The sequence below is a fragment of the Sphingomonas sp. CCH9-E2 genome (assembly GCF_001557215.1).
Lineage (GTDB): Bacteria > Pseudomonadota > Alphaproteobacteria > Sphingomonadales > Sphingomonadaceae > Sphingomonas.
This window is the reverse complement of sequence record NZ_LSJM01000454.1, coordinates 1-57,671: the sequence shown is the minus strand read 5'-3', so window position 1 is coordinate 57,671 and position 57,671 is coordinate 1. Positions and strand designations below refer to the sequence as shown.

Here is a 57,671-nt window from a genome sequence, read left to right as displayed (position 1 = left end):
AGCTGGAGATCGCGCAAGCGCTCAGAGAAGCGATCGGCGAAGCCGGAACCGACGAGGCGCTCGCGGAGGCGGTGCATACCGCGTTGGCCAAGAGCAATTTGCTGCAATGGCGCGTCTATTGGCCGATGTCGCCCAATGGCGATGCGAACCGCGAGCGGCTCTGGCCTGCGTTGCGGGCGCTGGTCACCGCCGCGCTGGACACACCGGCCGGCCATCCCGAAGCGCTCGCCGCTTTCGTTGCCGCCTGGATCGATGCGGTTCCAAAGGGCAAGGCCGACCCCGCGCGCCAGATTGCCGAGTTCCTGTTCGTCCATTTGGCGCCCGATGACGGCATCTACATTCGTCACTCGGTGCGCGAGGATTTCTGGAAGGAAGCACTGGGCGGCCGGTTTCCGGATCACGCGTCGGTGGCCGACACCTATCGCGACGAACTGCGCTTTATGCAGGCGGTACGGCGCGCGTTTGCGGCGAGCGGCCTTGCGCCACGCGACATGATCGATGTGCAGGGCGCGCTGTGGGTCGCGCATGCCTATAGCGAGCAGGACGCCACGTCCTTGGACCGCAAGGCGATCGAAGCCGCGATGGATGCCTATGACAGCTATCGTCAGTCGGGCGAGCATGGGGCGATATTCGACGCGTTCGGCGATCCGCGCGACTATTGGGTCCGCTCCACGCGCGCGCGGCCCGATCGCGTCTATCCGACCAAGCCGATCGTCGGCTTCCTGCGCGGCAAGACCAAGCTGAACGGCGGCTGGGGCCAGAAAGACGACGCCGCGGCGCTCTTGCACAACGCCGGCTATATTGTTGTAAATAGCAAGGACGCGCCGGTCGCACCGCCGGAGCGCTATGACCACTTGATCCGCAATGCCGACCGCATCCGGCTATGCGCTCGCAACTACTACATCGATCCCGCACGCGAGCGAGGGGCAACCGAAGCCTCGATCCGCGCGGGCGACCTGAGCCGCGACATGGGGTTGCACGATGCGTTCCCCGCCATCTGCAGCGCGCTTGGCAGCACCAAATTTCAGCAATGTGCCGACGTTCCGCCGCCGACACACACGACCCCCAATCCGAGCGGTTCCACCGTTTTCACCTATCAGCTCGCCGCGCAGGAAGGGCCCCGATCGATGCCGTCCGAACCCATGGCCGAGGCCTCCGCCACGACCAATCTGATCCTGTATGGCCCGCCGGGAACCGGCAAGACCTACGCCACGGCGTGGGAAGCCGTACGGCTCTGTCTCGGGGCCCAGGCGGCCGAACCCTTGCGCCATGACCGCGACGCCCTGATGGCCGAGTATCGCCGCCTCGCCGGTGACGGGCGGATCGAATTCGTCACCTTCCACCAGTCCTTTTCGTACGAAGATTTCGTCGAGGGCCTGCGGCCGACGACCCGCAGCGAACTGGAAGGCGATCAGGAGCAGGAAGCCACGGCATCGGGTGGTTTCAGCCTCAAACCGCACGCGGGGGTCTTCAAGCTCATCAGCGAACGCGCGCGACTCGATGCCGGCAATGCGCCGACGCAACGGCTCGACCGGTCGAGGTCGATCTACAAGGTCGCGCTGGGACAGCGCGGCAGCCAGGAGGAGCGGATTCGCGAAGGGCTCGACGGCGGGTTGATCCATCTCGGCTGGGGCGGCGACATCGATTGGTCCGACGAGCGCTTCGACGATTTCCAGGAGATCCGGAAGGAGTGGAACGAGAAGAAGGATCCGGAGGCGAGCGGCAAGGACCCCAATATCGAAATGACCTTTGCCTTCCGGTCCGGCCTTCAGCTCGGCGATTATGTCGTCATTTCCGATGGGAGGGACAGCTTCCGCGCCTTCGGCCAGGTGACCGGTGAATACCGATTCGATGCCGATGCCGCTTTTCATCCCCACCGCCGCAGCGTCCAATGGATCTGGCGCGACGACAAGGGAGCGCCGCGTGACGCCTTTTACCCTCGGAACTTTCGGCGCCAGTCGGCCTATCGGCTCGATCCCGACGAAATCAACTGGGATGCCCTGGAAAGCACCGTGATCGGGCCGAACGCCGAACGGCCTGTCGCGGGGGCGCGCCCGCACGTGCTCGTCATCGACGAGATCAACCGGGCCAACATCTCGCGGGTGTTCGGCGAACTGATCACGTTGCTCGAGGTGGACAAGCGCCTGGGCTGCGAGAACGAGGTCAGGGTCCGGCTGCCCTATTCCGGGGCCAGCTTCGGCGTGCCGTCCAACCTGCACATCGTCGCCACCATGAACACCGCCGATCGGTCGATCGCGCTGCTCGACACCGCGTTGCGCCGCCGCTTCACCTTCCGAGAGCTGATGCCGAGCACCGACGCGCTGTGCCAGGCGCTAGCGGCAAGCGATATCGATGCCCGGAATGTCGGCGGTATCGACTTGTGCAAGCTGATGGACACGATCAACGAGCGGATCGAGTATCTGTTCGATCGCGATCACCAGATCGGCCACGCCTATTTTTCCGGATGTCGCAGTCGCGCGGATGTGGAAGACGTCATGCGCCACAAGGTCATTCCGCTTCTCGCCGAGTATTTCTACGAGGACTGGTCGAAGGTCGCGGCGGTGCTTGGTGACGACGGCGCCGGGGAATCGCATTTCCTCGAGGCCAGAAGGCTTCGGGCGCCGGCGGGGTTCGCCGAGGACCAGCTCGGCGCCGACAAGCTGCGCTGGAGCTTGAAGGCGCAGTTCGATTTCTCGGAATTCGCAGCCTGATGCCATCCTATACGGTGCGCGAATGGGACAGGCTCGCTTATGGCGAGGCGGCGGACCAGATTCTGCAGCGGCATGCCGACCGGCTGGCGAGCCTGGCCGGCAGCGGCGTGCTCGACCATGGCCGGCACGCCTTGCGCGCGCGCGGCGTCGTCGGAATCCTCGCGGCGCCCGAATGCAGCCTGGAAATCCTGCCCAAGATCGACCTCGCACCGGGGCAAACACCCGACCAGCAAAATGCAGCGATCCGCAAACGCCTGGTCCACATGCTCGCCGTCGCGCTCGATCTCAGGATCGATCTCGGCGGGGTTACCGAGCTGGCATGGCAACGTGAAACGCTGCTCGAGATCCTGATCCGCATCTTTTGCGACAAGCTGACCGCCGTGCTGCGCAAGGGCATGCCGCGCCGCTATGTCGGACAGGAGGAAGATCTGCCGACCTTGCGCGGCAGGCTCGATGTCACCCGCCAGTTCACCCGCCATGCGGTCAATCCGTCGCGGCTGGCCTGCCATTTCGATTTTCTGTCCGCGGATATCGCGCTCAACCGGATCATCAAGGCGGCGATTTCCCATGTCTCGCGTATCTCCCGGCGCCCCGCCAACCAGCAGCGGCTGCGCGATCTCGCCTTCGTCTATGCGGATATCGCCGAAGTGCCGGTGCCGGCGCTGCGATGGGATGACGTTGTCATCGACCGCACCAGTCGCGCCTGGCGAGAACTGTTCGTCCTCGCCCGGCAATTCCTGCGAGGACGCTATCAAACGACGACGGGCGGGACGGGGCTGGGCACGGCCATGCTCTTCGACATGAACACGCTGTTTGAGGAATATGTCGGGCGGATGGTGGTAAGCGCGCTCGCCGGCAGTGACTTCACCGTGTCGCTGCAAGGCGGACGGCTGTTCTGCCTCGCCGATGTCGACACGGGGCGCGGGCTGTTCCAGACCAAGCCCGACATCCTGATCCGTCGCGCGGGCGCGGTGGTCCATGTCATCGACACCAAGTGGAAACGGATCGCGTCGCGGATCGACGATCCCAAACTGGGCGTCTCGCAAGCCGATGTGTATCAGATGATGGCCTATGCGCAGCTCTACGATGCTCCGCGGCTGACGTTGCTCTGTCCGCACCATGCCGGCGCGGGCGGGGCCGAGGCCGTTCATGCCCGACACCGGATATCCGGCCATACCAATCTGCTCGAAACAGCGACGATCGACGTGGCGAACGGTGTCGGGACGCTGACCCGGCTTCGCCGTCTGCTGATCGAGGAGGCGATCGCATAGAGGGATTGAGGTCGTTCCCCAAGGCTATAGCATTGCGGTCATGGCCTATCGCTACCCCTCCGGCACGCCGCTGCATCACGAAACGCTCAAGGACAAACAGCGCGCGCTGCGCGACGGCTTCCCGCCGTCGCTCAGCCTTCGGGTCCATCGCGCGCTGTCCTGGCTGCGGCGTGCCGAAGCCGAGCAGAGCGACGAGGATGTGCGCTTCATCTTGCTTTGGATCGGGTTCAACGCGGCCTATTCGGGCGATGTCGAAGCGTCGCGTGCGATCGGCGCTCCCGCGGGGGCCGAGGGCGAGCGGGGCTTGTTCCAAGCCTTCTTTGCGACCCTTGTCGGCTATGATGGCAAGCACCGGATTTACGACATGGTCTGGCAGCGCTTCCCGCAGGAAATCCGCATGCTGCTAGCGAACCGCTATGTTTTCCATCCCTTCTGGCAGCACCACAACGGGGTCCAGGGCCACGCCGATTGGGCAGAGCGGCTCGAACGTTCGCGCGCGGCAATCGGTCATGCCTTGCGCGACCATGACACCGCGAAGATTCTCGCGATCCTGTTCGACCGGCTTTATGTGCTTCGCAATCAGCTGGTGCACGGCGGCTCGACCTGGAACAGCGAGGTCAATCGTGCCCAAGTGCGCGATGGCGCGGCATTGCTCGGCTGCCTACTGCCGATCTTCATCGATCTGATGATGGACAATCCCGGCCACGAATGGCCGAAACCAACCTATCCGGTGGTGGAGTAGGAGGTGGCGGACAGCTGGTCCGGAGCCGAAATCGATCGCGTAGTCGCCGATTATTTCGCGATGCTGACCGACGAACTGGCCGGCCGCCCGTTCAACAAGGCAGCGCGCAATCGCGCCCTCCAGGAGGCGATCGGCCGCAGCAAAGGCTCGATCGAGTTCAAGCACCAAAACATCAGCGCGGTCATGCTCGGCCTCGGCCAGCCGTGGATCGACGGCTACAAGCCGGCGGCCAATTTCCAGCATGCGCTGGTGGACGGGGTGCTGCGCTGGCTGGAAGCACGCCCCGACTGGCTCGCCCCGGATACGGGCGCGCGAGCCGGGCCGGGGACGACGCAGGCGCCGTCGACGCTGCGCATCGGTCCGCCGCCCGCGTTGCGCAACGCGCCTCCCCCCGTCGATCCAGCGTTCATGGCGGCGATGGGGCGAAAATTCGACGTCGCCGAGCGCGACGCCCGAAACCGTGCGCTCGGCAAGGCGGGCGAAGAATGCGTGCTCCACCACGAACGCCAGCAATTATGCGCGGCGGGCCGCGACGATCTCGCGGACAAGGTCCGGTGGACCGCCGTACAGGATGGCGACGGCTTCGGCTTCGATATCCTAAGCTTTGAAGCCGAGGGCCGCGAGAAGTTGATCGAGGTCAAGACCACCAATGGGTGGGAACGCACGCCCTTTTACATATCGCGCAACGAGCTTGCGGTTGCGGAGGCGCGGCCGGCGGAATGGTGCCTCATGCGCCTCTGGAACTTTGCCCGCGCGCCCAGCGCGTTCACGCTGCACCCGCCGCTCAGCGAACACGCGCAACTGACCGCGAGCAGCTTTATCGCGGAACTGCACTGACGGCGCTGCGCCTGGCGCGCTTGCCTTGCGATCGTCCCTTTGGGCGCGGCGAGATGCAGGCCGCGCCTCAGGGCAAGGCCGGAAAGTCGGATCGGCTATAGCCAGCGACCAGCGCGCGCAGCCCTGCCGGCTCGATCACTTCGACCTTGTCGCCCCATTGATACAGGTGCCAGGCCATCTCCAGCCAGCCAGCCGCCTTGAACCGGACGATCAGGCTGCCGTCCTCCTGATGCTCGATCGTCTGATGGGGATGGAACTGGAATTCGCCGGCGCGGGTGGCGGCTTCGGGGAGGAAACGCCACACGACCTCGCCATATTGCGCGGGGTCCTGGAAAGCGCCGAAGGCCTGTGCTGCATGGTCGCTCAACGAAAAGCCGGGCTGGATCGCGAAGCTCTCGTCCAGGCATTCGGCGCGATGGATGCGGTCCAGCCGAAAATGGCGCAGATTGACGCCCCGCTCGGGCTGGCGGGCAACGAGATAGCTGCGCAGGCCGAGCAGCAGACCATGGGGTTCCACCACGCGCGCCTCGCCGGGCGTGTCGCCGTAGAATATCCGCATCCGGAACGGCCCGCGCAGCGCCTCGATCAGAACATCGGTCACCTCGGGGTTCATCGCGACCTTGGGGCCGGGTCTGGCGACCTGGCCGAGCGCCGACAGGACCGCCTCCGCATCGGCTTCCGACCGGAGCGCGTCGCGCGGTGACAGACGCGTGATCAGCCCGTCCCTGATATCTTCGAGCGCGCGAGCATGGCGTAATCGGTTTTCCTCGCGCGCGGCGCGCGCGGCGATCTCGAGCGCCTCGATCGTCGTTTCCTGGCGCGGCTGGAGATGTCCCGGGGCCGGGCTGTCGATCCGCCAACGCCGGCGGCGGTCCCCGTCGTCCACGACGATCACGTTAGCGAAATTATCTTCCATCGCGCTCGTCATGCGCTGCGCGGTTCGGTGGGAGACGCCGAATTCCTGCGAGATTTCCTCAAGGCTAATCCCCAGCCGCCGCGATGCTGCCAGTTGCGCGAGGCGCAGAAGATCATTGGCCTTGGCGAAAGTCATGCTGCATCCATGCCAAAGATTGACACCCTCGCATGCTACGGATCAGGGTAGTGCCTGTCGAGGTGATTCCCTCGCGGGGGCGCAACGGGAATCCAGGGGGATATGTGAAGGCGATCGGCGACAATATCTTGTTTTCAGCGACCGACCTGATGCGGTTTATCGGCTGCGCGCACGCGACTGCGCTCGATCTCGCCTATCTACGCGGCGCGCCGTTGCAGCCGCGCGAGGATAGCCAGGATGCGGTGTTGCTGCAGCGGCAGGGTGACGCCCATGAAGCCGGGCATCTCCAGCAACTCAAAGATGCCGGGCATGGCGTGATCGAAATCGCGCGCGGCGACCTCGGGCAGAATGTCGAGGAGACCCGGGCGGCCCTGGCGCAGGGCCCGAACATCGTCTTCCAGGGCGCCTTTTTGTCCGGCCGCTGGGGAGGCTGGTCCGACTTCCTGGAGCGGGTCGAGCGCCCCTCCCGGCTCGGTCCGTTCAGCTATGAGGTGACCGACACCAAGCTCAAGCGCAAGGCCCACCCCAAGCACGTGCTGCAGCTCGTGCTCTATTCGGACCTTCTCGCCGAAATCCAGGGCGTGATGCCCGAACATGCCCATGTGCAACTGGGCGACGGCACGCGCGCGACGCTGCGCCTCGCCGACTATGCCCATTTTGCACGCGGTGCGCGGGCAAAGCTCGAAGCCTTCGCCGCCGCCCCCGAAGCGACGCGGCCCATTCCCTGCGCCGATTGTTCGCTATGCCGCTGGGCCGATCATTGCGGCGCTGCTCTCGCCGACCAGGACAGCCTATTCCAGGTCGCCAATATCGCGCGCGGCCAGGTCAAGAAGCTGGAAGCGTCGGGCATCGCGACGATGGTCGCGCTCGCGCAGCATGAAGGGCCAGTGCGCGGGCTGGCGGGCACGACGATGGAAAAACTCGCGTGTCAGGCGCGTTTGCAGCACGCCCGCAAGACCGGCGACCCTGCTTTCGAATTGCGGCCTGCCGAGCCGGGCAAGGGATTCGATCTGCTGCCGCAGCCGCAGGCGGGCGACCTGTTCTACGATATCGAGGGCGACCCCCATTATGAGGAGGGTCTCGAATATCTGCACGGCGTCTGGTCGGCCGAAACCTTCCATGCGTTCTGGGCGCATGACCATGCCGCCGAAGCGCGGGCGCTCGAACGGCTGCTTGCCTTCTTCCGCGACCGACTGGCGGCTTACCCCGACGCGCGGATCTATCATTACGCGCCCTATGAGATCACCGCGCTCCGGCGTCTCACCACCCGGTACGGCATCGGCGAAGCTTTTCTCGATCGGCTGATGCGCGAGCGCCGATTCGTCGACCTTTACGCGGTTGTACGCGGCGCGCTGATCGCTTCGGAACCGAGCTATTCGATCAAGGCGTTCGAAGCCTTTTACGGCATCAAGCGCGAGGGCGAGGTCAAGACGGCGGGCGGATCGGTCGTCGCGTACGAAAAATGGCGCGAAACCGGTGACCCGCAGATCCTCGACGAGATCGAGGCGTATAATCGGATCGACTGCGAATCGACGCAGCAGCTGCGCGATTGGCTGGTCAGCATTCGTCCCGACCGGCCATGGCCGAAGCTTGCGCACGAGGCCGCCGAGCAGGAGATCGCCGAGGGCGCGGAAACGCTCGCGCTGCGCGACAGGCTGGCAACATCCGAACTCCCGGCGGATCGGCAGGAGCTGCTGTTCAACCTGGGACTGTTCCACAAGCGCGAAGCGAAACCTGCCCAATGGGCGGTTTTCGACAGCGCCGCGCGTGACGGGGACGAACTGGTCGACGATCTCGATGCGCTGGCCGGGCTCGAGGCGATCTCCGCGATTGCCCCGGTCAAGCGGTCGGTGGTCCGGACCTATCGCTTCCCGCCCCAGGAAACGAAATTGCGCGCTGGCGGAAAAGCTACCGTCCCCAGCGCGGACGGACCGCCGGCGACCGTCACGATCGAAGCGCTCGACCGTGCCGAAGGCGAGATTACACTGAAGGTGGGAGTGGCCCGGGCCGAGCTGCTCGCCGACTGCCTGACCCTGCACCCCGACTGGCCGCTCGACACCACGGTGCTGACGGCAGCGGTCGCCGACGTGATCGAGGACCAATGCGCCGCGCGGCGCTACACTGCCGTCGACGATCTGTTGTCGGGTGCCGCGCCGCGCCTCAAGGGCATTAGCGGCGATATCCTCGGCGCTCGCGACGCGGTTGCCGGCGCGATCGCGGCGGCGCAGGCGATGGACCGCACCGTGCTGCCGATCCAGGGACCGCCGGGCACGGGCAAGACCCATGTCACGGCGCGGGTGATACTCTCGCTGGTCAGCGCGGGCTATCGAGTCGGCGTTGCCTCGAACAGCCACGAGGCCATCCGCAATGTCCTCTTCGGCTGCCTGCGTGCAGCCGAAGAGGCGGATGCCAGCCAGCCGGTCATGCTCGCCCACAAGGTTTCGGGCGGCGACGACGGCTATCCCGACGATTGCGCCGTGCACCGCGCCACGAGCAATGACGACCTGGCTCTCGCCGCCGCCCATGTTGTCGGGGGCACTGCATTCTATTTCGCGCGCGACGAGAATGTGCAGCGCTTCGACTGGCTGTTCGTCGATGAGGCCGGGCAGGTGGGTCTCGCCAATATGGTCGCGATGGGGCGGGCGGCGCGCAACATCGTGCTGGTGGGCGATCCTCGTCAGTTGCCACAGGTGATCCAGGGCGCACACCCCGCGCCGGCCAATCTGTCCTGCCTTGAATGGATGCTCGGCGAGCACGCCACCATTCCCGCCGATCGCGGCATCTTCCTCGCTGAAACGCGGCGAATGCACCCCGCGGTTTGCCAGTTCATCTCCGACCAAGTCTATGAAGGTCGGCTCGCGAGCCACCCCGACACCGAACGCCAGTCGGTGACCGGAACCGCGTGGCCGGCGGCGGGTGCCTATTGGGTTCCGGTCGTTCACGACGGCAATGCGCAAATCGCGCTCGAGGAATGCGCCGCGATCCGGGCGGCGATCGCCGACTTGCTGGCGGGGAGCTGGACCGACAGGGCCGGCATGACGCGGCCGGTCGAACACGGCGATATCATCGTCGTCGCGCCCTATAACGCCCAGGTCAACGCGCTGCGGGCGGCGCTGCCCGCCACGATCCGCGTCGGCACGGTCGACAAGTTCCAGGGGCAGGAAGCACCGATCTGTCTCGTTTCGATGACCGCGTCCTCGGCCGACGAGACCGCGCGCGGGATGGAATTTCTCTTTTCGCTCAATCGTATCAACGTCGCGGTTTCGCGCGCCAAAGCGCTCGCGCTGGTTTTCGGCAGCGACCGATTGCGCGACGCAAGCTGCAGGACGATCGAGCAGATGCGGCTCGTCAACACGCTCTGCGCCTTGCCGCGGCTTCCTGTTGCCTCCGGAATGGGACTTTAGATCCGATGCGCTTCCTTCACACCGCCGATTGGCAGCTCGGCAAGCCTTTCGGCCGGTTCGACGCCGACGTGCGCACCGCGCTCAGCGAGGCGCGCTTCGACGTGATCGATCGGATCGGGGAAGCCGCCGCGACCCGGCAGATCGGCCATGTGATCGTCGCGGGAGATATTTTCGACACCGAAGGCCCCGAAGACCGGGTCATCGTGCAGGCGGTCTCGCGCATGCAGCGCTATCCGTGCCGCTGGTGGCTGCTGCCCGGCAATCACGATTATGCGCGCAATGGTGGGCTGTGGGACCGTGTCCGCGCCAAGGCGCCAGGCAACATCGTGCTGCTCACCGAACCGGTCGCGCAAGAGATGGAAGCCGGGGTCTGGCTGCTGCCGGCACCGCTCCTGCATCGGCATCACATCGACGATCCGACCGAACTGTTCGACACCATGGAGACGCCCGGCGCAAAGCTGCGGATCGGGCTTGCCCATGGCTCGATCCGCGATTTCACCGCACGCGGTGAGACGAAGAACCAGATCGCGCCTGACCGCGCCACGCGCTCGACGCTCGACTATCTCGCGCTGGGGGACTGGCACGGAACGCTCGAGGTTGGTCCGCGCACCTGGTATGCCGGAACCCCCGAAACCGACCGGTTCCAGCGCGACGAGCCGGGCCATGTGCTCGTGGTCGACGTCGCGCCGGGGAGCGGCCCGGCGATCGAACCCGTCCGCACCGGTCGTTTCCAATGGCTGTCGCGCGATTGGACGCTGCAGGATGCGGCCGCCTTTGCGGCCGAGTGCGACGCGCTGCTCGGTGCGATCGATCCCGCGGCGACGCTGCTGCGCCTTTCGCTCGCGGGCATCACCAGCCTTGGCGACCGCATCGAGATCCTGGCCCAGGTTGACGACGATCTGCGGCACCGCCTGCGCTTTCTCGACCTGCGCGCGGATGATCTGGTCGGCCGGCCGGGCGAGCAGGAACTCGCCGAACTCAATGTCGAGGGCTTGCTCGGCGTCGCCGCCCAAAAGCTCGAAGAACGGATCGAAGCGGGCGGCGCCGAGGCGTTGCTCGCGCGGCGGGCCTTGGAACGCCTGTTTGTCGAATATCATCGGGGGGGCCAAGCATGAGCCTGCGCCTGCGGCGGATCAGCCTCAACAATTTCCGCAAATTCCGCGAGCCCCGGACAATCGATGGCCTGGGAGATGGGCTCAATATCGTCATCGAGCCCAACGAAAGCGGCAAGTCCACGATCCTGGAGGCATTGCGCGCGGCGCTTTTTGTCCGTCACGCCACCAAGAACCAGCTTGCCCAGAGCTTTGCGCCGTATGGCGAGGCGGTCGCGCCGGAGGTCGAGGTCAGCTTTGATGTCGGGCTCGACAGCTGGAAAGTCGCCAAGCGCTTCCTCAAGAGCCCGCAGGTCGAAGTTTCCGGGCCGCAAGGCCGTGCCCAGGGTGAGGAGGCCGAAAATCGGCTGCAGGCGCTTCTGGGATTCGTCAAGGACAGCAGTCAGCGCGGCGACCCCGCCACGTATGGCGCGCTCGGGCTGCTATGGGTTCCTCAGGCGCAGGCGCTCGAGGTGTCGGCGCCCGGTACGATCGTGCGCGACAGCATCCAATCGTCGCTCGAAGCCGAAGTCGGAACCATTGTCGGCGGCGCAGCCTTTGAGCGGGTCCGAAAGCGCATCGACGAACGATATGAGGTTTATTGGACGCCTACTGGCAAGCCTCAGTCGAGGGGCCGTTGGCAGGCGGCGCGCGAGCGCGACGAGCGGGCCCGGCAAGCGGCCTCGGACGCGGCTGCGCGGCTCGACGCACTGGAAAGGAATTTCGGCGATTTCGAAGATACTCGAGCCCGGCTCAAGGTGCTGGAGCGCGAACTCGCCGACGAAACCGATGCCGCGCAGCGCGCCGATCTCGTCGAGGCGCTGGAAGTAGCCAAGGCGGCGGCGCAAATCCTCGACACGCGCAAGGCGGAGCACGAGAATGTCTCGGTCGCGCTCGGCCGGCTCGAGGACATGGAGCAGCAACATGCGTCGGCGACCCAGGCGCTCGCCGACGCTGGCGAGAGCCTGGCCGCGATTGTCGCCGATCGGGCAAGGATCGGCGAGGCGCTGGCCGACGGGCGCATCAGTGTCGCCAACGCGAAAGCGGCGCTCGACAAGGCGCGCGACGACCGCACGGCGGCCCGCCAGGCGCTTGCCGCAGGTGAGGAGCGGCTGGCGCAGCGTAACCGCCGCGCCGCGATCGCGAGCGCCCGACAGCGCCACACCGAATTGCTCGATCTCGAACAGCAGTTGGCCGAGGCGCGCGATAGGGCGGCCGGGCTCATTCCGGCCGACGTGCTGGTGCAGCTCGATGCCAATGATCGCGCGATCGCGGAGGCGCAGGCCGCAGTCAATGCCGGCGCCACATCGATCGAGCTCGTCGGGGACGTGCCCGATGTCACGATCGACGGCACGCCGCTAACGCCGGGCGCGGCGCGGGTTTTGACCGGCGAGACGCGGATTGGACTGAACGGGGGCGCCCTCGTGATCCGCCCGCCGGAGACTGCGGCGAGCGCCGAGGCGCGCCTTGCCGAACTGCGCGAGCGGCAGGTGCGCGCGCTGAGCGAATGGGACGTTCCCGACCTCGCCGCAGCGCGGCTGCGCAACGACGCCGCGCGCGACGCACAGACGACCGTGCAGCTGACCGAGAGCAAGATCGCCGGCCTCACGCCGGCCGACCCGCTGCTGGAGCTTGCCGCCGGCCCGGATGCGCTCAAGCTGTTCGTGACAAGTCTTTCCGATGAAGCCCTCGCTGTTGATGACGATGACATCTCGATCGACCTGCTGACGCGCAACCGGGACGAAGCGGAAACGGCGGTGGTGCGCGCCGAGGCCCTGCACGACCATGCCGTGCAGGACCTGCGCGATCTCGAAGAGACGGACCAGCCGCTTTCCGCCCAACAGGCCGGCGCCGAGCGCGACCAGGCGCATGCCTCTGACCGGCTCGCTCAGATCGAAGGCAAGCCGGAGTTTGCGGGGCTTGCCGACGCCATCGTCAAGGCCCGGGAGGCGGTCGCCCAGTCTGCCGTCAAGCTGGCCGAGGCCGAGCGCAACGCGACCGCGCATGACGTGCAGGCGATCACCCGGAAAATCGAGACGATCGATGGCCGCGCCAGCGCCGGCCAGAAACGGCACGCCGAGCTCGAGCGCGACATTGCGCGTCTCGAGGCGATCATCGAAAGCGAGGGCGGCAAAGGCCTGGCGAGCCTGGCCGCCGCGGCAGAGGAAGAGGCCGAGGCCGCCGCACGGGCGCTGGTGCTGCTCGACGAGGAAGCCGCTACCGTCAAACTGCTCAAGGAGGTGCTCGAAGACGCGCGCGCCGAAGCGTCGCGGACATTTCTTGGCCCCGTGGCGAAACGCGCCCGCGTCCATGTCGCACGGCTGTTTCCCGGCGCCGATCTCAGCTTCGACGAGGAGCTGGCGCTGTCTGCCGTCACCCGGAGCGGCACCAGCGAGGCCTGCGGCACGCTGTCGAAGGGAACGCAGGAGCAGCTCGCGGTGCTTACACGCCTCGCCTTTGCCGATATGCTGCTGGAGCAGGGCGCGCCGGTGTCGCTGATATTGGACGACCCGCTGGTCTATTCCGACGACGGCCGCCTCGACCTGATGACCGAGATTCTCGAGGAAGCATCGCAGCGGATGCAGGTGATCCTTCTCACCTGCCGTGACCGGGCATTTCGGCATCTGCCGGCCACGCGGGTGCAGCTTTGAGCAGCTTCAAACGAAAACAAGGCGGCGCAATCGCGGCAGCCGGCATCCTCGTGGGCGCGGCGACACTGGGCTCGGCCATAGAGATCGGTTCGACCTTGGCCGCCAACCATCCCGTCGTCGCGCCGCCGCCTCAATATGCGAACATCGCGACAAGCAGCGCCTTGCCGTAGTTCCCGAAACTGCGCTAGCGCGTATATCGAACCTCCGCTGGGGCTAGCGCTATCCCGCCTCCACGGCATGAGCTTCGAAGGCGACGCCCAGTCGCTTTCGTACCGCTCCGAAGATGGCAGCGAGATTGTCCATGCTCGGGTTGCCCTTCTCCGACAGCATCCGGTGAAGGCTCTTGCTCGGGCGGTTGGTCTCCGTCGCCAGTTCCTCGAAGCCTACCGAGGCATTGACGAGATCGCGCAGGATCAACCGTGCCGTGTGCGGCTCGCCGTTGAGGAATGCGGTCGCCGCCTCATCGAGCATGGCCTTGGCGAAGGCAGGATCGCGCGCGACGCGCTCCTTCACCGTTTCCTTAAAATCACGGGTCAGCACCATCTCGTCAATTCCTGCCTTTCCTGGCCGCCTCCTTGCGGGATTTGTACTCGCCCAGCAGCACCCGGGCGCGTTCGATGTCGGACTGCTGCCGCTTCTTGGTCCCACCCACGAACAGAATGATGAGTTCATCGCCATCCCGGACAAGGTAGAGCCGGTAACCCGGTCCCCAATCGATGCGGCGTTCTCCGAGCCCGCCGCCGATCCATTTGACGTTCGAGAGATTGCCCAGCTCCAGCCGCACGATTGCGGTCGCCACCTTGGCCGAAGCCTGGAAGTCGAGATCGTCAAACCATGATCGGAACGGGCTCGAACCGTCCTCGCGAATATACTCCTGAACGATCAACTCACGCTCCTTCTGGTAACATATGCGTTACCAATTGTCGAGCGAACTATCGAGCGGCACGATGCTGGACCGGAAACCGGAAGTCCGGATCGACCGGCGGCGACATCCTTCGCCGCGAGCGCGGGCCGATTTCCTTTACCGGCCGATCAACCAGGAGCACGGGATCAGGCAGGCCCTCGCTCAACATGTTGGCCCAGATTACCGCGAGTTCTCGGCGGCGCGGCATGTAGGCCGCGCGGTTGTAGGCGCCCTCCACCTTGTCCTTGGGCACATGCGCGAGCATCAGGTCGATCACCTTGCGGTCATGCGGATCGCCATGACGCTCCGCCCACTCGTTCATGATCGTGGAAAACGCCGCTCGAAATCCGTGCGGCACGTGATGCCCGTGATAGCCGGCCCGGTTCAGCAGGTAGCCGATCGCATTCTCGCTCATCGGCCGGTGCGCATGCCGGTTGCTGGGGAAGACCAGCGGTCCACCACCCGTCAACGGCCAGATCGCCCTCAGCACCGAAACCGCCTGCGGGGCGAGAGGAACGAGGTGATCGCCATTGATCTCCTCCTTCCGGTCCAGGTCTCCCTTCATCCGCACCGACGGGATGCGCCAGAGCGGAAGCTTGCCATCGAGATCTTCGAATTCAGCCCATTCGGCGCCGCGCAGCTCGCTGGGCCTGACGGCGGTGAGCGCCAGCATCCTGAGTCCGAGCCGTGTGATCGGCCGCGCATTGTCCTCTTCGGCCGCCAGGATCATCTGGCGCAGTGGCACGATGTCCGTGATCGCCGGCTGCCGGCCCTTGCGCAGCGGCTTGAGCACCGCGCCCAGCTTTTCGGCGGGGTCGTTCGTCGCGATTCCCTGGGCGATGGCGTAGACGAACACGGCCGAGATGCGCTGCCGGACGCGCTTTGCGGTCTCGATGGCCCCTCGTGTTTCGATCTCCCGTAGCACGCCTAGAATCAGGGGCGGAGTGAGCTGCGCTATCGGCAAGGAACCGATCGTCGGAAAGACATCGCGCTCCAGGCTCCGGATGACGTCGTGGGCGTGGATCGTGGCCCATTGAGCCTTCGCGTTTCCATACCACTCGCGAGCGACCCGCTCGAACGTCTGGCGCCCGGCTTCGAGGTTCGCCTCGATCTTTAGCCGCCTTGCGACATTGGGATCCTGCCCCTCGCAGAGCATGGAATAAGCTTGGTCGCGCTTTTCGCGAGCATCTGCCAACGAAACGAGCGGATAGGCGCCAAAGGCCATGCTCTTCTGTTTTCCGTCGTAGGAATAGTTCCAGCGCCACAGCTTGCCGCCGCTGGGCGTCACCAGCAGGTACAGTCGGTTGGAATCGGCGATCTTGTACGATTTGGGCCGCGGCTTGGCCGTGCGGACCTTGGAATCGGTGAGCATTAGCGGTCTCCTGAAAATACCACGTTTTTCGACCGCGCGTACCACGTTTGCGTACCACCGAATCGCCGGATTGGTTCGGACGGGTATGGACGGCCGTGGCCGAGCTGATCGGCTAAGTGTTGGATTTCAGGAGAGAAAAGTCGATCACACCGGACTTTTACGAACCCTTATGGAAGGGTCGGTGGCGGAGCGGGAGGGATTCGAACCCTCGATACGGTTTTGCCGTATACTCACTTTCCAGGCGAGCGCCTTCGACCACTCGGCCACCGCTCCGCATCGCTGGAAGCGCGCTGCCTAGAGATTTGCCGGGTGGTGCGCAAGCGCGTTGCGCGGGGGCGTCAGGCGTGACAGCTTGGCGGGATGCTGACCCTCTCCCTCGCGCTTGCGCTCCAGGCCGCCGCACCGGCCACGCCCCCCGCCCCGCTCCCGTCCGATCCGCTGCCCGGTGACTGGCGCGACATCCCGGCGGACGAACTGCTTGTGCTGACCTTGCGCGATGGCAAGCAGGTGGTGATCCGCCTCGCCCCGCGCTACGCGCCGGTGCATGTCGCCAATATCCGCACGCTGGCGGCAGCGGGATGGTGGGACGCGGCGTCGGTCTATCGCGTCCACGACAATTATGTCGTGCAATGGGGCGATCCGACCGAGAAAAAGGCGCTGCCCGACGGCGTGATCGCGCAACCGCCGGACGAATATGATTGGCCGCGCTACGACGCCGTAACCCGGCTCACGCGGCGCGACCCCTATGCGCGGCGGACAGGGCATAGCGCGGATGGCTGGCCGCTCGCGACCAATGGCAAGGTCGCGTGGATTCCACACTGCTACGCCATGGTCGGGGTCGCGCGCGACCTTGCGCCCAGCACCGGAAGCGGCGGCGATCTCTATGCGGTGATCGGACATGGTCCGCGCCATCTCGACCGCAACATCGCGATCGTCGGGCGAGTGCTGGAGGGGATCGAGCATCTCTCGTCGCTGCCGCGCGGCACCGAGGGCGGCCTTGGCCTGTACAAGGAGGCAAGCCAGCATGTTCCGTTCGTACGCGGGCGGCTGGCCAGCGACCTGCCCGCAGCGGAACGCCCGCGTTTTCAGTATCGCGCCGCCGACAATCCGCGCTTTGCCGCGTGGATCAAGGCGCGCGAAAACCGCCAGCCGCCCTTTTTCAACCTTCCGGCAGGCGGGGCGGACATCTGCAATGTCATGCCGCCGGTGCGCCGGGCGGAATAGCGGCTAGCGCCCGACCCAGTCGGCAACTTCGCCCGCCACGCGGTTCGCTGCCTGATTGAGCGCGGCACCAGCTTCCGTCGGCGTGAGCTGAGCCAGGGGCACGCGCGCTTCGAACCGGCGTTTCTCGAACGTGATCGCGGGGCGCACGCCGTCGGTGCCGACGGCACGGTCGCGCACCAGCGTCGCCTCATAGACCACCACCGCAGCATTGCTGTCGGCATCGATGCCGAACTGGCGGAGCTCGCCGCCCAGCCGCGCGCCGGGGTCGGACAGCGACTGGCGCAGGTTGAGCACCACGCGCCCGGTGCGCACCGATATCGTGTCGCCCAGCACCCGCGCGAACATGCGGTTGGGCGCTTCGACCCATTGCGCGTCCTTGAGATAGGCAACCGCAGTGTCGCTGCTGCGCACCGGCACGCGGGTGACGGCCAGCTCCTGCGGCACCGAGGGCACCGCGATGGTGATCGCGCGCACCGTCGCCGAGCTCACCGTCTGACCGGTCGGCATCGCCGCGTCGGCCTCCAGCTTGAGCAGCGAGGGCGGGGGTTCGGCCCCGAACTTGATGCACCCGCCGAGCGGAAGCGCGGCGAGCAGGACGGGGACGAGGAGGAGCTTGCGCATGATCGGGCTCACTTCTTCTTGGGGTCGTAGTCAGGCAGCTTGGGCGATCCGATCAGCGATCCGGCGCCTTCACGGTCGATCTTTTCCGCGACCGATGCGAGCGCGGCGGTCATCTGCCGCAGATCCTGGATCAGCTGGTTGATCTCGGGCAGCGTCTTGGTCGTCACCTCGTCGATGCCACCATCGGCCTTGCCCAGCGTCTTCTCCAGCGCCTTCATGCTCTTGTCGGCCGAGGCGATCGCGCCGCGCAGATCCTTCATCGTCGGCGCGATTTCCTGGTCAAGCACCCGGTCGGTGGTGCCGGCAAGATTGCCGATCTGCTCGGCAGCGACGCCCGCCTTCTGCACCGTCACCCGCAGCTCGGCGAGGGTCGCGCGCATGTCCGGCGCGCCCTTCGCCAGTTCGCCGGTCAGCTTCTCGGTATTGGCGAGGATGCCGCTGATCGACGCCTGATTGCGGTCGGACAGCAATTCGGTCAGTCGCTCGGTCAGGGTCGACAGCCGCTCAAGCAGGCGCGGCGCGGAGTTGAGCAACGCGCCAAGGCCGCCCTGCTTGGTCGGGATCACCGGCACGCCGAGCGGACAAACGCTGCGCGGATTGACGTCCGGGCACACGATCGGCGGGGCACCCTTCACCGCGCCGTCGAGCTGGATCTGGCTGACCCCGGTAAAGCCGACGCCCTGAATGGTCGCGGTGGTTCCCTGCAGGACCGGAACGTCGCTGTTCACCGCGATCCGCACGCGCACCAGGCTGGGGTCGGGCTTGAACAGGCCGATTTCCTTGACCTGTCCCGCCGGGACACCGGAAAAGGCGACCTGCGATCCCTTGTTCAGCCCGTCGACTGCCTGCTTGAAGAAGATGTCGTACTCCTTCTCGCTGGTCGTGTTCACGCGGGCGAGCCACACGGTGAACAGCGCCAGCACGGCGAGCAGGATCAGCACGACCGCGCCGACCAGCACATGGTTTGAGCGTGTTTCCATCAGTCCCTCATGCCCCCATGGCGCCGGCGCGTTTCGCGCTCGCCACCGCCGCGCGTCCGCGCGGGCCGTTGAAATAGTCCTGGATCCACGGATGATCCAAAGCGAGGAGCTCGTCGATCGTTCCCACCGCGATCACGCGCTTGTCGGCCAGCACCGCGACGCGGTCGCAGATTGCATAGAGCGTATCGAGGTCGTGGGTGATCAGAAACACAGTGAGCCCGAGCGTCTGCTGAAGCGACCGCGTCAGTTCGTCGAACGCTGCCGCGCCGATCGGGTCGAGCCCGGCGGTCGGTTCGTCGAGGAACAGCAATTCGGGATCGAGCGCGAGGCTGCGCGAGAGGCCTGCTCGCTTCTTCATGCCGCCCGAAAGTTCGGCGGGATATTTGGGACCCGCTTCGGGCGGCAGGCCGGTCATCACGACCTTGTAGGCCGCGATCTCCGCCAGCAGCTGTTCGTCGAGCTGCGGGTAGAATTCCTTGAGCGGAACCTGCACATTCTCGGCCACGGTCAGGGTCGAAAACAGCGCGCCGCCCTGAAACAACACGCCCCAGCGGCGACGGATCTCGATCGCGGCGCGCTCATCGGCATCCAGCACCGATTCGCCGAACACATGGACGCTGCCGGCATCGGGCTGTTGCAGCCCGATGATCGACCGCATCAGCACCGACTTGCCGGTTCCCGAACCGCCGACCACGCCCAGAATCTCGCCGCGCCGTACGTCGAGGTCGAGCTGTTCGTGGACGGTCTGCTCGCCAAAGCTGTTGCTGAGGCCGCGCACGCGGATGATCGCTTCTTCATCGTCGAATGTCGGGGCGGTCATCAGTTCCACCCCACTTCGGTGAAGAACACCGCGAAAAAGGCGTCGAGCACGATGACGAGAAAGATCGCCTGAACCACCGCGGTGGTGGTGCGCATGCCGACCTGTTCGGCGTCGCTCTCGACCTGCATGCCCTGATAGCAGCCGGCGATGGCGATAATCGCGCCGAACACGGGCGCCTTGACCAGCCCGACATAGAGGTCGGTGATCGGCACCACTTCGCGGATGCGCTGGACGAAGGTAATCGGCGGAATGTCGAGCGCGATCCAGCACAGCAGGCCGCCCCCGATCATCGCGATCAGCGAGGCGTAGAAGCCGAGCAACGGCAGCATGAGCACCGCCGCGATCACGCGCGGCAAGACGAGTGCCTCCATCGGGTTGACCCCGATAGTGCGCATCGCGTCGATTTCTTCGGTCAGCTTCATCGTGCCGAGCTGGGCGGCAAAGGCCGAGCCCGAGCGGCCGGCGACCATGATGGCGGTCATCAGGATGCCGAGTTCGCGCAGCGTGATGCGGCCGACCAGGTTGATCGTGAACACTTCCGCGCCGAACTGGCGCAGCTGTACCGAGCCCTGTTGCGCGATGACGATGCCGATCAGGAAGCTCATCAACCCGATGATGCCGAGTGCGGAGACGCCGACGACTTCGAACCGGTGGACCGTGGCGTGATAGCGGAAGCGGCGCGGATTGGCGATCACGCGCCCCGCCGCGATGGCGGTCGCGCCCATGAAGCCGAGCAGGCCGAACATCGTCTTCGCTGCCTGAATCACCGCTTCGCCGATTTCGGCGAGCAATTGGGCAAACGCGCCCATCGGCTTGCGCGGAGCTTCGATCGGGTGATCGGCCTGGGCGACATGGTCGAACAATAGCTGCTGGTTCGAATCGAGGCCCGACACCTGCGCGCCGTGATCGCGCGCAAAGCGGTGGATCAGCCACGCGCCGACCGTGTCGATCCGATCGATCCCGCGCATGTCGAGCAGGCGCACATCGCCCTCCACCGCACCCAGCCGGTCGGGCAGGTCGCCGATATCGCGCAACGACAGATTGCCGCTGAACCGCAGCGCCCCCGCGGCCGCGTCGTGCTGAAAGTCGGCTGGCGCGTTCATCGCGACCATCCATCGTTGATTCGGACTGGAACGGCAAGCACCTGTAGCTAGAGGATAAGATACCGACCGAACCAATTGCGGACGGTCAGGAAAGGTTCCGATGCGCCGACTCGCCATTTACGACATGGACAAGACGATCACCCGGCGCGCGACCTGGACGCCGTTCCTGATCCATGCGGCAAAGGTGCGCGCGCCGTGGCGGCTGGCGCTGCTGCCGCTCGCGGGGGTGGCGAGTCTTGCCTATCTCGCCAAGGCGATCGACCGCGCGCGACTGAAGGAAATCACCCATCGCCTGATGATCGGCCGCACGATCCCGCCCGCCGAACTGGCCGTGGTGGCAGAGGCATTCGCCGACGATATGGCCGCGACCAACCTGTTCGCCGACGCCCGCGCGCGGGTCGAGGCCGATCGCGCGGCGGGGTGGGAGCCGGTGCTGGCAACCGCGAGCCATGGCTATTATGCGCAGGCGATCGCCGCGCGGCTGCACATCGCCACGGTCATCGCCACCGCCGCGCGGCGCGACCCGCACGGCAATGTGCTGGCAGGCCTTGAGGGCGAAAATTGCTACGGCCCCGCCAAATTGCGGCTGATCGAGGCGTGGATGGCGCGCGAGGGGATCGCGCGAAAGGACATCCGGGTGCGCTTTTACAGTGACCATGTGTCCGACGCGCCGGTACTCGAATGGGCGGACGAGCCGTTCGCGGTCAATGCGCATGGGCCGCTGCGGAAACTGGCGGCGCGCAAGGGGTGGACGGTGCTGGATTGGGAGGGGTAGCCAACAATCCTCCCCCGCCAGGGGGAGGTGACGCCGCGGACTTGATCCGGGGCGACGGAGGGGGAGGAAGGCTATGTCCTCAACCGTCGCGCTTCCTCCCCTGCGCTGACACCTCCCCCTGGCGGGGGCGGATTAGGTTGCTCACAGCACCGTATGCAACGTGTGTAGCGTGAGCCCGACCATGCCGCCGACCAACGTCCCGTTGATGCGGATATACTGCAGGTCCTTGCCGACCGCATTTTCGAGCCGTCCGGTAATCGTGCGCGCGTCCCAGCCGCGCACCGTGTCCGAAACCAGCCGGACGATGCCGTCGCCATAATCGGCGGCGGTGCCGACTGCGGCACGGCGGACGAAGCGGTTGATCATGTGCGCCAGGCGCGGATCGCTCTGCAGCGTTCCGCCAAGCTGGCGCAGCGCATCGCCAAACTTGCCCGCCAGCGCGGCGTCGGGATCGCGCGCGACCCGCAGCAGCGCGCTGCGCGCCTGCTCCCACATCCCCTCGATCCAGCGGGCGAGTGCGGGATTGTCGAGCATGTCGGCCTTGAACGCCTCGACCTTCAGCCGGGTCGGGATGTCGAACTGCAGATCGAAGGCGAGCTTTTCCAGCCCCTCCTCCACCTTGGCGCGCAGCGGGTGGCCGGGATCCTCGGCGACGTCCGACACCAGCTTGTACAGCCCGTCGATGATTGCATTGGCGAGCGTTTCGTCCAGCCCGGTCCAGCGCATGATCGCGCCGGCGCGCTCGTGCACCATCTTGCGGATCAGCGCCTCATTCTGGTCGATGATCTTGGCCAGCCAGCGCAGCATCGAATCCATCAGCGGCAGATGCCGCCCCTCGGCAATCGCCGCGCCCAGCGCCTGGCCCAGCAACGGCGCGATGTCGGTCTGGCGCAGGCGATTGGCGACCGCGCCCTTGATCAGACCGCCGAGCTGATCCTTGTCGAGCGATTCGAGCAGGTTCGCGGCCATGCGCGATGCGCCGCGGCGCAGGCGCCCGGAGCTTTCGGGGGGCTGGGCCAGCCAGCGGCCCGCGGCCCCCGCCACGTCGATCGTCCGCATCCGCCGCGCCACGACGCGGGGGATCAGGAAGTTATCGCGCAGGAAATTGGCGAGCGAGGTGGCGATCCGCTCCTTGTTGCGCGGGATGATCGCGGTGTGCGGGATCGGCAGGCCGAGCGGGTGGCGGAACAGCGCGGTGACCGCAAACCAGTCCGCCAGGCCGCCGACCATCGCCGCCTCGGCAAAGGCACGGATAAACCCTGCGGCAGTATAGTCGGGCTCGTAGCTGCGCGCGGTGAAATACACCGCCGCCATCACCACCAGCAGGCCGGTGGCGAGGATGCGCATGCGCCTGAGGCCAGGCGGGACAGGGTCGGATGAACGAATCACAGGACCAGAAAGCACGCGGATTGCCGGGTTCATAGCCGGAACAATCCGCGTGCCTCTTTTTGGTTCACTCGGCAGGCGCGGTGCCTTCGTTGCCGCTATGCCCGATGCGGCCCGCGGGGACGGTGCCGGCAAGGCGCGCCTTGTCCTCGGCATCGTCACCGGGGCTGAAGGTCAGCAGCCTGCGGCCCAGCCACGGACCGACCCGCCGCTCCATGCCCAGCGCGAGGCTGAACAGTGCCGGGACGATCAGCAGCGTAAGCAGCGTCGACAGGATCAGGCCGCCAATCACAGTGATACCCATTGGCGCGCGCCACGACCCGTCGCCGTTCAGCGACAGCGCGGTCGGCACCATGCCGGCGACCATCGCGACCGTGGTCATCACGATCGGCTGCGCACGCTTGTGCCCGGCGTCGACGATCGCGGTGATCTTGTCGACGCCCTTCTCCATCTCCTCCAGCGCGAAGTCGATCAGCAGGATCGAGTTCTTCGCGACGATGCCGAGCAGCATCAGCACCCCGATCAGCACCGGCATCGAGATCGGGTTGTTGGTGATCCACAAGGCGATCAATCCGCCCAGCGCCGCGATCAGCAGCGACGACAGATTGACCATCGCCGCCATCACGCCGCGATAGAGCAGCACCAGCACCGCGAAGACGAGCAGGATGCCCGAGATCAACGCGACCACGAAGTTGGTCAACATTTCAGCCTGCCATTTGGCCTGCCCGACCTCGAGCTTGCCGACACCCATCGGCAGGTTGCGCATCGTGGGCAGCTGATCGACCTTCTGCATGACCGCGCCCTGCACGAACGGCTTGCCGGTCTGGGGATCGGTGGCGAGATCGGCACCGATGACCAGGCGGCGCTTCTGGTTCAGACGATCGATGCGGGTCGCGCCGACACCGAACTTGATGTCCGCGACCACGCCCAGCGGCACCGACCCGCCGGTCGAGGTCGCCACCGGCAGGTTGCGGATCGTCTCCAGCTCGGCGCGCGAGCTTTCGGCGAGTGCGACGCGGATCGGCACCTGACGATCGGACAGCGAGAATTTCGCACTGTTCTGATCGATATCGCCCAGCGTCGCGATGCGGATCGCGTTCGAGAGCGCGGCAGTCGTCACGCCGAGGTCGGCGGCGAGCTCGGTACGCGGCTCGATGACGATTTCCGGCCGCTGGAGATCGCCACTGATGCGCGGCGCGCGCAGCTCGCGCATCTTTTCCATCTCGGAGACGATCTTGAGCGCAGTGTCGTTGAGCAGCTTGGGATCCTCACCGCCCAGCACGATCGAGACCGCACGGCCGCTGCCGCCCCAGCCACCCTGCGACCGCACATTGACGCGCGCATCGGGAATCTGGGCCAGCGCTGGCTGAAGTGCCTGCTCCAGCTCGACGCTGGTGATCGGACGTTCGTCCTTCAGGATCGCGACCACGCGACCATTGCCGACAAAGGTGCGCGAATAGACGTTTTCGACCACGTCGCTGCGCGCCGCGACGATCGCGGTCACCTTGTCGACGACGGCCTTGGTCTGCTCGAGGCTGGTCCCGGGCACCATCTCGATCTGGACGGTGATGTCGTCCTGATCCTGATTGGGCTGGAAGGTAAACGGCAACGGTCCACCCGCCGCGAGGAAGATTTCGAGCGCAAAGGCGACCAGAAATGCCACCACCGCGACCCAGCGATGCGTCAGCGTCCAGCGCAGGATGCGGACATAACCGTCCATCATCGCGCCCTCGCCATGGCTGGCATGACCCTTGGCCTTCAGGAAATAGGCCGCGATCATCGGTGTCAGCAAGCGCGCGATCGCCAGCGACATCAGCACGGCGGCAACCACCGTCAGTCCGAAATTCTTGAAGAACTGACCAGCGAGCCCCGGCATCAGGCCGACAGGCAGGAACACCGCCACGATCGACATGGTGGTCGCGAGAACCGCAACGCCGATCTCGTCCGCCGCGTCGATCGATGCCTGATAGGCCGATTTGCCCATGCGCATGTGCCTGACGATATTCTCGATCTCGACGATCGCATCGTCGACCAGCACGCCCGCGACCAGGCTGAGCGCCAGCAGCGTCATCTGGTTCAGGGTGAAGCCGAGCATCTCCATGAACCAGAAGGTCGGGATCGCCGAGAGCGGGATCGCCAGCGCCGAGATCACCGTCGCGCGCCAGTCGCGCAGGAACAGGAACACGACGACGACCGCGAGCACCGCGCCCTCGATCATTGCGACCATCGCCGAATGATATTGCGCCTCGGTGTATTTGACGCTGTTGAACAGGACGTTGAACTGGACCGAGGGGTTACGCTTGTTGAGCGCCTCCAGCTTCTTTTCCGCCTCGTCGAACACGGTCACATCGGACGCACCCTTCGCGCGCTTGATGTTGAACGACAGCACCTGGCGGCCGTTGAACTCGGCCAGGCTGCGTTGTTCGGCATAGAGATCCTTGACGTCGGCGATGTCGGCGAGCCGGACATTGCGGTCGCCGCCGATGGCGATGCGCGTTTCCGCCAGCGCCTTCGCGTCCGCCGCGTTGCCCAGGACACGGACCGATTGTTCGCTGCCCGAAATCTCGGTGCGTCCGCCTGCCGCGTTGAGATTGACCTGACGCAGCTGTTGGTTGACCTGCGATGCGGTGAGGCCGAGCGACTGGATCTTGGGCAGGTTCAGGATGACGCGGATTTCGCGACTGACCCCGCCGATGCGCTCGACCCCCGACAGGCCGTCGATCGACAGCAGTTCGTTGGCCACCGTATTGTCGACATACCAGGACAGCTGCTCGATCGTCATGTCGGTGCCGGTCGCGGTGAAGGTCGCGATTTCCTGATCCGACGTGTTGGCACGACCGACCAGCGGCTCGAGGATCCCGTCGGGCAGGTCGCCGCGGATCTGGGCGACCGCGTCGCGCACGTCGCTGACGGCACGATCGATCGGCGTGCCGATATCGAGCTGGATCACCGTCTGCGAATTGCCTTCGCTGACGGTGGATTCGATCTGGTCGATCCCCTGCAGGCTGCGCACCGCCGCCTCGACGCGCTGCGTCACCTGGGTCTCGAGCTCGCTCGGCGCGGCGCCGGGCTGGCTGATCGAGACCCAGACGATCGGGAAGTCGATGTCCGGATCGTTGTTCACGTCCATCCGCGCGAAGCTGACGAAGCCGGCGATGGTCAGCGCAAGGAACAGGACGATCGGCGGAACCGGGTTCCGGATCGACCAGGCCGAGATGTTGCGAAAGCTCATGTCCCGTTGTCCCTTAACGCTTCAGCGTGGTGAGGTTCGGCTTGACCTTCTGACCCGGATTGAGGAACGCGCCGGCGGTCAGCACCACGCGCTCGGTTCCGTCCAGCCCGCTGGTGATCGCGACGCCGGTATCCGACACGTCACCCGTGGTCACCGCGCGGCGCTCGGCCTCGTCCTTGGCATTGAGGATATAGACGTAGTTGCCCTTGGCATCGCTCTGGATCGCCGACTGCGGCAGCAGCGGGGCAACTGCGCCGCCAGCGACGATGCGTGCAGCAGCAAAGCCGCCCGGACGCAGCGCGCGATCGAACGACAGGGCGACGCGGGCGATGCCCTGGCGCGTCTGCGGGTCGATGACCGGCGACACCTGCCACACCTCGCCGACGAACACGCGATCGGTGCCGACCGGCGTCACTTCGGCGCGTGCGCCGACGGGAATGCGCTGCAGGTCCGCTTCGCTCAGCTGCGTGCGCAGCTCCATCTGTCCGCCCTGCGCGACGCGGAACAGCGTGCCCGAACCGGCGCTGACGATCTGCCCCGGCTCCACCGCGCGAGTGAGCACCAGGCCAGCGGCGGGCGCGCGGATGTCGAGGCGGCGGTTGCGCGCCTGCGTCTCGGACAGCTGCGACTGGGCAACGCGCACGCGTGCAGCGGCGGCGTCACGGGTTGCGGTCTTGCGATCGATATCCGCCTTGGACACGAACCCACGCGCGAGCAGTTGCTGCGCGCGATCGAGCTCGGCCTGGGCGATGTTGAGGTCGGCCTGTGCGACGCGGATGCTGGCGGCCTGCGACTGAGCGGTCTGGCTCTGGACCGAACGGTCGACGGTGGCGAGCACCTGCCCCGCATTCACCCAATCGCCCGGCTCGACCAGCACGCGCGTGACCATGCCACCTTCACCGGCGACGCCGACCGGCATCTCCCGGCGCGCGGCGAGCGAGCCGGTGCCGCTGATGACGCTGGCGATATCGCTGCGGCCCGGAACGGCGACGGTGACGGTCGGGAGCTGGCGATCGCCGCCCTGCCCGCCCTTGGCCGCGCCGGCAGCGCCCGCCTTGGCCGGTTGGGCCTTGTCGCCCGCCCCGCCCGCGGCAAAGGCGAAATACGCCGCCACGATCACGACGAGCGCGATCACGCCCGCGATGATCCACCATTTGCGACGCGACCGCCTTTCGCCTTCACCCGCCAGAGCGAGCCGTTCTTCCCCACCGAACATCCGAGCCTCGTAATTCATGCGCGACCTCTTTCACCCCCGACCATCGGCCGGCGCGGGTCCTCCCCGTCGCGCTGTATTATCTGAATAAGTCACTTGCCTCAAGGGCAGTTTTCAGGTGCGCGCCAAATGCCCGTTTTGGCGATTCCGCGCAAGCGCAAGTCACGCGCAAATGGGGGTATTCAGCACCGCGAACATCGGGCAATCTCCGCGCGCTCCAGCCTGATCGGGGGACGGGGGCGACTACAGGAGGAAAAGCATGCCCGAAGGTATTCTCGGTTGGATCCTGATCGGCCTGGTGGCCGGCGTCCTTGGCAAGCTGATCATGCCGGGCAAGGATCCGCGCGGTATCATCGTCACCATTCTGATCGGCATCGCCGGAGCATTGCTCGCCGGATTCGTCGCGCCGTCGATCGGGCTCGATCTGACCAGCACGCTCAACAGCTATATCGCCGCCACGGTCGGCGCAGTCGTGCTGCTCGCGCTCTACCGCCTCGTCATGACGCGCCGCACGCGCTGAACGCAGGCTGCAAGGGGCGTTCAGCCCCGGTTGTCCCGCCCTGCCCCAAGCAGCGGCGGGACAATTTTTTGGTGAAAGGCCCGACTAGATGATCCGACTGCTGAGCGCCGCCGCACTTGCCGCAACCGTGCCGCTCGCCGCCACCGCGCAAACCGCGCCGATCGCCACCGTCAGCGAGGGCACCTTGCTCGACGTGGTGGCAGAGGGCCGAATCAACCGCGTGCCCGACATTGCCGTAATCCGCGCCGGCGTGGTCAGCCAGGGTGGGACTGCGGCCGAGGCGCTGTCGGCCAATGCGCGACAGATGGCGTCGGTGCTGACCGCGCTCAAGGCAGCGGGAATCGCCGATCGCGATATTCAGACCGCGACGATCTCGCTCAGCCCGCAATATCGCTATGCCGACAATCAGCCGCCGGTCATCACCGGTTATCAGGCGAGCAACAGCGTGTCGGTGAAGTTTCGCGACATCGCACGTAGCGGCACGATCCTCGACACGCTGGTCAAGCAGGGCGCGAACCAGATCGACGGACCCAGCCTGACGATCGATGCGATCGATTCGGCGATGGATGCGGCCCGCGTCGATGCGGTGAAACGCGCCCGCGAGCGCGCCAACCTTTACGCCGGTGCGCTTGGCATGAAGGTCGACCGTATCCTGATGGTCAGCGAAGGCAGCGACGGCGGCGCGCCGGGACCGGTTCCGGGATATATGGTCCGCGCAGAAGCGAAGGACTCAACCCAGATCGCACCGGGTGAGCAGCAGGTGAGCGCGAACGTCCGCATCCGCTTCCTGCTCAAGTAAAGAAAAGGGGCCGCCCCATCGGGACGGCCCCTTTTGATTCTCGAGGGTAGCTAAACTCAGCGCACCGAACCGCGACGCACGAGATTGACGATCGCGAGCAGGATGATCGCACCAACCAGCGACGACACGAAGGTCATCACGGTGATCGCACTGTTGATCGAGCCGCCGAACAGCAGGCCGCCGATGAATGCGCCGACAATGCCGACGACGATATTGAGCAGGATGCCCTGCTGGGCGTCGGTGCGCATCACCAGGCTGGCGAGCCAGCCGACCACGCCGCCGATTACGAGCCAGACAATCAGTCCAACCAGGTCCATGTCGTCCTCCACTGTGACGTCCGCAAGTCGCACGGACGATGTGAAGCGAAGACGCGCAAAGCCCGAAAATGGTTCCGCCCGCGTTTTGAGGCGCGGGCGGATGGGAGAGCTGGTCAGAATCCGGCTATGCCGCCGGCATCATTTCAGTATTTCTGCTGGCGCTCGTAGAGCGACTTGTAGTGCTGGATCCGCGTCACGCGCAGGCCGGGCATGCCCGAGCGATCGATCGCGCGCTGCCACCCGGCGAATTCCTCGACCGTCAGGCCGTAGCGCTCGCACACTTCGTCGATGCTGAGCAGGCCGCCATTGACCGCAGCAACGACCTCCGCCTTGCGGCGCACGACCCAGCGGGTGGTTTCGGGCGGCGGCAGCGAATCGAGCGTCAGCGGCTCGCCGAGCGGGCCGATCACTTTCGCTGGACGGATCTTCTGGTTCTCAATCATTCAATACCTCGATCAGGGCGGGGGGTCCCCAACTGCGTCTGAAACCCGTGATAGCGTCCGCGGATTTCGCTTCGCCTAAACGGCACGGTAAATGGCGCCTTCATCGAACTTGCCACCGGGTTAGCGCGCGCTCGACCGCCAGGTTGAACGCGCCATGCGCCGGTGCGAGCAGGCCGTGCACCGGCGTCAGCCGGTCGAGCCGGATCTGCAGCCGCGCGGTCGGGCTTGCCGACTGCCGCACTGCCGCCGCCGCGAGCAGCACGGCGACCGGCGCGGCGACCGGCGTCGCCGCGACGTCGCGGTCGAATCGGTAGCTCAGATCCACTGGAGCCTGCTGTGGTCGGTCGAACTCATCCGACCCCGTTTACGCACGAAGGCTGAAAGCCCGGTAAATACAGCGATTTTGCATCGCCCCCGTGAAACTCCTATGTGCGCGGCAATGTTTGCCGGAGATTTTCAGCTGTCAGGGCCGCTCGCGCAGCGGCGGATCGTCGTCGCCATGTCGGGCGGGGTCGACAGCTCGGTGGTGGCCGCGCTCGCCGCGCGCACCGGGGCGGAGACGATCGGCGTGACGCTGCAGCTCTATGATCATGGCGAAGCGGTGGGGCGCGCGGGCAGCTGCTGCGCCGGGCGCGACATTCGCGACGCGCGCGCGGTGTGCGACCGGCTTGGCATCGCGCATTATGTGTTCGATCACGAAAGCAGCTTTCGCGAGACGGTGATCGACGATTTTGCCGACACCTATCTTGCCGGGCGTACGCCGATCCCGTGCGTCAAATGCAATATGGGGCCGAAATTCACCGATCTGTTCGCGCTCGCCCGCGATCTGGGTGCCGACTGCCTTGCCACCGGTCATTATGTCCAGCGGGTCGAGGGGCCGGAGGGGCCGGAGCTGCACAAGGGCGCCGACCCGGCACGTGACCAGAGCTACTTCCTGTTCGCGACCACCGGCGCGCAGCTGGAGTTCCTGCGATTCCCGCTGGGCGGCCTGCCCAAGGCGCGCGTGCGCGAGATTGCGGCTGAGATCGGTCTGGGCGTGGCGGGCAAGCCCGACAGCCAGGACATCTGCTTCGTCCCCGATGGCGACTATGCCCGGCTGGTCAAGAAGCTGCGGCCCGAAGCCGATACCGCCGGCGCAATCGTCGACGAGGCGGGGAACACGCTGGGCGAGCACAAGGGGTTGATCCATTTCACCGTCGGCCAGCGCCGGGGGCTCGAAATCGGTGGCAGCCCTGAGCCGCTCTATGTCCTGCGGCTCGATCCCGCGACGCGCGAGGTGGTGGTGGGTCCCAAGTCCGCGCTTGCCGTCAGCGCGGCGCGGATCGAGGGGCTGAACTGGATCGGCGGGAGCCATAAGGGCCCGCTGACCGCCAAGGTGCGATCGATGGCGCGCCCGGTTCCGGCACGCCTGGAGGGGGACCAGGTGGTGTTCGCCGCGCCCGAATATGGCGTCGCGCCGGGACAGGCGGCGGTGCTCTATGCCGGCGAACGCGTGCTCGGCGGTGGCTGGATCGCAGAAACCCGGCGCGCGGAGATGGTCGCGGCCTAGCCTTTCAGCTCGTTCGCTTCGCGCAGCGGTTCGCCGGGGCGGTCAACCTGACCCTCGGGATCGACATGGATCAGGATCTCGGTGCCGGGAAATTCGGCTTCGAGGCGCGCTTCGAGCGCTTCGACCACATCATGCGCCTGCGCGACGCTCATCGACGCGGGGACATGGATATGGAATTGCGCGAAGTCCTGCGCACCGCTGGTGCGGGTGCGCAGGTCGTGCAGGCTTTCGAAGCCCGGGATCGCGGCGGCGCAGGTGATGAAGGCGCGTCGCTTCTCCTCCGGCCATTCGCGGTCCATCAGCTGCCCGATCGCGTCGCTCGCCGCGTGCCATGCGCCCCACAGCAACCACAGCGCGATGCCAATGCCGAACAGCGGATCGGCGCCGCGCAGCTGCAGCACCGATTCGAGCACGAGCGCGGCGATCACACCGGAATTGAGCAGCAGGTCCGACTGATAATGTAGCCGGTCGGTGCGGATCGCGATCGACCCGCTCGCGGCGATGGCGCGCGCCTGATAGGCGGTGAGCAGCAAAGTCACCCCGATCGCGATGACCGAGACGACGATCCCCGCTTCGGGATCGGCCGCGACCTCGCCGCTCGCCAACCGCTCGATCGCGCGGACCGCGATGAAGGTGGCGGAGGCGGAGATCAGCAGCACCTGAAACAAAGCCGCCAAGGCTTCCGCCTTGCCATGGCCGAAACGGTGCTTCGCGTCCGCCGGCTGAGCCGCAATGCGCACTCCGGCGAGCGTCACCAGCGACGCAATCAGGTCGAGTACCGAATCCGACAGGCTGGCTAGCATCGCCACCGAGCCCGTCGTCCATGCGGCATAGGCCTTGAGCCCGCCCAGCAGCAGTGCCGCGCAAACGCTGGCAATCGCTGCCCGGGTCGGGGTGGCGCTCATGGGTAGAGCATCCCTTCGTCCCAACCATCGCCGTTGCGCTTGAACACGCGGCGTTCGTGCAGCCGGTGTTCGCGGTCGAGCCAGAATTCGATCCGTTCCGGCGCGACGCGATAGCCGCCCCAATGCGGTGGGCGTGGCACATCGCCACCTTCGAAACGCGCCTGCATCTCCGCGAAGCGCGCTTCGAAGGTCGCGCGATCGGCGAGCGGGCGCGACTGGTCGCTGGCCCAGGCGCCGAGCTGCGAGTCGCGGCTGCGCGTGGCGAAATAGGCGTCGGATTCGGCGTCGCTCACGCGGCTCACCGGCCCTTCGATGCGGATCTGGCGGCGCAGCGACTTCCAGTGGAACAGCAGGGCCGCGCGCGGTGTCGCCTCCAGCTCAGCCGCCTTGCGCCCTTCGCGGTTGGTATAGAAGGTGAAGCCTTCCGGCCCGTGCCCTTTCAGCAGCACCATGCGCACCGACGGCTGACCATCGGGGCTCACCGTGGCCAAGGCCATTGCGTTGGAATCATTGATCTCGGTCGTGCGCGCCTCACGATACCAGGCGTCGAACAGGGCAAAGGGATCGTCGGTCATGCCGTCGCCATAGACCCTTGGCGCGCCGAACGGGAGGGGGAACGGCGATCGCGGCATTGCCCTTTGGTGCAGCGCGCGGCATGGGGATCGCAAGCTGTAGTCAAATTGTTCGAGGACGCGATGAAGGACAAGCTGGTGACGTTGATCGGCGGCGGCGGTTTTGCCGGACGCTATATCGCGCAGAGCCTGCTCAAGGCCGGCGCGCGGGTGCGGATCGCGCAGCGCGATCCCCGCGCGGCGTGGTTCCTGAAGCCGCTGGGTGGCCTCGGCCAGACCCAGTTCGTTGCCGCCGATGTGACCCGCCCGGACAGCCTGGCGCGCGCGGTTGCTGGATCGGACGCGGTGGTCAATCTGGTCGGCGTGTTCGGCAGCCGCATGGACGCAGTCAATGCGCGCGGATCGGGCAACGCCGCCAAGGCCGCCGCCGAAGCGGGCGCGACCAGCTTCGTTCAGATGTCCGCGATCGGCGCCGATAGCGACTCGCCGTCGGCCTATGGCCGGTCGAAGGGCGATGGCGAGGCGGCGGTGCGCGCCGCCTTCCCGTCCGCCACGATCCTGCGCCCCAGCCTGATGTTCGGGCGCGAGGATCAGTTCGTGAACCGCTTCGCCGCGCTCGCCGCGTCGCTGCCGTTCGTCCCGGTGCTCAAGGGCGGGACCAAGATCCAGCCGGTCTGGGTCGCCGATGTCGCGCAGGCCGTGACGCGCGCGATTGCCGAGCCGACGCGCTATGCCGGCCAGACGATCGAGCTGGGCGGGCCGGACGTGATGACCTTTACCCAGTTCCACCGCTGGCTGCTCGGCGCAATCGGGCGCGACAAGCCGGTGGTCGAGCTCCCCGACTTCGCCGGTGCGGCGCTGGCATCGCTCGGTTTCCTGCCCGGAGCGCCGATCAGCTGGGACCAGTGGCTGATGCTGCAGCAGGACAATATCGCATCGGGCGAGGGCCTTGCCGCGTTCGATATCGCGCCGACCCCGCTGGGCGCGGTCGCGCCGCACTGGCTGGTGCAATATCGCAAACATGGGCGGTTCGCCGACGCGCGCCACGCCTGACCGCCACATCCGGCACAGTAGAATAGCCGGGCGCGCGCCCGGCAGGGGGAGCGCGCCGTGGGCGATATCGCGATCTACATCATCCTCGGCATCATCGAGGGGTTGACCGAATTCCTGCCCGTGTCGTCGACCGGGCACCTGATCCTCGCGGGCGAGCTGCTCGGCTTTACCGGCGAAGGATCGGTCGCGTTCAAGGTTGCGATCCAGCTTGGCGCGATCCTCGCGGTGCTGGTCGCCTATTGGCGGCGCTTCTGGGGCATCGGCATGGGGTTGATGCGTGGCGAGCGCGAGGCGATCTGGTTCACGCGCAATATCCTGATCGGCTTTCTGCCCGCGATGCTGATCGGCGCGGTCGCCTATGAGGGAATCCGCCAGCTGATCCAGTCGCCGATGACCGTCGCGGTCGCGCTGATCGTCGGCGGCATCGCGATCCTGGTGATCGAGCGGATGGTGAAGGTGGTGAAGGTCGAGCGGGTCGAGACGATGCCGCTGCCCACCGCGGTCGCGATCGGGCTGGTCCAGTGCATCGCGATGATCCCGGGCGTCAGCCGATCGGGCGCGACGATCATGGGCGCGTTGCTGATGGGCGTGGAGCGCAAGACGGCCGCGGAGTTCAGCTTCTTCCTCGCCGTGCCGACCATGGCAGGAGCGACCGCCTATTCGCTCTACAAGGACCGCGACCTGCTGAACGCCGACGATCTGGGCGGGATCGCGATCGGGCTTGGGGTGTCGTTCATCGTCGCGCTGCTGGTGGTGAAGGCGTTCGTGAAAATCGTCGGGCGCTTCGGCTTTGCGCCCTTCGCCTGGTACCGAATCGCGCTCGGTATGGTCGCAATCCTGCTCCTTTCGCTGAGATAAGGCCGATACGGCCATATCATTGAAATGAAATTTCACGATATCCACCAATAGGCAGGATGCGTTGGGTTTTTAGGTAAGCCATGCTGCCCTATATCGCCGTTTTCGCGTGACTCGGTAACAAAATGCTGCCATCTGCCCCGCATGGGCAAGGATGTGATGCTTCAATTCGTCGATCGTGCGCAGGCGTTTCCGCCGAAGCGCGATCCGGAACTGCGCGCGCAGGACTTTCGCGAGATCGCGGAGCGCTATGCGCCGCCGAGCGCCGAAGATCAGGCCGGCCGCTGCTCGCAATGCGGCGTGCCCTACTGCACGGTGCACTGCCCGCTGCACAACCACATCCCCGACTGGCTGCGCTTGACTGCCGAGGGGCGGCTGCGCGAAGCCTATGAGCTGTCGAACAGCACCTCGACCATGCCGGAAATCTGCGGTCGCATCTGTCCGCAGGACCGGCTGTGCGAGGGCAATTGCGTCATCGAATCCTCGGGCCATGGCACGGTCACGATCGGATCGGTCGAGAAGTTCATCACCGACACCGCGTGGGAAGAAGGCTGGGTCGAACCGCTGCAGCCGGGTCCGGCGCGCGGCCAGTCGGTCGGCGTCATCGGCGCGGGCCCGGCGGGACTGACGGCGGCCGAATATCTGCGCGTGCTGGGCTATGACGTCCATGTCTATGACCGCCACGACCGCGCGGGCGGCCTGCTCACTTATGGCATCCCCGGCTTCAAGCTGGAAAAGCATGTCGTCACGCGCCGCACCGATCGGCTGGCGGCGGGCGGCATCGTCTTTCACCTCGGCTTCGACGTCGGCAAGGATGCGACGCTGGAGCAGCTGCGCCACAAGCATGACGCGATCCTGATCGCGACCGGCGTGTACAAGCCGCGCGCCATCAAGGCACCCGGCGTCGGCGCGAACGGCGTGGTCGATGCGCTCGACTATCTGATCGCATCCAACCGCAAGAGCTTTGGCGACAGCGTCCCGGCGTTCGAGGATGGCAGCCTCAACGCCGCGGGCAAGAATGTCGTCGTGATCGGCGGCGGCGATACCGCAATGGACTGTGTCCGCACCGCGATCCGCCAGGGCGCGGCATCGGTGAAGTGCCTGTATCGCCGCGACCGCGCGAACATGCCGGGCAGCCAGCGCGAAACCGCCAATGCCGAGGAAGAAGGCGTCGAGTTCGTCTGGCTCTCCGCCCCCGAGGCATTTGAGGGCGGCGAGCAGGTAAGCGCGGTCAAGGCGGTCGGCATGCGCCTCGGCGCCCCCGACGCCAGCGGCCGCCGTGCACCGGAACCCGATCCCGACGCCAAGTTCGACGTCCCCGCCGATCTGGTGATCAAGGCGCTGGGCTTCGACCCCGAAGACCTGCCGGTGCTGTTCGACGCGCCCGAACTGGGCGTCACCCGCTGGGGCACGGTGCGGACGGACGCGCGCACGATGATGAGCAACCTCGACGGCGTCTTCGCCGCCGGCGACATCGTCAAGGGCGCGAGCCTGGTGGTGCAGGCGATCCGCGACGGCCGCGATGTGAGCGAGCGGATGCACGCGTGGCTGAAGGGGCAAAAGGCTGCACTGGCCGCACGAAACAAGATGGAAGCAGCATGACCACCGAAACGCAACGCGAACGCCTCGCTCGTGAAGGCATGTACCGCCCCGAGTTCGAGGGTGATGCCTGTGGCGTGGGCATGGTCGCGGCGATCGACGGGCAACCGTCGCGCCGCGTGGTGCAAGGTGCGATCGATGCGCTGAAAGCGGTGTGGCATCGCGGCGCGGTCGATGCCGATGGCAAGACCGGCGATGGCGCCGGGCTGCATGTCGACCTGCCGCTGCGCTTCTTCGACGATGCGGTGCTCGCCAGCGGGCATCGCGTGCTGCCCAACCGGCTTGCGGTCGGCATGATCTTCATGCCGCGCGTCGATCTGGGCGCGCAGGAAGCATGCCGCACGATCGTCGAAAGCGTCCTGATCGATGCGGGCTACACCATCTATGGCTGGCGGCAGGTGCCGGTTGATGTCTCGGTCATCGGGCAGAAGGCGCAGGCGACCCGGCCGGAGATCGAGCAGATCATGATCGCCGGCCCGATGCCCGACGAACAGAGCGCGGCGGAGTTCGAGAAGAACCTCTACCTCGTCCGCCGTCGCATCGAGAAGCGGATCATCGCCGCGCAGATCAGCGGGTTCTACATCTGCTCGCTTTCGTGCCGGTCGATCATCTACAAGGGGCTGTTCCTCGCCGAATCGCTCAGCGAATTCTATCCCGACCTGCGCGACGAGCGTTTCGTCAGCCGCGTCGCGATCTTTCACCAGCGCTATTCCACCAACACCTTCCCGCAATGGTGGCTGGCGCAGCCGTTCCGCTGCCTTGCGCACAATGGCGAGATCAACACGATCCGCGGCAACAAGAACTGGATGCTGAGCCACGAGATCAAGATGGCGGCGACCGCGTTCGGCGAGCATTCGGAGGACATCAAGCCGGTGATCCCGGCGGGTGCGTCCGATACCGCCGCGCTCGACGCGGTGTTCGAGGCGATCTGTCGCTCGGGCCGCGATGCGCCGACCGCCAAGCTGATGCTGGTACCCGAAGCGTGGCAGGCGGTCGATGCGATGCCGGACAAGCATCTGGCGATGTACAAGTACCTCGCCAGCGTGATGGAGCCGTGGGACGGCCCCGCGGCGCTCGCGATGACCGATGGCCGCTGGGCGGTGGCGGGCGTCGACCGCAACGCGCTGCGCCCCCTGCGCTACACCCGCACGTCGGACGGGCTGCTGGTGGTCGGATCGGAGACCGGGATGGTCCAGCTGTCCGAGGCTACCGTGGTCGCCAAAGGGCGGCTGGGGCCGGGGCAGATGATCGCGGTCGATCTCGACGAGGGCCGCTTCTACACCGATGGTGAGGTGAAGGACCGGATCGCGGGGGAATATGATTACGCGTCGATGATCGGCGAGTTCATGGGGATCGACGACCTGCCCGCAGCGGCGGACGCGACGCCCGCCTGGACCCGCGCCGAACTGACCCGTCGTCAGGTCGCGGCGGGGCAGACGCTGGAGGACATGGAGCTGATCCTGTCGCCGATGGTGACCGACGCCAAGGAGGCGGTCGGATCGATGGGCGACGATACGCCGCTTGCCGTCATCAGCGACAAGCCGCGGCTGATCAGCCAGTTCTTCCGCCAGAATTTCAGCCAGGTGACCAACCCGCCGATCGACAGCTTGCGCGAACGCCATGTGATGTCGCTCAAGACGCGGTTCGGCAATCTCGCCAACATCCTCGACACCGCCGAGACCGCGAACAAGGTGCTGGTGCTCGAAAGCCCGGTGCTGACCAATGGCGACTGGGCGCGGCTCAAGGGCTATTTCGGCACCCAGGCGGCCGAGATCGACTATAGCTTCCCCGCCGGTGGCGGGCCGGAGACGCTGCGCGCAGCCATCGCCGATATCCGGCTGCAGGCTGAACAGGCAGTGCGCGCGGGCAAGACCGAGATTTTCCTGACCGACGAAGCCGTCGGGCCGGACCGCATCGCCATCGCCGGTGTGCTGGCAGCGGCGGCGGTGCACACGCACCTCGTGCGCAAGGGGCTGCGCAGCTATGCCAGCGTCAACATCCGCACCGCCGAATGCCTCGACACGCATTATTACGCGGTGCTGATCGGCGTCGGCGCGACCACGGTGAACGCCTATCTCGCCGAAGCGGCGATTGCCGATCGCCATGCGCGCGGCCTGTTCGGCGACCTGTCGTTCGAGCAATGCCTGAAGAACCATCGCAAGGCGATCGACGAAGGCCTGCTCAAGATCATGTCGAAGATGGGGATCGCGGTGATCTCCAGCTATCGTGGCGGCTATAATTTCGAAGCGGTCGGGCTATCCCGCGCGCTGGTCAACGACTTCTTCCCCGGCATGCCGGCCAAGATTTCGGGCGAGGGCTATGCCTCGCTGCACCTCAACGCGACGATGCGCCACGATGCCGCCTATGACAGCGCGGTCGCGACGCTGCCGATCGGCGGATTCTATCGCCAGCGCCATGGCGGCGAGACGCATGCATACTCGGCGCAGCTGATGCACACGCTGCAGACCGCCGTGGCGACCGACAGCTATTCGACCTATCTGCAATTTTCGCGCGGTGTGCGCGACGTGCCGCCGGTCTATCTGCGCGACCTGCTGGAGTTCAACTTCCCGACCGAGGGCGTCGCGATCGATCAGGTCGAGGCGATCACCGAGATCCGCAAGCGCTTCGTGACGCCGGGCATGAGCCTGGGCGCGCTGTCGCCCGAAGCGCATGAGACGCTGGCGATTGCGATGAACCGCATCGGCGCCAAGGCCGTGTCGGGCGAGGGTGGCGAGGATTCGATCCGCTACAAGCCCTATGCCAATGGCGACAACGCCAACAGCTCGATCAAGCAGATCGCGTCCGGCCGCTTCGGCGTGACCGCCGAATATCTCGGCGCGTGCGAGGAAGTGGAGATCAAGGTCGCGCAGGGCGCCAAGCCCGGTGAGGGCGGCCAGCTGCCCGGCTTCAAGGTGACCGAGTTCATTGCGCGGCTGCGCCATTCGACGCCGGGCGTGACGCTGATCTCGCCCCCACCGCACCACGACATCTATTCGATCGAGGATCTGGCGCAGCTCATCTACGACCTCAAGCAGATCAACCCGCGCGCGCGGGTGTGCGTCAAGCTGGTGTCGAGCGCGGGCATCGGCACGGTCGCCGCAGGCGTGGCCAAGGCGCATGCCGATGTGATCCTCGTCGCAGGCCATGTCGGGGGCACCGGCGCGAGCCCGCAGACTTCGGTCAAATATGCCGGGACGCCGTGGGAAATGGGGCTGTCGGAGGTCAATCAGACGCTGACCCTCAATGGCCTGCGCGGGCGCGTGAAGCTGCGCACCGATGGCGGGCTCAAGACCGGGCGCGACATCGTGATCGCCGCGATCCTGGGCGCCGAGGAGTTCGGCATCGGCACGCTGTCGCTAGTCGCGATGGGCTGCATCATGGTGCGCCAGTGCCACAGCAACACCTGTCCGGTCGGCGTGTGCACGCAGGACGAGCGGTTGCGCCAGAAATTCACCGGATCGCCCGAAAAGGTCATCAACCTGATGACCTTCATCGCCGAGGAAGTGCGCGAGATCCTCGCCAAGCTCGGCTGCAAGAGCCTCGACGAGGTGATCGGGCGCACCGAGCTGCTGCGTCAGGTCAGCCGCGGCGCCGAGCATCTCGACGATCTCGACCTCAACCCGATCCTGGCCAAGGTGGATGCGGACGAGAGCGAGCGGCGCTTCAGCCTGTCGACCTGGCGCAACGCCGTCCCCGACAGCCTGGACGCACAGATCATCGCCGACGCGCGCGCTGTGTTCGAACGCGGTGAGAAGATGCAGCTCGCCTATAATGTCCGGAACACGCACCGCGCGGTCGGCACGCGGCTATCGAGCGAGATCACCAAGACGTTCGGCATGTCGAAGCTCAACGACGGCCACGTCCAGATCCGCCTGCGCGGATCGGCCGGCCAGTCGCTCGGCGCGTTCCTGTGCAAGGGCGTGACGCTGGAAGTATTCGGCGACGCCAACGACTATGTCGGCAAGGGTCTGTCGGGCGGCACCATCATCGTGCGCCCGCTCGTCAGCTCGCCGCTCGCCAGCCAGGACAATACGATCATCGGCAACACCGTGCTCTACGGCGCGACCTCAGGCCGGCTGTTCGCGGCGGGCCAGGCGGGCGAGCGTTTCGCCGTCCGCAATTCGGGCGCGCAGGTGGTGGTCGAGGGCTGTGGCGCCAATGGCTGCGAATATATGACCGGCGGCGTCGCGGTGGTGCTGGGTGAGGTTGGCGCGAATTTCGGCGCGGGCATGACCGGCGGCATGGCGTTCGTTTACGACGAGTCCGGCACGTTCGATGCGCGCGCCAATGGCGAGAGCATCGTGTGGCAACGCCTGTCGTCGCTCCATTGGGAAGCGGTGCTGAAGAACCTGGTCGCCGACCATGCCGAAGCGACCGACAGCAAATGGTCGCGCGGCCTGATCGAGGATTGGGACCGGGTGCGCGGCCATTTCTGGCAGGTGGTGCCAAAGGAGATGCTGACGCGGCTGGCGCATCCGCTGGATGACAGCGTGGAGATGGTCGCGGCGGAGTAGGCCAGTTCCTCCTTGGAACGGGGAGGAATTTGATCGCGTCACTTGCCGCCCGACACCCCGCGCGCCTATGCCGGTCGGCATGTGGCAGCTTTACCAATTCCCCCTGTGCCCCTTCTCGCGCAAGGTGCGGCTCGTCCTCGGTGAGAAGGGCGTCGGCTATGAGCCGGTGCGCGAATCGCCTTGGGCCCGGCGCGACGAATTTCTCGACATGAACCCGGCGGGCCAGACCCCGGTGATGGCGGACGATCGCGGCGTCGTGCTGATCGATTCGGTCGCGATCTGCGAGTTTTTCGAGGAAACGGTGAGCAAGGCCGCCCTGCTCAACGGCACCGCCGCCGACCGCGCGGAGATCAGGCGGTTGGTCAGCTGGTTCGACAACCAGTTCTTCCGCGACATCACCGGGCCGCTGCTCAACGAACGGATGATCAAGCGCATCGTCCAGCGCGCCACGCCTGACAGCGGCGCGCTGCGCGAGGCGATGAAGGCCGCGGTCGCGCATCTCGATTATATCGATTTCCTGCTCGACCATCGCACCTGGCTGGGCGGTGCGACGATGAGCCTCGCCGATCTTGCCGCCGCGGCGCAGATCAGCGTCGCCGATTATCTGGGCGGGATCGACTGGAAGAGCCATGAGCAGGCCAAGCGCTGGTATGTCGGGATGAAGAGCCGCCCGAGCTTCCGCCCGCTGCTCGCCGAACGGATGGAAGGGATCAACCCGCCGGCGGATTACGAGAAGCTCGACCTGTGAGCGCGGCAAGCGCGGTCGTCATCGGGGCCAGCGGAGGGATCGGCGGCGCGGTCGCCGATGCGCTGGAGGAGGAAGCCGGCCACGCGAAGGTCTGGCGCTTCGGTCGATCGCTGACCGGGGACGCGCATCTCGACCTGACCGATGAAGCGAGCATCGCCGCCGCCGCTGCGCAGGTCGCCGCCGGGCCGGCACCGTCGCTGGTGTTCGTCGCGACCGGAATCCTTGGCGAGGGCGAGCGCGGACCGGAAAAGGCGTTGCGCGACCTCGACCCCGAATGGCTGGCACGCACGTTCGCGATCAACACGATCGGCCCCGCGCTGGTTGCCAAGCATTTCCTGCCGCTGCTGCCGCGTACCGGCACCCCGGTGTTTGCGGCGCTGTCCGCGCGGGTGGGAAGCATCAGCGACAATCGGCTGGGCGGCTGGCACGGCTATCGCGCCTCCAAGGCGGCGCTGAACATGCTGATCCGCAACTTCGCAATCGACGCCGCGCGCCGCAACGACCGGGCGATCGTCGTCGGGCTGCACCCGGGCACCGTGGATACGCGCCTGTCGGAGCCGTTCCGCGGCACCGTCGCGCCGGGCAAGCTGTTCGATCCCGAGCGCGCGGCACTGCAACTGCTCGACGTGATCGAAGGGCTGAAACCGGTCGACAGCGGAAAATGCTTCGCCTGGGATGGCGCGGAGATCCCCGCCTAGAACTCGTCTTCGGGAACCGGCTCGCGCCGCGCACGATCGCGCGGGTCTTCCACCGTCTCTTCCTCGACCGGCCCTTCGCGACGCGTGCGCGTGACTTCGATGCTGCCGTCGCGGTTGACGCGAACGCCCAGGTCGCGATCGCCGAAGCTGCCTTCGAACTCGACGCCTTCGTCGATGAAGTTTTCCGGGTCCTCCACCAGCACATCGCCGATATTCTCGACCACCGGCTCGGCCCGGGGCAGCGCCGCAACGCCCAGCGCCTGGCTCATGAAATCGCGCCACACCCGCGCCGGAGCGCCGCCGCCGGCCAGCCCGGCATTGGGGCTATTGTCGTCATTGCCCATCCACACGCCGGTGATGATCCCGTCGGCATAGCCGAGGAACAGGGCGTCGCGATTATCCTGCGTCGTCCCGGTCTTGCCGAAGGTGTCGATCGCCAGCGCAGCCGAGCGCCCGGTGCCGCCGGAAACGGTTGCGGCCAGCAGTTCGCGCATCCCGTCCAGCTCGCGCCGCGACAGGGACCGGGTCGCCCCCGTCAGCCGCGCCGCCCAGCCCGGCTCATCCGCTTCGGCGAGGCCGCGCGGGCGCACCGGAATCGTGCCGCTGGCAATCGCGGCATAGGCTGCAGTGAGTTCGAGCAGCGAGACGCTCGACGTGCCGAGCGCGATCGAGGCCTCGTTCGGGATCGGGCTGGTGATGCCAAGGTCGCGCGCCGCCTGAATCACCGCCGGCACGCCGACCCGCTGGGTCAGCCGCGCGGCGGCGACGTTGCTCGACCGGGCGAACGCCTCGCGCAGCGTGATCGGCCCGCGATAGCGCCCGTCGCTGTTCTCCGGGCTCCAGTCGCCGATCGTTACCGGCTCGTCCTGCACGATCGAATCCGGCGTCATGCCGGAGCGCAAGGCGGCGAGATAGACGAACAGCTTGAACGTCGATCCCGGCTGGCGCTGCGCCTGGGTCGCGCGGTTGAAGGGCGAGGCGGCGTAGTTCTTGCCACCGACCATCGCGATCACGCGGCCATCGGGGCGCATCGCGACGATCGCGACCTGTGCCTTGCGCAGCGCGGCGTTGCGCACGGCGCGCTCGGCGGCGCGCTGCATCCGCGTTTCCAGCGTGGTGGTCACGGTCTGGTTGGTCGCGATCTCGCCCGACCGGTCGCGTGCCTGCGGCAGCACCCAGTCCGCGAAATAGGTGCCGCTGGGCAGCGTCTCGACCTTCGACAGGCGCAGGCGCGCGGCGCGGACGGCCTTTGCTTCGGCCTCGGTCAGGAAACCGGCATCGACCATCGTCTGCACCACCACCGCCTGACGCTCGCGCGCGCCCGACAGGTTGGTCGACGGGGCCAGCCGCGAGGGCGCCTTGACCAGCCCGGCCAGCATCGCCGCCTGCGCCGTCGTCAGGTCGGTGGCCGGGCGGCTGAAATAATGGCGCGCGGCGGCGTCGAGGCCATACTGATTGTCGCCGAAATAGACGTTGGAGAGGTAGCGCGAGAGGATCTCGTCCTTGGTCAGCCACGCCTCCAGCCAAAAGGCGATCAGCACTTCCTGAAACTTGCGACCGAAGGTGCGGTCGGAGCTGAGGAACGCGTTCTTGGCCAGCTGCTGGGTGATCGTGCTGCCCCCCTGACGGCCATTGTCGGTGAACATGTTGTTGACGAAGGCGCGCAGGATCCCGCGCGGGTCGACGCCCCAATGCGACTGGAAGCGGCGATCCTCCACCGCGATGAACGCCTGCACGACATGGTCGGGCAGCGTCGTGACATCGACCGGCTTGCCCACGACCGCCCCGGTGCGCGCGATCGGCGTTCCCTCTGCCGACAGCAAGGTGATCGACGGCGGCACGGGCGGTTCGAGCGACTTGGATAATGGCGCGGTCCATACGAGCCACGCGACCGCCGCCAGGAACAGCACGATCATGCCCGCCAGCACGCGCGGCACCCACCGCCATTTGCGCCGACGCACGATGACCGGCAAATTGACCGTATAGTCGCCCAGCGGCGGGATCGGCCCGCCAGGCCCGACCGGCTGGGGCTGCGCAGCGGGACCCCGCGCATCCGGGATTTCGGGATAAAGTGTGTCGTATCGCATGGAACCGGACACTGTATTATGCCCGTACAACAGTTTGGGCAAGCTGCATGCTGGTCGGGACGGCGTATGCCCCCCACGCTCCGCCGCGCCCGACCTGCATTCCGTCCGCCACGATCATCGCGATCCGATCACGTCACTTCACCGGCACAAATGCCAAGTGATGATAGTCATAGCTGAAATCGGCGAGCGGGGAGAGCGCCTTCATCGTCACCGCCGTGACCTTGCCCTCGGCGATGGCGAAGGTGACCACGGCGTCCTCGCCCCTGCCCGGCGTCATCCGTGTGCGGAACGCATCCTTGCCCCATGGCTCCAGCCGGCTGGCGAATTGCGGATGCGGCACGAAGTCGATCGACAGCGCATCGCCGCGCGCCTTGACCAGGATGTCGCCATACCAGGGATCGCGATAGCGACCGGCATAGGCGATCAACGGCAAGCTCGGCCCACCCTCGGGACGTTTGGCGTCGCCATTGCCCAGCGCCGCGACCGCGCTCTCCGCAGCCAGCTTGTTGCGCGCGACGTAATTGGCGACCCAGTCATAGGCCGGTACGCCGAGCAGATGGTCGAGCAGCGCGTTGCGGATGCCGCCCGACACGCTGTCTTCGGTATTGCTGAGTACCGCAACGCCGATCCCGGCCGAGGGGATCAGTGCGGTCTGCGTCACCTGCCCCGACAGGCCGCCCGAATGGCTGATCAGGCGGCGGCCGCGATAATCCTGGACGAACCAGCCGAGGGCATAGCCCTGCATGATCGACCGCACCGGGTTGAGTTCGGTCGGGCCATCGCTCGATGCCACCACCACCTGCGGGCTCCACATCGCCGCCGCGCTGTCGGCGCTCCACAGGCGCTTGCCATTGGGTAGCGCGCCCAACGCCAGCTGCACCTCCAGCCATTTGGCGACATCGGCGATGCTGGCGTTGATCCCGGCCCCGGCATCGACGACGGGCGATTCATCGGGTTCGATCACCTGCATCGGCCCGACCCCGCGCACCGGCGGCCCCAGCCGCGCATGGCGTCCGGCGACATTGCTCGTCTTGAGCAGCTCCAGCGAGGGCACCGCATCGGCCATGCCCAGCGGCTCGAGCATGCGCGTGCGGATGAAGTCGCGCCAGCTCATCCCCGACTTGGCCTCGATCAGCGCGCCCGCAACGATGTAGAGGATGTTGTCATAATCATAGCCGCCCCGAAACGGGCGCACCGGCTGAAGGAACTGCAGCGCGCGCACCGCATCCTGCACCGTGCGGTTCGACTTGGGGAAGTAGAGCAGGTCGCCCGCACCGAGCGGGAGGCCCGAGCGGTGGACGAGCAGGTCGCGGACGTTGAACAGGCTGGTGACCGCCGGGTCGGCCATCTTGAATTCGGGCATATGCTGCGTCAGCCGGTCGTCCCAGCCGAGCTTGCCCTCCTCGACCAGCATCGCGAGCGCGGCGGCGGTGAACGCCTTGCTGTTCGACGCGATGCCGAAGCGGGTGTGGACATCGACCGGAGCCGCCATGCCCATGGTGCGCACGCCATAGCCCTTGAGCCATGCCGGCTGCCCCTTGCGCACGATCGCCACGGCGATGCCCGGCGTTTCGAATGCGCGCATGAAGTTCGCGACGATCGGGTCGACCGCAGCATCGAGCGGTGCGGGCGCGGCCTGCTGGGCCCAGGCGGGAAGTGCAAGGCTTGCCGCACCGCCAACTCCAAGCACCAGCGCCGTGCGCCGATCGACCGTCAGTCCCGTCATTCCGCTTCACCCTTGTTCGTCACCCCTGCCTTGTGCCGGGGTCCACTCAGCCGCGCGCGCATCGCAAGAGCCTGGAAGACCGACCTTGCCGCGCAGTGGACCCCGGAACAAGTCCGGGGTGACGATGATATGGTGGGGAAGGGCTAAGCCTCCAGCTCAACGTCCCAGTAGAGCCAGTCGCGCCAGGTATCGTGGAGGTAATTGGGCGGGAAGCGGCGGCCATGTTCCTGCAGCTGCCAGCTGGTCGGGCGGATCGGCGGCATGAACAGCGGCATCGCCGCCTGTTTCGGCGTGCGCCCGCCCTTCTTCAGATTGCACGGAGCACAGGCGGTCGCGACATTCTCCCATGTCGTGCGCCCGCCCTGCGCGCGCGGGATGACATGGTCGAACGTCAGGTCGCGGTGGCTGCCGCAATATTGGCATTCGAACTTGTCGCGCAGGAACAGATTGAAGCGCGTGAAGGCGGGGAATTGCGACGGCCGCACATATTGCTTGAGCGCGATCACGCTCGGCAGCTTGATTGACGCGGTCGGGCTGCGCACCTCGCGCTCATAATGGCTGACGATATCGACGCGGTCGAGGAACACCGCCTTGATCGCGGTCTGCCACGGCCACACGCTCAGCGGATAATAAGACAAAGGCGTGTAGTCGGCATTGAGCACGAGCGCCGGGCACCCTTCCGGATGTCGGATCAGATCGGGATGGTACATGGTCCCCCTCTCTCGCCGCGCGTCGCTCGCGACCGGGGGCTTATTCGCCGCCAGCCGTGACATGTCTATGACAGCACGGGGCGCGACTCGTGGTCAAGGGCCGGTTTGCGCGAAATGGCGATTAGTCGGCATAGATCATCATGCGGCTCATCCCGCCGTCGATCACCAGCGCCTGACCGGTGGTGAAGCCGGCATGATCGGTGAGGTAGAGCACGGCATCGGCAATGTCGTCGGGCGTGCCGACGCGACCGACCGGGTGCTGTTCGCGGTCGATCGGGCGATGCTCCGGCTCCGCTCGCGCCGATGATTTCTGCCACGGCCCGGTCTCGATCCAGCCCGGGCAGATCGCGTTGACGCGGATCTCGGGGCCAAGGCTGACCGCCAGCGCATGGGTCAGCGCGACCAGCCCGCCCTTGGCCGTCGCATAGGCTTCGGTATCGGGTTCGGACTGAAACGCTCGGGTGGAGGCGATGAAGACCATCGAACCGCGCCGCGACCGCAACAGCGGCACAGCCCCGCGCGTCATCAGGAAAGCGCCCGTGACATGGCTGTCCTGCCAGCGCCGCCAGTCGGCCAGGCTCAATGTCTCGATCGGCCCGCTGACCGGATCGGCAATCCCGGCATTGCTGACCAGCAGGTCGAGACCCTCGGCACCGATCTCCTTGCGCCACGCGGCACAGGCCGCGAACAGGTCGGCTACTGCCGCCTCATCGCCGACATCGGCCTGATGCGTCCGCAGCGGGCGCGGCGCGTGCGCCTCGGCCAGTTCGCGCAACGCGACCCGGTCGCGGTCAATCGCCATCACCGCCCAGCCTTCGCCCAGCAGCCGCTCGACCACGCCGCGCCCGATCCCCTGCGCCCCGCCCGTCACCATTGCCGTCCGCATCGTCGCGCTCCTCGATTGCGGCAGTGCAACGCACCGGCGCGACGGAAAGGTTCGCGCACGCAGCAAGCGGGGCTTTTACCATGCGCAGCGATCCGCTAGGCGGCGGCGATGCCAGCGATCATCCATTGCGACGTTGCCATTGTCGGAGGGGGACTTGCGGGCGGGCTGATCGCGCTCGCGCTGCGCCGCAAACACCCGACGCTCGACGTTCGCCTGATCGAGGGTGGGCGGAGCATCGGCGGCAACCATCTCTGGTCCTTCTTCGCCAGCGACGTCGCGCCCGCCGACCGCTGGCTGGTCGCGCCCCTGATCTCTTATGGCTGGACCAGCTACGACGTCCATTTCCCGGCACATGCGCGCACGCTGAAGGCACCCTATTATTCGATCGAATCCGATCGGTTCGATCAGGTGGTGCGCGCGGCGATGCCGGACGGTGCGGTGATGACCCGGCGCAAGGTGCTGGGGGCCAGCGCGCGTGCGGTGGTGCTCGCCGATGGCGACCGGATCGAGGCGGGCGGGGTGATCGATTGCCGCGGCCCGGCCGACCTGTCCAAGCTGGAGCTGGGCTGGCAGAAATTCGTCGGGCGCGAACTGGCGCTGGCCGAGCCGCATGCGCTCAAGCGCCCGGTGATCATGGACGCGACCGTGGCACAGATCGACGGCTATCGCTTCATGTACGCCCTGCCCTTTGCGGCGACGCGGCTGTTCCTCGAGGACACCTATTACAGCGACACGCCCGATATCGACGTTGCCGCCTATTCCCAGCGGATCGACGCCTGGGCCAGCGCCCGCGGCATCTCGGTCGAGGGCGTGATGCGGGAGGAAGCAGGGTCGCTGCCCATTCCGCTCGGCGGGGATTTCGAGGAATATTGGAAGTCCGGCGGCAATCGCGTTGCCAAGGCCGGGATGCGCGCCGGGCTGTTTCAGCCGATCACCGGCTATTCGCTGCCCGACGCGGTGCGGCTGGCGGCGGTGATCGGGAATGCGCGCGACCTGTCGGGTGCGGCGCTGCACGACCTGACCTATGGCCATGCGCGCAAGGCATGGCGACAGCGCGGATTTTACCGAATGCTGTCCGCCATGCTGTTCCGTGCCGCCGAGCCGGGTGAGCGCTATCGCGTGCTTGAACGATTTTATCGCTTGGACGCGGGGCTCGTCGCCCGCTTCTATAGCGGCCAGTCCAGCCTATTCGATCGCGCCCGTGTTCTCGCCGGCAAACCGCCGGTGCCGGTCAAGCGCGCGCTCGCGGCGATCAGGGGGTCGAACACATGAAGCGTGCAGTGGTGATCGGAGCAGGATTTGGCGGCTTGGCGCTGGCCATCCGCCTGCAATCGGCCGGCGTCGACACGGTGGTGGTCGAGGCGCGCGACAAACCCGGCGGGCGCGGCTATTATTGGGAGAAAGACGGCTTCGTGTTCGACGCCGGCCCCACCGTCATTACCGCGCCGGAATCGCTGGAAGAGCTGTGGTCGCTGTCGGGCCATCGCATGGCCGACGACGTCACGCTGACCCCGGTCTCGCCCTTCTACCGCCTCAACTGGCCCGACGGGACCAATTTCGACTATACCAACGACGACAGCATCCTGACGGCCGAGATCGCGAAGCTCGATCCCGCCGACATCGCCGGCTATCGGCGCTTCCTCGACTATTCGGCCGGCGTGTACCGCGAAGGCTATGAGAAGCTCGGCCATGTCGCGTTTCTCGACTTCACTTCGATGGTGAAGGCCGCGCCGGCGCTGATGAAGTATCAGGCGTGGCGCAGCGTCTACTCGATGGTGTCGAGCTTCGTGAAGAACGAGAAGCTGCGCGAGGCGCTGTCGTTCCACACCCTGCTGGTCGGCGGCAACCCGATGACCACCAGCGCCATCTATGCGCTGATCCACAAGCTGGAGCGCGATGGTGGCGTGTGGTTCGCGATGGGCGGGACCAACCGGCTGGTCGCGGGCATGGTGCGCCAGTTCGAGCGGCTGGGCGGCAAGCTCGTGCTGGGCGACGGCGTCGAGGAGATCGAGACGCTGGGCGAACGCGCCACCGCGGTGCGCACCAAGTCGGGCGCGCGGTTCGAGGCGGACATGGTCGCCAGCAACGCCGACATCGTCCACAGCTATCGCGACCTGCTCAAGGGCTCGCGCAGCGCGCAGCGCACCGCGGCCAAGCTCGAGCGCAAGCGCTTCTCGCCCTCGCTGTTCGTCGTGCATTTCGGGATCAAGGGCACCTGGCCCGGCATCCCGCACCACATGATCCTGTTCGGCCCGCGCTATAAGGGGCTGCTCGACGACATCTACAAGCATGGCGTGTTGAGCGAGGATTTCTCGCTCTACCTGCACCATCCGACCATCACCGACCCGTCGATGGCGCCGGAGGGGCATTCGACCTTCTACGCCCTTGCCCCCGTGCCGCACATGGGCAAGGCGCCGGTTGATTGGGAAACGGTGCGCCCGCTGCTCGAAAAGCGCATCCTCGACGAGGTCGGCCGCCGTCTGATCCCCGACATCCACGACCGGATCGTTACCAAGTTCAGCTATGCCCCGCCCGATTTCACCCACGATCTCGCCGCGCATCTGGGCAGCGCGTTCAGCCTTGAGCCGGTGCTGACGCAGAGCGCCTATTTCCGCGCGCACAATCGTGACGATTCGATCCCGAACCTCTATTTCGTCGGCGCCGGCACCCATCCGGGCGCGGGCATCCCCGGCGTGGTCGGCAGCGCCAAGGCGACCGCCGCGCTGATGCTGGAACAGGAGCAGGTGTGAAGCGCCTTGCCGTTTATTGCGGATCCGCCACCCCGGCAGACCCGGTCTATATCGAGAATGCCCGCTTCGTCGGCCGTACGCTGGCGCAGCGTGGGATCGGCGTCGTCTATGGCGGCGGGCGCCTCGGGCTGATGGGCGCGATCGCCGACAGCGCGCTGGAAGCGGGCGGCGAGGTCATCGGGGTGATCCCCCAGGCGCTGGTCGATGCCGAAGTCGCGCATCGTGGCTGTACCGAGTTGCACATCGTACGCACCATGCATGAGCGCAAGCAAGCGTTCACCGACCTGTCCGACGGTTTCATCACTTTGCCCGGCGGCACCGGCACGATGGACGAATTGTGGGAGGCGATGAGCTGGGCGCAGATCGGCTATCATGCCAATCCGGTCGGGCTGCTCAACGTCGCGGGCTATTATGACGGCCTGATCGAATTCGTCGGAAAAATGGGCGAAGTCGGCTTTCTGCGCCCGCAGCATCAGTCGATCCTGATCATCGACAGCGACCTCGATGCGCTGCTCGCCAAAATGGCCGCGCATGTGCCGACGCAGACCGTCGGCCAGATCGGCAGCAAGGACCTGTGACCCAGCCCGCGCCAGGCCGCGACGCCGTCGTGGCGGCCGCGCGGGAGAGTATTGCCAAGGGCTCGAAGAGCTTCGCGGCGGCGAGCAAGCTGTTCGATCCGCAAACCCGCGAGCGCGCCTGGCTGCTCTATGCCTGGTGCCGCGCGTGCGACGACATCGCCGATGGACAGGAGCTGGGCCATGACGCCCGCGTCGTCGAGGACCCGGCCGCCGCGCTCGCGCGCATCCGCACGCTGACCGACAAGGCGCTGGCGGGCGAGCCGACCGGGGAGATGGCGTTCGAAGCGCTGCGCATCGTCGCCGCCGAAACGCGCATGCCGCACCGTTTTGCGCATGATCTGGTCGACGGCTTCGCGCTCGACGCCAAGGGCTGGTTTCCGCGCTCCGAGCATGACCTGATGCAATATTGCTATCATGTCGCGGGGGCGGTCGGGTGCATGATGGCGGTGGTGATGGGGGTCGATCCGCAGGACGACGCGACGCTCGACCGCGCCTGCGACCTCGGCCTGGCGTTTCAACTCGCCAATATCGCGCGCGATATCGAGGCGGACGACGCGATCGGCCGCTGTTACCTGCCGATGGACTGGCTGGTCGAAATGGACATCCCGCCCGGTCAGCATATGAAGCCGCCCTTCCGCTCGCGACTAACCGTCATGGCACGGTGGCTGGGGGAGTTGGCCCAGGCGCATGAGGACAGCGCGCGGCTCGGCACGCCCGCACTTGGTTTTAGATCGGCTTGGGCGGTATTGGCTGCCGCTGGGATCTATGGGGACATCGCGCGCGAGGTGGTCGCACGTGGCGATCATGCCTGGGACCATCGTGCCGGGACGAGCAAGGCGCAGAAGATCGGCTGGATCGCGCGGGCATTCGGTCAGGCGGCCATGCGCCGAACGCTCTATGCACAACGCCCGCGGTCCCCAAACTTATGGACCCGACCGCGCTAACCGCCCGTCAGTAATGGCGCGGCTTGGCCTCGCTGCGCGCCATCTGTTCGCCTTGCCGCTGACAGGTCGCCGCAATCGTCGGGTAGGAGAGGTCGGTGTGGCGCGGCAGCACTTGCGCCATCGCGGCCTGGCATTGTGCCGCGCTCTGATACCGGACCGGCTCGATCCGCGCCTGCTGGCATTGATCCTGGAAGTCGCCGCAGCCTAGGATGGCCATCACGTAGAAAACCGGTTCCATCATCTCGCTCCTCGCCATTTCAACGGATGGCAGGCGCGTTTTGTTTCATTGCATCCCGGTCGCTGCGGCCCCAGATAGCGCCGATGCCTCCCGATACCGCGCGCGCCGGTAGCGAACGCCCGTTGTTCGCCACGCTCCGGCGCTTCCTCCCCTATCTCTGGCCCGCCGGACAGCCGGGGCTGAAAGCGCGCATCGTCGGCGCGCTGCTGCTGGTGGTGCTGTCGAAGGTGGTGCAGGTCTATGGCGCGGCCTATGCGCTCAAGGCCGCGGTCGACACGATGGCCATCGGCGAGCGCGGGGTCATCACCTTCGTGATCCTGATGGTGGTCGGCTATGCCGCCGCGCGGCTGTTCACCACCGTGTTCGACAATCTGCGCAATACGGTGTTCGAAAAGGTCGGGCAGGATGCGACCCGGCGGCTCGCCATCGTCACCTTCCGCCACCTCCATCAGCTTTCGCTGCGTTTCCATCTCGAACGCCGCACCGGCGCGGTGACCAAGGTGGTCGAGCGCGGGACCAAGAGCATTGATTCGATGCTCTATTTCCTGCTGTTCAACATCGCCCCCACGATCCTGGAACTCGCACTGGTGCTCCAGATCTTCGGCAGCAAGTTCGGCTGGTGGCTGGTCGCGTCGACGATGGCGATGGTCGTCATCTACATCGCCTTCACCCGCTGGGTCACCGACTGGCGCGCCAAGTTGCGCGAGCAGATGAACGATCTCGACACCGGCGCAGTCGCGCATGCGGTCGACTCGCTGCTGAATTTCGAGACGGTGAAATACTTTGGCGCCGAGCAGCGCGAGTCCGATCGCTACGAGCGCGCGGTCGAATCCTATGCCAAGGCGGCGGTGAAGTCGGAGAATTCGCTCGCCTGGCTCAACATGGGCCAGTCGCTGATCACCAATGTGATGCTCGGAGCGGGGATGGCGGTGGTCGCCTGGGGCTGGTCCACCGGCGAGTTCACCGCGGGCGATGTCGTGTTCGTCTCGACCCTGCTCAGCCAGCTGTTCCGCCCGCTCGACATGCTCGGCTGGGTCTATCGCACGATCCGGCAGGGCGTGATCGACATGGGCGCAATGTTCGACCTGATCGACACCCAAGCCGAGGTGAAGGACGTCCCTGATGCCCCGCCACTGACCGTGGATCGCGGCGAAGTGCGGTTCGAAAATGTCCGCTTCGGCTATGATCCCGAACGCGATATCCTCAAGGGCATCGATCTCGTCATCCGCCCCGGCCAGACCGTCGCGATCGTCGGCCCCTCGGGCGCGGGCAAGTCCACCCTCGCGCGCATCCTCTACCGCTTCTACGACCTCACCGGCGGGCGCGTGACGATCGACGGGCAGGACATCAGCCAGGTGACGCAGGCCAGCTTGCGCGCCGCGATCGGCATCGTTCCCCAGGACACCGTGCTGTTCAACGACACGATCGGCTACAATATCGCCTATGGCCGCGAAGGCGCCGGGCCGGAGGAGGTCGCACAGGCGGCACGCGGCGCAGCGATTGCCGGCTTCATCGAATCGATGCCCGACGGCTACGACACCCGCGTCGGCGAGCGCGGCCTCAAGCTCTCAGGCGGCGAGAAACAGCGCGTCGCCATCGCGCGGACCCTGCTCAAGAACCCGCCGATCCTGATCCTCGACGAAGCCACCAGCGCGCTCGATTCCCGCACCGAAGCTGAAATCCTCGACACGCTCGAAGCCATTGAGCGCGGCCGCACCACCATCGTCATCGCCCACCGCCTGTCGACCGTGGTCCACGCCGACCGCATTGTCGTGCTGGAAAATGGTGAAATCGCCGAGCAAGGCACGCATGCCGAGCTGCTCGAACGGCGCGGTACCTATGCCGAGATGTGGATGCGGCAACAGGCTGAGCGGGAGGCGGTCGCCGACGCTGCGGAGTAACGGTCAGCTTGCGCGCCGCACGGCCGAGAAGATGCAACCCACGTCAGCGACCATGAAGGCGCTCCCCGCAACGAAGAGCCACCCCGCCCCGTTTCTCGTCCCGATCACAAAGCAAAGCATCGCGAGCAACATTAGCGCGAGCCCGGCGAGGTGCTGCGGCAAAAGAAACAATGGCCTCACAGCGCGCCAACCGTTGCGCTGATAGCGGCCACTTATCATCGACAGGCCGTTGACTGCCCCCCAATGAAATATCAGCGGGGTCAGAAGCCCGTATAGCGTTCCTTCGCTCACCCGAACTCCACCGCCTCGAACCGCACCGGCCGCCCATGCGCGCTGTTCGCCAGCTGCCCGTCCCACATCACCTGACGCCCGCGGATGATGGTCCCGATCGGCTTGCCCGTGAGCTGATCCCCGGTGAACGGCGACCAGCCGCAGCGCGACGCCAGCCAGTCTTCCTCGACCGTCCACTGCTTCTTCAGGTCGACCACGGTGAAATCCGCGTCGTACCCCACCGCGATCCGCCCCTTGCCCACCAGCCCGAACACCCGTTGCGGCCCCGCGCTGGTGAGATCGATCAGCCGCTGCAGCGTCGTGCGCCCCTTGGCGACATGGTCGAGCAGCAGCGGCAACAGCGTCTGCACCCCCGGCATGCCGCTGGGCGAGGCGGGATAGGGCCGCGCCTTCTCCTCGATCGTATGCGGCGCATGGTCCGACCCGAGCACATCCGGCACGCCCTGGTTGAGCCAGTACCACAGCCCCTCACGGTGCGCGGCCGAACGGATCGGCGGGTTCATCTGGGCATAGGTGCCGAGGCGCGGATAGGCGTCCTCGCCTGCGAGCGTCAGATGCTGCGGCGTCACTTCGCACGTCGCGATGTCCTTGTGCTGTCCGAGCAACTCCAGCTCCGCCGGCGTCGTCACATGCAGCACATGGATACGCCGCCGCGCCTCGCGCGCCAGCTTCAGAATGCGCCGCGTCGCCAGGATCGCGCTCTCGTCATCGCGCCACACCGGATGCGACGACGGATCGCCCGTCACCCGCTCGCCTTCGCGGTCGTTCATGCGGAACTCGTCCTCCGCATGGATCGCAACCCGGCGATGCCCGCTCGCCAGCACCCGCGCGAGATTGGCGTCGTCCGACACCAGCAGATCGCCGGTCGACGCGCCCATGAAGATCTTGACCCCCGCGGTTCCCGGCATCCGCTCCAGCTCGGCCAGATGCTCGGCATTGCTGTTGGTTGCGCCGACATAGAAGGCGTGATCGCACCACATGCGGTCCTTCGCGCGCGCGAGCTTGTCGTTCACCGCCTCGGCGCTGTCGGTGTTGGGCTTGGTATTCGGCATTTCGAACACTGCAGTCACCCCGCCCAGCACCGCCGCGCGGCTGCCGGACTCAAGGTCTTCCTTGGCCTCCAGCCCCGGCTCGCGGAAATGCACCTGGCTGTCGATCACGCCGGGCAGGACGTCGAGGCCGGTGCAGTCGATCACCTCGCCCGCGTCGCCGCTCGCGCCGATTGCGACGATCTTGCCGTCGCGCACACCGACATCGACCTGCGCCGGGCCGGAGGGGAGATGTACCGTGCCGCCGGTGAGCTTCAGATCGAACGTTGCCATCTCAGCCTCTTTCGCTTGTCTGCCCCGCCTCCTACCTGTTCGCCATGACTGATGCCACCCTGCCCAATGCGACGTTTCTGGCCGACCGCGCCCTGATCCGTGTTTCCGGGGAGGATGTGCGTGGCTTCCTGCAGGGGCTGGTGACGCAGGATGTAAACGCGGTGCGCCCCGATGCACCGCTCTGGGCCGCGCTGCTCTCACCCCAGGGCAAGGCGCTGTTCGACTTCATCCTGTGGGCTGACGAAGCCGATATCCTGATCGATTGCGAGGCAGCCCAGCGCGATGCGCTGATCCGTCGCCTGGCGATCTATCGCCTGCGTCGCCCGATCACGATTGGGGCGACGGAGGGTGGCGTCCACTGGTCGCGCAACGCCGGGAATGGCGTGCCCGATCCGCGCTTGGCGGCGCTGGGCTGGCGCTGGCTGGGCGACGCAGCGGGATCGCCTGCATCAGGCTGGGTCGAGCATCGCCTCCGCCTCGGCGTGACCGAGGGTGCCGCAGAGCTCGGACAGGACAAGACGCTCTGGCTCGAATGCAACGCCGCGGAACTGAACGGCGTCAGCTTCACCAAGGGTTGTTATGTCGGGCAGGAAAACACCGCTCGGATGAACTGGCGGGCCAAGGTCAATCGCCGCCTGGTCGTCGCCCCGCTGGGTGAGCCGGGCGATCGCACGCGCGCCACCTACCCCGACCTCGGCCTGATGGTGGAACATCGCCGCGTCGAGGCTCTGGGCGATGCGATCGTACCAGATTGGCTGGCCGATGCGCTCGGCTCAGATGCCTGACCATTCAAGGCCGCCGGGCAGGTCGAACGCGGCATAGTCCACCTGCAGCACCCGCCTGCGGCGCGGTGTGACCGCCGCTGCGGATGCATGGAGGATCGGGGTCGAGTAGACCCAGATGTCACCTGCGTCGGCCAGGCAGGCATAGATGCCACAGGCAGCGACGGCGGCCGCGATAGCATCCTCGCGGACGAGCCCGATGCGATGCGATCCGGGCGCGATCAAAAGCGGCGCGTTGCCTTCCGGCACATCGTCCAGATGGATCCGGATCGTGATCATGCGTTCGAGCAGTTCGAACGGCGGGGCAACGTGGAGGAGGCCTGCCTTCACGGTCCACGGCCCGAATCCCGCAACGTCCCTCCGCTCGCGCACACAGATCGTCCGGTCCTGATGCCAGGTCAGGGCCCAATTGGTGCGTTCGGTCTTGTCGAATAGAATGGCACGGACGGGCTTAGCGCCGAACCCAGCAAAAGGTACGACGCCCGCGCCGATTGCACCATCGGCGGCAAGGAGGGCGTTCAGTTGCGCGGATCCACGCAGCCGGATGCCCGCCCGATCCATCGGCTGCACTGCGAGCGCTGCCTTCAATCGAGCAAGCGCTCCGGCCGCAGCGCCTTCTAGCCGCGCCGCACCACGTTCACTGAACATGCCGAGAATCATCAGGCCGGATCGTACACCAGGCGTTCGCGACCCGTCGCGCCCATTCGATCGAGCCAACACGGGGCCCAAGCGCAGCGACCGGCAGGCCGTGGTGATAGACCTGCCAAGAGCACGACGCTTCGGTCGATTTCCGTGAGCCGCGCAGGCGAACTAGGTTCGGGGGTTCCTCCAGCAAAAGCGCAGACAGCCGCCGATCTGGCCTCTCCAATCCCGCTTCGGGCCGGAGCGTCCACGGCGTCGCGGTCGCATCAGTAGCGTTCACCGCTGCTCTCGAGGAGGAGATTGGACGCTCCGCCACGTCGCGATCGTGGAGCGCGCGAGGGTTAGGGGCGAGACAATCTCGCCAGCGCATCCGGCGCTAGGCCACAAGCACAAAGAAAAAGGGAGGCCGGTTGCCCGACCTCCCCAAATCTTGTCGATCCACAGTGTGGACCGCGCGGCTTACATGCCCGAACCCGGACCGTAAGTGATTTCCACGCGGCGGTTCTGCAGTTCGCGCACGCCGTCGGCGGTGTCGACACGCGGACGGCTTTCGCCGAACGCTTCCGATGCGATCACGCCGTCGGGGATGCCGCGGCCCGACAGGTACGAACGGACCGAGTCCGCACGACGCTGCGAGAGGCCGACGTTGTAGCTGGCTGCGCCCGAACGGTCAGCGTGACCGGCGAGCATGACCTGCGCATTGCCGCAGTTCTGGTAGGCCGAGATGGCGTTATCCAGGATGCCTGCTGCTTCCGGCGTGATGTCCGACTTGTCCCACTCGAAGAAGACAATGTACGGCCCCGGGGTGCACACTGCCGGCGGAGGCGGCGGCGGAGCAGCCGGCTCACCGAAGT

At 66.4% G+C, this 57,671-nt stretch carries 49 protein-coding genes and 1 tRNA gene (1 of these 50 running past the window's edge); 25 read left to right on the top strand and 25 right to left on the bottom strand.

All coding sequences use genetic code 11. The annotated features are described in order from the left end of the window. The 4 genes in view from AX681_RS20400 to AX681_RS20385 are tightly spaced (at most 60 nt apart) and all read left to right on the top strand, a layout consistent with a single transcriptional unit that may run on beyond the window. Positions 1 to 2,711, top strand: partial view of an AAA family ATPase gene (locus AX681_RS20400; RefSeq protein ID WP_066660700.1) — the 3' portion only. 523 nt of this gene lie to the left of the window's left edge; 2,711 of the gene's 3,234 nt are visible here — the last part of the coding sequence; its start codon lies beyond the left edge, outside the window; it ends in the stop codon at positions 2,709 to 2,711. Next, positions 2,711 to 3,982, top strand: a complete 1,272-nt coding sequence (locus AX681_RS20395; protein ID WP_066660697.1) for an McrC family protein — start codon at positions 2,711 to 2,713, stop codon at positions 3,980 to 3,982. Before AX681_RS20400 ends, AX681_RS20395 begins: the two co-directional genes overlap by 1 nt. A 40-nt stretch (positions 3,983 to 4,022) precedes the next feature. Beyond that, a complete protein-coding gene (locus tag AX681_RS20390) occupies positions 4,023 to 4,724 on the top strand; it encodes a HEPN domain-containing protein (protein WP_066660694.1) in 702 nt (233 codons plus the stop codon). A gap of 60 nt (positions 4,725 to 4,784) precedes the next feature. Then, positions 4,785 to 5,561 (top strand): DUF3883 domain-containing protein, encoded by a 777-nt coding sequence (locus AX681_RS20385; protein WP_066660724.1) that lies wholly within the window; start codon positions 4,785 to 4,787, stop codon positions 5,559 to 5,561. 67 nt (positions 5,562 to 5,628) lie between these two features. Here AX681_RS20385 and AX681_RS20380 read toward each other — a convergent pair whose 3' ends face one another. Further along, positions 5,629 to 6,612 carry a helix-turn-helix transcriptional regulator gene (locus tag AX681_RS20380; protein WP_066660690.1) on the bottom strand — a complete coding sequence of 328 codons (984 nt, stop codon included), beginning with the start codon at positions 6,610 to 6,612 and terminating at the stop codon, positions 5,629 to 5,631. Positions 6,613 to 6,716: 104 nt separating this feature from the next. Between AX681_RS20380 and AX681_RS20375 the strand changes: the two genes are divergently transcribed. Genes AX681_RS20375 through AX681_RS22195 form a run of 4 tightly spaced genes read left to right on the top strand, consistent with a single transcriptional unit; the run spans position 6,717 to position 13,928 of the window. Beyond that, on the top strand, positions 6,717 to 10,016 hold the full coding sequence (locus AX681_RS20375; RefSeq protein WP_156442765.1) for a TM0106 family RecB-like putative nuclease: 3,300 nt from the start codon (positions 6,717 to 6,719) through the stop codon (positions 10,014 to 10,016). A 5-nt stretch (positions 10,017 to 10,021) separates the two neighbouring features. Next, the gene (locus tag AX681_RS20370; protein WP_066660687.1) at positions 10,022 to 11,131 is read left to right on the top strand and encodes a metallophosphoesterase family protein; all 1,110 of its coding nucleotides are present in this window, start codon (positions 10,022 to 10,024) and stop codon (positions 11,129 to 11,131) included. Next, the gene (locus AX681_RS20365) at positions 11,128 to 13,758 is read left to right on the top strand and encodes an AAA family ATPase (RefSeq protein WP_066682691.1); all 2,631 of its coding nucleotides are present in this window, start codon (positions 11,128 to 11,130) and stop codon (positions 13,756 to 13,758) included. The genes AX681_RS20370 and AX681_RS20365 overlap by 4 nt, the downstream gene beginning before the upstream one ends. Beyond that, on the top strand, positions 13,755 to 13,928 hold the full coding sequence (locus AX681_RS22195) for a hypothetical protein (protein WP_156442671.1): 174 nt from the start codon (positions 13,755 to 13,757) through the stop codon (positions 13,926 to 13,928). The genes AX681_RS20365 and AX681_RS22195 overlap by 4 nt, the downstream gene beginning before the upstream one ends. A 49-nt stretch (positions 13,929 to 13,977) precedes the next feature. Here the strand turns inward: AX681_RS22195 and AX681_RS20360 are convergent, their stop codons facing one another. From AX681_RS20360 to AX681_RS20345, 4 genes are all read right to left on the bottom strand, one after another. After that, positions 13,978 to 14,301 (bottom strand): helix-turn-helix domain-containing transcriptional regulator, encoded by a 324-nt coding sequence (locus tag AX681_RS20360; RefSeq protein WP_066658861.1) that lies wholly within the window; start codon positions 14,299 to 14,301, stop codon positions 13,978 to 13,980. A 4-nt stretch (positions 14,302 to 14,305) separates the two neighbouring features. Continuing rightward, positions 14,306 to 14,644 (bottom strand): type II toxin-antitoxin system RelE/ParE family toxin, encoded by a 339-nt coding sequence (locus tag AX681_RS20355; RefSeq protein ID WP_066658864.1) that lies wholly within the window; start codon positions 14,642 to 14,644, stop codon positions 14,306 to 14,308. Between the two features lie 46 nt (positions 14,645 to 14,690). Next, entirely contained in the window at positions 14,691 to 16,034 is a 1,344-nt protein-coding gene (locus tag AX681_RS20350; RefSeq protein ID WP_066658866.1) for a tyrosine-type recombinase/integrase, read from the bottom strand. Between the two features lie 182 nt (positions 16,035 to 16,216). Then, positions 16,217 to 16,307, bottom strand: a tRNA-Ser gene (locus tag AX681_RS20345). 87 nt (positions 16,308 to 16,394) lie between these two features. Between AX681_RS20345 and AX681_RS20340 the strand changes: the two genes are divergently transcribed. Next, complete coding sequence (locus AX681_RS20340) at positions 16,395 to 17,258, top strand: peptidylprolyl isomerase (protein ID WP_066658868.1); 864 nt, start codon at positions 16,395 to 16,397, stop codon at positions 17,256 to 17,258. 3 nt (positions 17,259 to 17,261) lie between these two features. On the opposite strand, the gene AX681_RS20335 is transcribed toward AX681_RS20340, so the two are convergent. From AX681_RS20335 to AX681_RS20320, 4 genes are read right to left on the bottom strand one after another with little or no spacing between them, the layout of a single operon-like run. Then, positions 17,262 to 17,879, bottom strand: coding sequence for an ABC-type transport auxiliary lipoprotein family protein (locus tag AX681_RS20335; RefSeq protein ID WP_066658916.1), 618 nt, complete (start codon positions 17,877 to 17,879; stop codon positions 17,262 to 17,264). Positions 17,880 to 17,887: 8 nt separating this feature from the next. Beyond that, the gene (locus tag AX681_RS20330) at positions 17,888 to 18,859 is read right to left on the bottom strand and encodes an MlaD family protein (RefSeq protein WP_066658874.1); all 972 of its coding nucleotides are present in this window, start codon (positions 18,857 to 18,859) and stop codon (positions 17,888 to 17,890) included. 7 nt (positions 18,860 to 18,866) lie between these two features. Then, complete coding sequence (locus AX681_RS20325; RefSeq protein WP_066658918.1) at positions 18,867 to 19,679, bottom strand: ABC transporter ATP-binding protein; 813 nt, start codon at positions 19,677 to 19,679, stop codon at positions 18,867 to 18,869. Beyond that, entirely contained in the window at positions 19,679 to 20,782 is a 1,104-nt protein-coding gene (locus AX681_RS20320) for an MlaE family ABC transporter permease (RefSeq protein ID WP_066658920.1), read from the bottom strand. Before AX681_RS20320 ends, AX681_RS20325 begins: the two co-directional genes overlap by 1 nt. Before the next feature lie 100 nt (positions 20,783 to 20,882). Here AX681_RS20320 and AX681_RS20315 point away from each other — a divergent pair, with 100 nt between their 5' ends. Further along, positions 20,883 to 21,557, top strand: coding sequence for an HAD family hydrolase (locus AX681_RS20315; RefSeq protein ID WP_066658875.1), 675 nt, complete (start codon positions 20,883 to 20,885; stop codon positions 21,555 to 21,557). Between the two features lie 141 nt (positions 21,558 to 21,698). Here the strand turns inward: AX681_RS20315 and AX681_RS20310 are convergent, their stop codons facing one another. The 3 genes from AX681_RS20310 to AX681_RS20300 form a co-directional block, all read right to left on the bottom strand. After that, positions 21,699 to 22,904, bottom strand: a complete 1,206-nt coding sequence (locus AX681_RS20310; RefSeq protein ID WP_066658877.1) for a DUF445 domain-containing protein — start codon at positions 22,902 to 22,904, stop codon at positions 21,699 to 21,701. Between the two features lie 106 nt (positions 22,905 to 23,010). Beyond that, entirely contained in the window at positions 23,011 to 26,175 is a 3,165-nt protein-coding gene (locus tag AX681_RS20305; RefSeq protein ID WP_066658886.1) for an efflux RND transporter permease subunit, read from the bottom strand. 13 nt (positions 26,176 to 26,188) lie between these two features. Beyond that, entirely contained in the window at positions 26,189 to 27,409 is a 1,221-nt protein-coding gene (locus tag AX681_RS20300) for an efflux RND transporter periplasmic adaptor subunit (RefSeq protein WP_066658887.1), read from the bottom strand. Between the two features lie 238 nt (positions 27,410 to 27,647). Here AX681_RS20300 and AX681_RS20295 point away from each other — a divergent pair, with 238 nt between their 5' ends. After that, positions 27,648 to 27,908 carry a GlsB/YeaQ/YmgE family stress response membrane protein gene (locus AX681_RS20295; protein WP_066658888.1) on the top strand — a complete coding sequence of 87 codons (261 nt, stop codon included), beginning with the start codon at positions 27,648 to 27,650 and terminating at the stop codon, positions 27,906 to 27,908. 88 nt (positions 27,909 to 27,996) lie between these two features. Beyond that, positions 27,997 to 28,707 carry an SIMPL domain-containing protein gene (locus AX681_RS20290; protein ID WP_066658889.1) on the top strand — a complete coding sequence of 237 codons (711 nt, stop codon included), beginning with the start codon at positions 27,997 to 27,999 and terminating at the stop codon, positions 28,705 to 28,707. A 56-nt stretch (positions 28,708 to 28,763) separates the two neighbouring features. On the opposite strand, the gene AX681_RS20285 is transcribed toward AX681_RS20290, so the two are convergent. From AX681_RS20285 to AX681_RS20275, 3 genes are all read right to left on the bottom strand, one after another. Continuing rightward, complete coding sequence (locus tag AX681_RS20285) at positions 28,764 to 29,024, bottom strand: GlsB/YeaQ/YmgE family stress response membrane protein (RefSeq protein ID WP_066658922.1); 261 nt, start codon at positions 29,022 to 29,024, stop codon at positions 28,764 to 28,766. A 143-nt stretch (positions 29,025 to 29,167) separates the two neighbouring features. After that, a complete protein-coding gene (sciP, locus tag AX681_RS20280) occupies positions 29,168 to 29,467 on the bottom strand; it encodes a CtrA inhibitor SciP (protein WP_066658893.1) in 300 nt (99 codons plus the stop codon). 100 nt (positions 29,468 to 29,567) lie between these two features. Beyond that, complete coding sequence (locus AX681_RS20275; RefSeq protein WP_231733696.1) at positions 29,568 to 29,792, bottom strand: hypothetical protein; 225 nt, start codon at positions 29,790 to 29,792, stop codon at positions 29,568 to 29,570. A gap of 114 nt (positions 29,793 to 29,906) precedes the next feature. Between AX681_RS20275 and mnmA the strand changes: the two genes are divergently transcribed. Then, complete coding sequence (gene mnmA, locus AX681_RS20270; protein WP_066658899.1) at positions 29,907 to 31,016, top strand: tRNA 2-thiouridine(34) synthase MnmA; 1,110 nt, start codon at positions 29,907 to 29,909, stop codon at positions 31,014 to 31,016. Here the strand turns inward: mnmA and AX681_RS20265 are convergent. Beyond that, positions 31,013 to 31,921: a cation diffusion facilitator family transporter gene (locus AX681_RS20265; protein WP_066658901.1), complete on the bottom strand. Its 909-nt coding sequence runs from the start codon at positions 31,919 to 31,921 to the stop codon at positions 31,013 to 31,015. The two genes, mnmA and AX681_RS20265, sit on opposite strands and share 4 nt — an antisense overlap. Next, a complete protein-coding gene (gene pdxH, locus AX681_RS20260) occupies positions 31,918 to 32,496 on the bottom strand; it encodes a pyridoxamine 5'-phosphate oxidase (RefSeq protein ID WP_066658926.1) in 579 nt (192 codons plus the stop codon). Before pdxH ends, AX681_RS20265 begins: the two co-directional genes overlap by 4 nt. A 120-nt stretch (positions 32,497 to 32,616) precedes the next feature. Between pdxH and AX681_RS20255 the strand changes: the two genes are divergently transcribed. The 6 genes from AX681_RS20255 to AX681_RS20230 all read left to right on the top strand — a co-directional run bounded on the left by AX681_RS20255 (position 32,617) and on the right by AX681_RS20230 (position 41,960). Beyond that, positions 32,617 to 33,546 carry a complex I NDUFA9 subunit family protein gene (locus AX681_RS20255; RefSeq protein ID WP_066658928.1) on the top strand — a complete coding sequence of 310 codons (930 nt, stop codon included), beginning with the start codon at positions 32,617 to 32,619 and terminating at the stop codon, positions 33,544 to 33,546. A gap of 57 nt (positions 33,547 to 33,603) precedes the next feature. Then, positions 33,604 to 34,404, top strand: coding sequence for an undecaprenyl-diphosphate phosphatase (locus AX681_RS20250; RefSeq protein ID WP_066658903.1), 801 nt, complete (start codon positions 33,604 to 33,606; stop codon positions 34,402 to 34,404). 141 nt (positions 34,405 to 34,545) lie between these two features. Continuing rightward, positions 34,546 to 36,003 carry an NAD(P)-dependent oxidoreductase gene (locus tag AX681_RS20245; RefSeq protein WP_066658906.1) on the top strand — a complete coding sequence of 486 codons (1,458 nt, stop codon included), beginning with the start codon at positions 34,546 to 34,548 and terminating at the stop codon, positions 36,001 to 36,003. Continuing rightward, positions 36,000 to 40,514: a glutamate synthase large subunit gene (gltB, locus tag AX681_RS20240; protein WP_066658910.1), complete on the top strand. Its 4,515-nt coding sequence runs from the start codon at positions 36,000 to 36,002 to the stop codon at positions 40,512 to 40,514. Before AX681_RS20245 ends, gltB begins: the two co-directional genes overlap by 4 nt. Positions 40,515 to 40,593: 79 nt before the next feature. Next, positions 40,594 to 41,262, top strand: coding sequence for a glutathione S-transferase family protein (locus tag AX681_RS20235; RefSeq protein ID WP_066658930.1), 669 nt, complete (start codon positions 40,594 to 40,596; stop codon positions 41,260 to 41,262). Next, the gene (locus AX681_RS20230) at positions 41,259 to 41,960 is read left to right on the top strand and encodes an SDR family NAD(P)-dependent oxidoreductase (protein WP_066658912.1); all 702 of its coding nucleotides are present in this window, start codon (positions 41,259 to 41,261) and stop codon (positions 41,958 to 41,960) included. The genes AX681_RS20235 and AX681_RS20230 overlap by 4 nt, the downstream gene beginning before the upstream one ends. Here the strand turns inward: AX681_RS20230 and AX681_RS20225 are convergent. The 4 genes from AX681_RS20225 to AX681_RS20210 form a co-directional block, all read right to left on the bottom strand. Next, entirely contained in the window at positions 41,957 to 44,047 is a 2,091-nt protein-coding gene (locus tag AX681_RS20225) for a transglycosylase domain-containing protein (protein WP_066682689.1), read from the bottom strand. The genes AX681_RS20230 and AX681_RS20225 overlap by 4 nt on opposite strands. Before the next feature lie 133 nt (positions 44,048 to 44,180). After that, positions 44,181 to 45,773, bottom strand: a complete 1,593-nt coding sequence (locus AX681_RS20220; protein WP_066662175.1) for a serine hydrolase — start codon at positions 45,771 to 45,773, stop codon at positions 44,181 to 44,183. 143 nt (positions 45,774 to 45,916) lie between these two features. Then, entirely contained in the window at positions 45,917 to 46,483 is a 567-nt protein-coding gene (locus AX681_RS20215) for an HNH endonuclease (protein WP_066662179.1), read from the bottom strand. A gap of 121 nt (positions 46,484 to 46,604) precedes the next feature. Then, positions 46,605 to 47,369 (bottom strand): SDR family NAD(P)-dependent oxidoreductase, encoded by a 765-nt coding sequence (locus AX681_RS20210; protein WP_066662173.1) that lies wholly within the window; start codon positions 47,367 to 47,369, stop codon positions 46,605 to 46,607. A 108-nt stretch (positions 47,370 to 47,477) separates the two neighbouring features. Between AX681_RS20210 and crtY the strand changes: the two genes are divergently transcribed. Genes crtY through AX681_RS20190 form a run of 4 tightly spaced genes read left to right on the top strand, consistent with a single transcriptional unit; the run spans position 47,478 to position 51,641 of the window. Continuing rightward, positions 47,478 to 48,641, top strand: a complete 1,164-nt coding sequence (gene crtY, locus AX681_RS20205; protein ID WP_066662171.1) for a lycopene beta-cyclase CrtY — start codon at positions 47,478 to 47,480, stop codon at positions 48,639 to 48,641. Further along, positions 48,638 to 50,119 carry a phytoene desaturase gene (locus AX681_RS20200; protein ID WP_066662169.1) on the top strand — a complete coding sequence of 494 codons (1,482 nt, stop codon included), beginning with the start codon at positions 48,638 to 48,640 and terminating at the stop codon, positions 50,117 to 50,119. The genes crtY and AX681_RS20200 overlap by 4 nt, the downstream gene beginning before the upstream one ends. Continuing rightward, positions 50,116 to 50,697, top strand: a complete 582-nt coding sequence (locus AX681_RS20195; protein ID WP_066662167.1) for a TIGR00730 family Rossman fold protein — start codon at positions 50,116 to 50,118, stop codon at positions 50,695 to 50,697. Before AX681_RS20200 ends, AX681_RS20195 begins: the two co-directional genes overlap by 4 nt. Beyond that, a complete protein-coding gene (locus tag AX681_RS20190; protein ID WP_066662165.1) occupies positions 50,694 to 51,641 on the top strand; it encodes a phytoene/squalene synthase family protein in 948 nt (315 codons plus the stop codon). The genes AX681_RS20195 and AX681_RS20190 overlap by 4 nt, the downstream gene beginning before the upstream one ends. Before the next feature lie 7 nt (positions 51,642 to 51,648). On the opposite strand, the gene AX681_RS20185 is transcribed toward AX681_RS20190, so the two are convergent. Then, complete coding sequence (locus tag AX681_RS20185) at positions 51,649 to 51,879, bottom strand: hypothetical protein (protein WP_066662177.1); 231 nt, start codon at positions 51,877 to 51,879, stop codon at positions 51,649 to 51,651. Between the two features lie 83 nt (positions 51,880 to 51,962). On the opposite strand from AX681_RS20185, the gene AX681_RS20180 reads away from it, so the two are divergent. Continuing rightward, positions 51,963 to 53,780: an ABCB family ABC transporter ATP-binding protein/permease gene (locus AX681_RS20180; RefSeq protein ID WP_066662163.1), complete on the top strand. Its 1,818-nt coding sequence runs from the start codon at positions 51,963 to 51,965 to the stop codon at positions 53,778 to 53,780. Positions 53,781 to 54,067: 287 nt separating this feature from the next. Here AX681_RS20180 and AX681_RS20170 read toward each other — a convergent pair whose 3' ends face one another. After that, complete coding sequence (locus AX681_RS20170) at positions 54,068 to 55,393, bottom strand: dihydroorotase (protein ID WP_066662159.1); 1,326 nt, start codon at positions 55,391 to 55,393, stop codon at positions 54,068 to 54,070. Positions 55,394 to 55,437: 44 nt separating this feature from the next. Here AX681_RS20170 and ygfZ point away from each other — a divergent pair, with 44 nt between their 5' ends. Continuing rightward, a complete protein-coding gene (gene ygfZ / locus AX681_RS20165) occupies positions 55,438 to 56,178 on the top strand; it encodes a CAF17-like 4Fe-4S cluster assembly/insertion protein YgfZ (RefSeq protein WP_066662156.1) in 741 nt (246 codons plus the stop codon). On the opposite strand, the gene AX681_RS20160 is transcribed toward ygfZ, so the two are convergent. Together AX681_RS20160 and AX681_RS20155 are read right to left on the bottom strand one after the other, a co-directional pair. Beyond that, positions 56,167 to 56,835: a phytanoyl-CoA dioxygenase family protein gene (locus AX681_RS20160; RefSeq protein ID WP_066662154.1), complete on the bottom strand. Its 669-nt coding sequence runs from the start codon at positions 56,833 to 56,835 to the stop codon at positions 56,167 to 56,169. The genes ygfZ and AX681_RS20160 overlap by 12 nt on opposite strands. A gap of 441 nt (positions 56,836 to 57,276) precedes the next feature. Next, positions 57,277 to 57,671: OmpA family protein (locus AX681_RS20155; protein ID WP_156456151.1), on the bottom strand; the 395-nt coding region annotated here is incomplete at its 5' end.

Coding starts and splice junctions, on each gene's coding strand:
- AX681_RS20170 (WP_066662159.1), bottom strand. CDS start 55,393: ATGGCAACGTTCGATCTGAAGCTCACCGGCGGCACGGTACATCTCCCC.
- AX681_RS20245 (WP_066658906.1), top strand. CDS start 34,546: ATGGGCAAGGATGTGATGCTTCAATTCGTCGATCGTGCGCAGGCGTTT.
- AX681_RS20265 (WP_066658901.1), bottom strand. CDS start 31,921: ATGAGCGCCACCCCGACCCGGGCAGCGATTGCCAGCGTTTGCGCGGCA.
- AX681_RS20340 (WP_066658868.1), top strand. CDS start 16,395: ATGCTGACCCTCTCCCTCGCGCTTGCGCTCCAGGCCGCCGCACCGGCC.
- AX681_RS20365 (WP_066682691.1), top strand. CDS start 11,128: ATGAGCCTGCGCCTGCGGCGGATCAGCCTCAACAATTTCCGCAAATTC.
- AX681_RS20380 (WP_066660690.1), bottom strand. CDS start 6,612: ATGACTTTCGCCAAGGCCAATGATCTTCTGCGCCTCGCGCAACTGGCA.
- mnmA (WP_066658899.1), top strand. CDS start 29,907: ATGTTTGCCGGAGATTTTCAGCTGTCAGGGCCGCTCGCGCAGCGGCGG.
- AX681_RS20180 (WP_066662163.1), top strand. CDS start 51,963: ATGCCTCCCGATACCGCGCGCGCCGGTAGCGAACGCCCGTTGTTCGCC.
- gltB (WP_066658910.1), top strand. CDS start 36,000: ATGACCACCGAAACGCAACGCGAACGCCTCGCTCGTGAAGGCATGTAC.
- AX681_RS20225 (WP_066682689.1), bottom strand. CDS start 44,047: ATGCGATACGACACACTTTATCCCGAAATCCCGGATGCGCGGGGTCCC.
- AX681_RS20395 (WP_066660697.1), top strand. CDS start 2,711: ATGCCATCCTATACGGTGCGCGAATGGGACAGGCTCGCTTATGGCGAG.
- AX681_RS20300 (WP_066658887.1), bottom strand. CDS start 27,409: ATGAATTACGAGGCTCGGATGTTCGGTGGGGAAGAACGGCTCGCTCTG.
- AX681_RS20320 (WP_066658920.1), bottom strand. CDS start 20,782: ATGAACGCGCCAGCCGACTTTCAGCACGACGCGGCCGCGGGGGCGCTG.
- AX681_RS20210 (WP_066662173.1), bottom strand. CDS start 47,369: ATGCGGACGGCAATGGTGACGGGCGGGGCGCAGGGGATCGGGCGCGGC.
- AX681_RS20255 (WP_066658928.1), top strand. CDS start 32,617: ATGAAGGACAAGCTGGTGACGTTGATCGGCGGCGGCGGTTTTGCCGGA.
- AX681_RS20185 (WP_066662177.1), bottom strand. CDS start 51,879: ATGGAACCGGTTTTCTACGTGATGGCCATCCTAGGCTGCGGCGACTTC.
- AX681_RS20385 (WP_066660724.1), top strand. CDS start 4,785: ATGCTGACCGACGAACTGGCCGGCCGCCCGTTCAACAAGGCAGCGCGC.
- crtY (WP_066662171.1), top strand. CDS start 47,478: ATGCCAGCGATCATCCATTGCGACGTTGCCATTGTCGGAGGGGGACTT.
- AX681_RS20390 (WP_066660694.1), top strand. CDS start 4,023: ATGGCCTATCGCTACCCCTCCGGCACGCCGCTGCATCACGAAACGCTC.
- sciP (WP_066658893.1), bottom strand. CDS start 29,467: ATGATTGAGAACCAGAAGATCCGTCCAGCGAAAGTGATCGGCCCGCTC.
- AX681_RS20215 (WP_066662179.1), bottom strand. CDS start 46,483: ATGTACCATCCCGATCTGATCCGACATCCGGAAGGGTGCCCGGCGCTC.
- AX681_RS20200 (WP_066662169.1), top strand. CDS start 48,638: ATGAAGCGTGCAGTGGTGATCGGAGCAGGATTTGGCGGCTTGGCGCTG.
- AX681_RS20220 (WP_066662175.1), bottom strand. CDS start 45,773: ATGACGGGACTGACGGTCGATCGGCGCACGGCGCTGGTGCTTGGAGTT.
- AX681_RS20335 (WP_066658916.1), bottom strand. CDS start 17,879: ATGCGCAAGCTCCTCCTCGTCCCCGTCCTGCTCGCCGCGCTTCCGCTC.
- AX681_RS20235 (WP_066658930.1), top strand. CDS start 40,594: ATGTGGCAGCTTTACCAATTCCCCCTGTGCCCCTTCTCGCGCAAGGTG.
- AX681_RS20315 (WP_066658875.1), top strand. CDS start 20,883: ATGCGCCGACTCGCCATTTACGACATGGACAAGACGATCACCCGGCGC.
- AX681_RS20350 (WP_066658866.1), bottom strand. CDS start 16,034: ATGCTCACCGATTCCAAGGTCCGCACGGCCAAGCCGCGGCCCAAATCG.
- AX681_RS20295 (WP_066658888.1), top strand. CDS start 27,648: ATGCCCGAAGGTATTCTCGGTTGGATCCTGATCGGCCTGGTGGCCGGC.
- ygfZ (WP_066662156.1), top strand. CDS start 55,438: ATGACTGATGCCACCCTGCCCAATGCGACGTTTCTGGCCGACCGCGCC.
- AX681_RS20370 (WP_066660687.1), top strand. CDS start 10,022: ATGCGCTTCCTTCACACCGCCGATTGGCAGCTCGGCAAGCCTTTCGGC.
- AX681_RS20330 (WP_066658874.1), bottom strand. CDS start 18,859: ATGGAAACACGCTCAAACCATGTGCTGGTCGGCGCGGTCGTGCTGATC.
- AX681_RS20310 (WP_066658877.1), bottom strand. CDS start 22,904: ATGCGCATCCTCGCCACCGGCCTGCTGGTGGTGATGGCGGCGGTGTAT.
- AX681_RS20360 (WP_066658861.1), bottom strand. CDS start 14,301: ATGGTGCTGACCCGTGATTTTAAGGAAACGGTGAAGGAGCGCGTCGCG.
- AX681_RS20285 (WP_066658922.1), bottom strand. CDS start 29,024: ATGGACCTGGTTGGACTGATTGTCTGGCTCGTAATCGGCGGCGTGGTC.
- AX681_RS20325 (WP_066658918.1), bottom strand. CDS start 19,679: ATGACCGCCCCGACATTCGACGATGAAGAAGCGATCATCCGCGTGCGC.
- AX681_RS20290 (WP_066658889.1), top strand. CDS start 27,997: ATGATCCGACTGCTGAGCGCCGCCGCACTTGCCGCAACCGTGCCGCTC.
- AX681_RS20305 (WP_066658886.1), bottom strand. CDS start 26,175: ATGAGCTTTCGCAACATCTCGGCCTGGTCGATCCGGAACCCGGTTCCG.
- pdxH (WP_066658926.1), bottom strand. CDS start 32,496: ATGACCGACGATCCCTTTGCCCTGTTCGACGCCTGGTATCGTGAGGCG.
- AX681_RS20160 (WP_066662154.1), bottom strand. CDS start 56,835: ATGATTCTCGGCATGTTCAGTGAACGTGGTGCGGCGCGGCTAGAAGGC.